At 47.8% G+C, this 57,671-nt stretch carries 47 protein-coding genes and 1 pseudogene (1 of these 48 running past the window's edge); 24 read left to right on the forward strand and 24 right to left on the reverse strand.

What is annotated here, in order from left to right; genetic code table 11:
* The 3 genes and pseudogenes from EIZ48_RS03840 to EIZ48_RS03850 form a co-directional block, all read left to right on the forward strand.
* Window positions 1-284, forward strand: a pseudogene (locus EIZ48_RS03840) (NADH:ubiquinone reductase (Na(+)-transporting) subunit F); the annotation flags it as partial.
* Window positions 285-546: 262 nt separating this feature from the next.
* Window positions 547-2,436 carry a methyl-accepting chemotaxis protein gene (locus EIZ48_RS03845; RefSeq protein ID WP_160648786.1) on the forward strand — a complete coding sequence of 630 codons (1,890 nt, stop codon included), beginning with the start codon at window positions 547-549 and terminating at the stop codon, window positions 2,434-2,436.
* Window positions 2,437-2,585: 149 nt separating this feature from the next.
* Complete coding sequence (locus EIZ48_RS03850) at window positions 2,586-2,813, forward strand: amidase family protein (RefSeq protein ID WP_192928455.1); 228 nt, start codon at window positions 2,586-2,588, stop codon at window positions 2,811-2,813.
* A gap of 93 nt (window positions 2,814-2,906) precedes the next feature.
* Here EIZ48_RS03850 and EIZ48_RS03855 read toward each other — a convergent pair whose 3' ends face one another.
* Window positions 2,907-3,896, reverse strand: a complete 990-nt coding sequence (locus EIZ48_RS03855; protein ID WP_160648787.1) for a phospholipase A — start codon at window positions 3,894-3,896, stop codon at window positions 2,907-2,909.
* A gap of 440 nt (window positions 3,897-4,336) precedes the next feature.
* Here EIZ48_RS03855 and EIZ48_RS03860 point away from each other — a divergent pair, with 440 nt between their 5' ends.
* The 4 genes from EIZ48_RS03860 (at window position 4,337) to EIZ48_RS03875 (ending at window position 8,342) form a co-directional block, all read left to right on the forward strand.
* Window positions 4,337-5,890 carry a long-chain-fatty-acid--CoA ligase gene (locus EIZ48_RS03860; protein WP_160648788.1) on the forward strand — a complete coding sequence of 518 codons (1,554 nt, stop codon included), beginning with the start codon at window positions 4,337-4,339 and terminating at the stop codon, window positions 5,888-5,890.
* 260 nt (window positions 5,891-6,150) lie between these two features.
* Window positions 6,151-6,528 (forward strand): SpoIIAA family protein, encoded by a 378-nt coding sequence (locus EIZ48_RS03865; protein ID WP_160648789.1) that lies wholly within the window; start codon window positions 6,151-6,153, stop codon window positions 6,526-6,528.
* Window positions 6,529-6,688: 160 nt separating this feature from the next.
* Entirely contained in the window at window positions 6,689-7,339 is a 651-nt protein-coding gene (locus EIZ48_RS03870; protein ID WP_160648790.1) for an outer membrane beta-barrel protein, read from the forward strand.
* A 127-nt stretch (window positions 7,340-7,466) separates the two neighbouring features.
* Window positions 7,467-8,342 (forward strand): 6-pyruvoyl trahydropterin synthase family protein, encoded by an 876-nt coding sequence (locus tag EIZ48_RS03875; RefSeq protein WP_160648791.1) that lies wholly within the window; start codon window positions 7,467-7,469, stop codon window positions 8,340-8,342.
* A 100-nt stretch (window positions 8,343-8,442) separates the two neighbouring features.
* Here the strand turns inward: EIZ48_RS03875 and EIZ48_RS03880 are convergent, their stop codons facing one another.
* A complete protein-coding gene (locus EIZ48_RS03880) occupies window positions 8,443-8,949 on the reverse strand; it encodes a DUF3016 domain-containing protein (protein ID WP_160648792.1) in 507 nt (168 codons plus the stop codon).
* A gap of 250 nt (window positions 8,950-9,199) precedes the next feature.
* Here EIZ48_RS03880 and EIZ48_RS03885 point away from each other — a divergent pair, with 250 nt between their 5' ends.
* The 4 genes from EIZ48_RS03885 to EIZ48_RS03900 all read left to right on the forward strand — a co-directional run bounded on the left by EIZ48_RS03885 (window position 9,200) and on the right by EIZ48_RS03900 (window position 14,768).
* Window positions 9,200-11,281, forward strand: a complete 2,082-nt coding sequence (locus tag EIZ48_RS03885) for a sensor histidine kinase (RefSeq protein ID WP_240152859.1) — start codon at window positions 9,200-9,202, stop codon at window positions 11,279-11,281.
* 244 nt (window positions 11,282-11,525) lie between these two features.
* The gene (locus EIZ48_RS03890; protein ID WP_160648794.1) at window positions 11,526-12,905 is read left to right on the forward strand and encodes a DUF3943 domain-containing protein; all 1,380 of its coding nucleotides are present in this window, start codon (window positions 11,526-11,528) and stop codon (window positions 12,903-12,905) included.
* Between the two features lie 106 nt (window positions 12,906-13,011).
* Complete coding sequence (locus EIZ48_RS03895) at window positions 13,012-13,545, forward strand: GNAT family N-acetyltransferase (protein WP_160648795.1); 534 nt, start codon at window positions 13,012-13,014, stop codon at window positions 13,543-13,545.
* 50 nt (window positions 13,546-13,595) lie between these two features.
* Window positions 13,596-14,768 carry an MFS transporter gene (locus tag EIZ48_RS03900; protein ID WP_160648796.1) on the forward strand — a complete coding sequence of 391 codons (1,173 nt, stop codon included), beginning with the start codon at window positions 13,596-13,598 and terminating at the stop codon, window positions 14,766-14,768.
* A 115-nt stretch (window positions 14,769-14,883) separates the two neighbouring features.
* On the opposite strand, the gene lhgD is transcribed toward EIZ48_RS03900, so the two are convergent.
* The 3 genes from lhgD to EIZ48_RS03915 all read right to left on the reverse strand — a co-directional run bounded on the left by lhgD (window position 14,884) and on the right by EIZ48_RS03915 (window position 19,413).
* A complete protein-coding gene (gene lhgD / locus EIZ48_RS03905) occupies window positions 14,884-16,143 on the reverse strand; it encodes an L-2-hydroxyglutarate dehydrogenase (protein ID WP_160648797.1) in 1,260 nt (419 codons plus the stop codon).
* A 63-nt stretch (window positions 16,144-16,206) separates the two neighbouring features.
* Window positions 16,207-18,336 (reverse strand): TRAP transporter permease, encoded by a 2,130-nt coding sequence (locus EIZ48_RS03910; protein ID WP_160648798.1) that lies wholly within the window; start codon window positions 18,334-18,336, stop codon window positions 16,207-16,209.
* 60 nt (window positions 18,337-18,396) lie between these two features.
* Window positions 18,397-19,413 (reverse strand): TAXI family TRAP transporter solute-binding subunit, encoded by a 1,017-nt coding sequence (locus EIZ48_RS03915; protein ID WP_160648799.1) that lies wholly within the window; start codon window positions 19,411-19,413, stop codon window positions 18,397-18,399.
* 548 nt (window positions 19,414-19,961) lie between these two features.
* On the opposite strand from EIZ48_RS03915, the gene EIZ48_RS03920 reads away from it, so the two are divergent.
* Both EIZ48_RS03920 and EIZ48_RS03925 read left to right on the forward strand, forming a co-directional pair.
* Complete coding sequence (locus EIZ48_RS03920) at window positions 19,962-20,339, forward strand: RidA family protein (protein ID WP_160648800.1); 378 nt, start codon at window positions 19,962-19,964, stop codon at window positions 20,337-20,339.
* 680 nt (window positions 20,340-21,019) lie between these two features.
* Window positions 21,020-22,279, forward strand: coding sequence for an SLC5/6 family protein (locus EIZ48_RS03925; protein ID WP_089153660.1), 1,260 nt, complete (start codon window positions 21,020-21,022; stop codon window positions 22,277-22,279).
* A gap of 83 nt (window positions 22,280-22,362) precedes the next feature.
* On the opposite strand, the gene EIZ48_RS03930 is transcribed toward EIZ48_RS03925, so the two are convergent.
* On the reverse strand, window positions 22,363-23,715 hold the full coding sequence (locus EIZ48_RS03930) for a sigma-54-dependent transcriptional regulator (protein ID WP_160648802.1): 1,353 nt from the start codon (window positions 23,713-23,715) through the stop codon (window positions 22,363-22,365).
* 424 nt (window positions 23,716-24,139) lie between these two features.
* On the opposite strand from EIZ48_RS03930, the gene EIZ48_RS03935 reads away from it, so the two are divergent.
* The 3 genes from EIZ48_RS03935 to EIZ48_RS03945 all read left to right on the forward strand — a co-directional run bounded on the left by EIZ48_RS03935 (window position 24,140) and on the right by EIZ48_RS03945 (window position 26,628).
* Window positions 24,140-25,780 (forward strand): ABC-F family ATP-binding cassette domain-containing protein, encoded by a 1,641-nt coding sequence (locus tag EIZ48_RS03935; RefSeq protein WP_160648803.1) that lies wholly within the window; start codon window positions 24,140-24,142, stop codon window positions 25,778-25,780.
* Window positions 25,781-25,865: 85 nt separating this feature from the next.
* Window positions 25,866-26,084, forward strand: coding sequence for a hypothetical protein (locus tag EIZ48_RS03940; RefSeq protein ID WP_160648804.1), 219 nt, complete (start codon window positions 25,866-25,868; stop codon window positions 26,082-26,084).
* 166 nt (window positions 26,085-26,250) lie between these two features.
* Window positions 26,251-26,628, forward strand: coding sequence for a hypothetical protein (locus EIZ48_RS03945; RefSeq protein ID WP_160648805.1), 378 nt, complete (start codon window positions 26,251-26,253; stop codon window positions 26,626-26,628).
* Window positions 26,629-26,652: 24 nt separating this feature from the next.
* Here the strand turns inward: EIZ48_RS03945 and EIZ48_RS03950 are convergent, their stop codons facing one another.
* Window positions 26,653-27,306: a GntR family transcriptional regulator gene (locus EIZ48_RS03950; protein WP_160648806.1), complete on the reverse strand. Its 654-nt coding sequence runs from the start codon at window positions 27,304-27,306 to the stop codon at window positions 26,653-26,655.
* Between the two features lie 147 nt (window positions 27,307-27,453).
* Here EIZ48_RS03950 and EIZ48_RS03955 point away from each other — a divergent pair, with 147 nt between their 5' ends.
* From EIZ48_RS03955 to EIZ48_RS03970, 4 genes are all read left to right on the forward strand, one after another.
* A complete protein-coding gene (locus EIZ48_RS03955) occupies window positions 27,454-28,809 on the forward strand; it encodes an FAD-dependent oxidoreductase (protein WP_160648807.1) in 1,356 nt (451 codons plus the stop codon).
* Window positions 28,810-28,819: 10 nt separating this feature from the next.
* The gene (locus EIZ48_RS03960; RefSeq protein ID WP_160648808.1) at window positions 28,820-29,944 is read left to right on the forward strand and encodes a mandelate racemase/muconate lactonizing enzyme family protein; all 1,125 of its coding nucleotides are present in this window, start codon (window positions 28,820-28,822) and stop codon (window positions 29,942-29,944) included.
* Between the two features lie 96 nt (window positions 29,945-30,040).
* Window positions 30,041-31,669, forward strand: coding sequence for a BCCT family transporter (locus EIZ48_RS03965; RefSeq protein ID WP_240152875.1), 1,629 nt, complete (start codon window positions 30,041-30,043; stop codon window positions 31,667-31,669).
* Between the two features lie 219 nt (window positions 31,670-31,888).
* Complete coding sequence (locus EIZ48_RS03970; protein WP_240152860.1) at window positions 31,889-33,178, forward strand: cytochrome-c peroxidase; 1,290 nt, start codon at window positions 31,889-31,891, stop codon at window positions 33,176-33,178.
* 86 nt (window positions 33,179-33,264) lie between these two features.
* Here EIZ48_RS03970 and EIZ48_RS03975 read toward each other — a convergent pair whose 3' ends face one another.
* The 6 genes from EIZ48_RS03975 to EIZ48_RS04000 form a co-directional block, all read right to left on the reverse strand.
* Complete coding sequence (locus tag EIZ48_RS03975) at window positions 33,265-33,882, reverse strand: DUF1190 family protein (RefSeq protein WP_160648810.1); 618 nt, start codon at window positions 33,880-33,882, stop codon at window positions 33,265-33,267.
* A gap of 11 nt (window positions 33,883-33,893) precedes the next feature.
* A complete protein-coding gene (locus EIZ48_RS03980) occupies window positions 33,894-34,310 on the reverse strand; it encodes a DUF350 domain-containing protein (RefSeq protein ID WP_075762644.1) in 417 nt (138 codons plus the stop codon).
* Between the two features lie 28 nt (window positions 34,311-34,338).
* On the reverse strand, window positions 34,339-34,974 hold the full coding sequence (locus EIZ48_RS03985) for a YjfK family protein (RefSeq protein ID WP_160648811.1): 636 nt from the start codon (window positions 34,972-34,974) through the stop codon (window positions 34,339-34,341).
* Window positions 34,975-35,044: 70 nt separating this feature from the next.
* Window positions 35,045-36,067: an ion channel gene (locus EIZ48_RS03990; protein ID WP_160648812.1), complete on the reverse strand. Its 1,023-nt coding sequence runs from the start codon at window positions 36,065-36,067 to the stop codon at window positions 35,045-35,047.
* A gap of 60 nt (window positions 36,068-36,127) precedes the next feature.
* The gene (locus tag EIZ48_RS03995) at window positions 36,128-36,814 is read right to left on the reverse strand and encodes a PspA/IM30 family protein (protein WP_160648813.1); all 687 of its coding nucleotides are present in this window, start codon (window positions 36,812-36,814) and stop codon (window positions 36,128-36,130) included.
* Window positions 36,811-37,212, reverse strand: a complete 402-nt coding sequence (locus EIZ48_RS04000; RefSeq protein ID WP_075762648.1) for a DUF2170 family protein — start codon at window positions 37,210-37,212, stop codon at window positions 36,811-36,813. The genes EIZ48_RS03995 and EIZ48_RS04000 overlap by 4 nt, the downstream gene beginning before the upstream one ends.
* A gap of 330 nt (window positions 37,213-37,542) precedes the next feature.
* Here EIZ48_RS04000 and EIZ48_RS04005 point away from each other — a divergent pair, with 330 nt between their 5' ends.
* Both EIZ48_RS04005 and EIZ48_RS04010 read left to right on the forward strand, forming a co-directional pair.
* Window positions 37,543-38,088, forward strand: a complete 546-nt coding sequence (locus EIZ48_RS04005) for an NAD(P)H-dependent oxidoreductase (protein WP_160648814.1) — start codon at window positions 37,543-37,545, stop codon at window positions 38,086-38,088.
* Between the two features lie 2 nt (window positions 38,089-38,090).
* Complete coding sequence (locus tag EIZ48_RS04010; protein ID WP_160648815.1) at window positions 38,091-39,296, forward strand: NupC/NupG family nucleoside CNT transporter; 1,206 nt, start codon at window positions 38,091-38,093, stop codon at window positions 39,294-39,296.
* A gap of 67 nt (window positions 39,297-39,363) precedes the next feature.
* On the opposite strand, the gene EIZ48_RS04015 is transcribed toward EIZ48_RS04010, so the two are convergent.
* The 3 genes from EIZ48_RS04015 to EIZ48_RS04025 form a co-directional block, all read right to left on the reverse strand.
* Window positions 39,364-39,831 carry a hypothetical protein gene (locus tag EIZ48_RS04015; protein ID WP_160648816.1) on the reverse strand — a complete coding sequence of 156 codons (468 nt, stop codon included), beginning with the start codon at window positions 39,829-39,831 and terminating at the stop codon, window positions 39,364-39,366.
* A 9-nt stretch (window positions 39,832-39,840) separates the two neighbouring features.
* Window positions 39,841-41,796, reverse strand: a complete 1,956-nt coding sequence (locus tag EIZ48_RS04020; RefSeq protein ID WP_160648817.1) for an alkyl/aryl-sulfatase — start codon at window positions 41,794-41,796, stop codon at window positions 39,841-39,843.
* Window positions 41,797-42,169: 373 nt separating this feature from the next.
* On the reverse strand, window positions 42,170-44,347 hold the full coding sequence (locus tag EIZ48_RS04025) for a TIM-barrel domain-containing protein (protein WP_160648818.1): 2,178 nt from the start codon (window positions 44,345-44,347) through the stop codon (window positions 42,170-42,172).
* Window positions 44,348-44,780: 433 nt separating this feature from the next.
* On the opposite strand from EIZ48_RS04025, the gene EIZ48_RS04030 reads away from it, so the two are divergent.
* Window positions 44,781-45,809, forward strand: coding sequence for a LacI family DNA-binding transcriptional regulator (locus EIZ48_RS04030; protein WP_160648819.1), 1,029 nt, complete (start codon window positions 44,781-44,783; stop codon window positions 45,807-45,809).
* A 219-nt stretch (window positions 45,810-46,028) separates the two neighbouring features.
* Here the strand turns inward: EIZ48_RS04030 and EIZ48_RS04035 are convergent, their stop codons facing one another.
* The 8 genes from EIZ48_RS04035 to EIZ48_RS04070 all read right to left on the reverse strand — a co-directional run bounded on the left by EIZ48_RS04035 (window position 46,029) and on the right by EIZ48_RS04070 (window position 56,334).
* Complete coding sequence (locus EIZ48_RS04035) at window positions 46,029-46,814, reverse strand: phytochelatin synthase family protein (RefSeq protein WP_160648820.1); 786 nt, start codon at window positions 46,812-46,814, stop codon at window positions 46,029-46,031.
* An 11-nt stretch (window positions 46,815-46,825) separates the two neighbouring features.
* Window positions 46,826-47,989: an amidohydrolase gene (locus tag EIZ48_RS04040; RefSeq protein ID WP_160648821.1), complete on the reverse strand. Its 1,164-nt coding sequence runs from the start codon at window positions 47,987-47,989 to the stop codon at window positions 46,826-46,828.
* Between the two features lie 55 nt (window positions 47,990-48,044).
* Window positions 48,045-49,382 carry an APC family permease gene (locus EIZ48_RS04045; RefSeq protein ID WP_160648822.1) on the reverse strand — a complete coding sequence of 446 codons (1,338 nt, stop codon included), beginning with the start codon at window positions 49,380-49,382 and terminating at the stop codon, window positions 48,045-48,047.
* Window positions 49,383-49,967: 585 nt separating this feature from the next.
* Window positions 49,968-51,962, reverse strand: a complete 1,995-nt coding sequence (gene tkt / locus EIZ48_RS04050; RefSeq protein ID WP_160648823.1) for a transketolase — start codon at window positions 51,960-51,962, stop codon at window positions 49,968-49,970.
* Between the two features lie 90 nt (window positions 51,963-52,052).
* Complete coding sequence (tal, locus tag EIZ48_RS04055; RefSeq protein WP_160648824.1) at window positions 52,053-53,003, reverse strand: transaldolase; 951 nt, start codon at window positions 53,001-53,003, stop codon at window positions 52,053-52,055.
* 448 nt (window positions 53,004-53,451) lie between these two features.
* Window positions 53,452-53,856: a SirB2 family protein gene (locus tag EIZ48_RS04060; RefSeq protein ID WP_160648825.1), complete on the reverse strand. Its 405-nt coding sequence runs from the start codon at window positions 53,854-53,856 to the stop codon at window positions 53,452-53,454.
* 70 nt (window positions 53,857-53,926) lie between these two features.
* Window positions 53,927-54,070, reverse strand: a complete 144-nt coding sequence (locus EIZ48_RS04065) for a hypothetical protein (RefSeq protein WP_160648826.1) — start codon at window positions 54,068-54,070, stop codon at window positions 53,927-53,929.
* A complete protein-coding gene (locus tag EIZ48_RS04070) occupies window positions 54,067-56,334 on the reverse strand; it encodes a nitric-oxide reductase large subunit (protein WP_160648827.1) in 2,268 nt (755 codons plus the stop codon). The genes EIZ48_RS04065 and EIZ48_RS04070 overlap by 4 nt, the downstream gene beginning before the upstream one ends.
* Before the next feature lie 191 nt (window positions 56,335-56,525).
* On the opposite strand from EIZ48_RS04070, the gene norR reads away from it, so the two are divergent.
* A protein-coding gene (gene norR / locus EIZ48_RS04075) for a nitric oxide reductase transcriptional regulator NorR (protein ID WP_160648828.1) crosses the window boundary here: on the forward strand, window positions 56,526-57,671 show its 5' portion. It continues 450 nt past the right edge of the window; the window shows 1,146 of its 1,596 coding nt (coding positions 1-1,146); the start codon lies at window positions 56,526-56,528; the stop codon falls past the right edge of the window.

Consider the following 57,671-nt stretch of genomic DNA (forward strand, 5'->3'; position numbering starts at 1 on the left):
GTGAAATGTTCTATGTTGAAGATTTCGATACGCTGGCTGCGGACAACGAGAACTTCGAGTGGCATGTTGCCCTGTCTGATCCACTGCCAGAAGATAACTGGGATGGTTACACAGGCTTCATCCACAACGTGATCTACGAGAACTACCTGAAAGATCACGAAGCGCCTGAAGATTGTGAATACTACATGTGTGGTCCACCAATGATGAACGCCGCCGTTATCGGCATGCTGAAAGATCTTGGTGTCGAAGACGAAAACATCCTGCTGGATGACTTCGGTGGCTAATAGGCTACACCGCTAGAAGAAGTTGGCTGACCCGGTTTGGGTCAGCCTTTTTTTGGGCCGAATGCGGGAAATATTGTTATTAACACGCAAATTTGAGTGGTCAGTGGAAGTCACTACGATGCCCTGTTCAGTAAATATTTCTTTGTTTTCTCGGTAGCTAAATAGATAAGCAATGCGATAGCGATCAACTTGTTTTTTTGATGGTGCATCTAAACCAATAGATGCCTAATTCTGGAATTTACTGCAAAGCAAGGTACTACTAATGAATCTTACATTAAAAACAAAACTGGTTTTAGCCAGTGTCGTTGCGATTACCGTGACCGCTGTGTCATTTGGTTTTGTTTCGTATTCTGGCATGAAACAGGAAGCGTGGCGTGCCATTGAAAGTGAAAGTACCAATACTACGCAGGCTCATGCGATGGGAATTGGCAACTGGATGCTAGGGAAAAGGCTAGCGATTGAGGGGCTGAAAGGTGCGATTGAAAACGATCAATCACTCGATATTGTTTCGCATCTTAAACAGACCTATAAGTCAGGTGGATTTGGATTAAGTTACTACGGGAATGTTAAGGGTGAAATGTTTCGCCAGGACCCGTCGCTCAATAAAGCTGGATACGATCCGAGAACCCGAGGGTGGTATAAACAAGCATTTGCCGCAAATGATTTTATTACCACCAAGCCTTATGTGAGCCATACGATGAAGACACTGGTGGTGACGATGGCGGATCCTGTCCGTAAAAATGGTGAGATCATCGGAGTTGCAGCCTCTAACCTAGCACTAGATGGACTGACTCAGGATGTCATTTCTATGCCGGTGTTGGGTGATGGTTATGCCATGTTACTCGATAGCAGCGGAACCGTTATTGCACACCCGAATGAAGACTTCGTATTAAAAGATACAGTAGAAATAGGCCAGGGTTTTGCGCTGGAGAATTTACGTCAGGAAATAACCACCAATGGTTTCTTTAAAACCACTGTTGACGGTCGGGAAAAGGTGGTGAAGCTTGAACGTATTCCGAATACAACATGGCTTCTGGTGTTTGTTATGGATCTTGATGTGCTTGAAGCGCCATTGAGAGATATGATCTTGCAGCAAATGCTGTTTGGTTTGGTTATTTTGCTGGTGATGGGCGCTGGTACCGCGTGGTTTGTTAATCGCCAGTTGGCTGAGTTAGCCAAAGTTAGTGATGCGCTGTCTGATATTGCCCATGGCGAAGGTGATCTGACAGTGAGTATTGATACCCGTAGTAACGATGAGGTCGGAAAGCTTGCGTCGAACTTCAATGTATTTGTTGCACGTTTACATCAGATGGTCACACGATTAAGTGAAATCACTTTAGAGCTTAATCGTTCAGCAACCGATTCAGCGAATGCCGCCGCCCAGCGAAGCGAGAATATCCGTCAGCAGCAAGATGAAATCATCATGGTTGCTGCAGCGGTTACCGAAATGGCAAGTGCAACCCAAGAGATTGCAGGTAATGCTGAAAATACAGCTAAAACAGCAGAACATGCAGTAGGGCTGACACAGGAAGGTCACAGTCAGGTGCGCCAAAGCCAGTCATCAATAGGTAACTTGGCTCGTGAGGTTGATAGTGCTGTGACTATTATCGAAGACTTAAACGATCATGCTCAGCGGATCAGTTCTATCTTGGCAACGATTCGTTCAATTGCCGAGCAAACAAACTTATTGGCGTTGAATGCCGCCATTGAAGCCGCTCGTGCTGGCGAACAAGGCCGTGGCTTTGCGGTTGTTGCTGATGAGGTTAGGGTACTGTCACAGCGAACACATACCTCGACGGAAGAGATTCAATCAATGATTGAATCTCTTCAATCAACGACGCAGCAAGCAGTCAGTGTGATGTCTGATAGTCACCATTCGGCTGAAACCAGCGTTAATGATGCTGATGAAGCAGGTGTGAGTATTGAAAGCATTGCCAGCCAGATTAATATGATCAGTGATATGGCGACCCAGATTGCGTCTGCAGCAGAAGAACAATCAAGTGTAACTGCTGAAATCAGTCGGAATACAGAAGGCGTACAAGTTGTGGCAAACCAAATGTCGACAGAAGGCCATGCGGCAGCTCAACAAGCCGAAGGGTTGAAAACGCTAGCGGATTCTCTTGAGCAAGAAATCAAACGCTACAAGTTATAATCCTGTCTCTTAATAGTTAGGAAACATTGCGCTTCCTAACTATTCTCATCCGATAAACTATCTTTTCTACTAAATTAGCCCTTTAAAATCGCTATAATCGCGGGGGGGGGATTCTTGTTTTTTGGGGTTGTTTATTTCTAGATGGATCATTGGTTTTATTACCCACTACTCCAACTATTGCCCCACTAAAAGGAGCGCTTAATAACATTGAAGCTGTGATGGATTTTTATGACAGAACAATGGCTATAACATCATTTTCAGGTGTTGGGCGGTTGCCAGAAATATCTATTCCTTTAACTACAGTTGATGGTGCCCCTGTAGGTTTATCTATCGCATCTGGAACGCATCTGGAACGCATCTGGAACGCATCAGGATGAATTTTTACTTTCTACAGCCCGAAAACTTTTTTCTCAGTAGCATTATCGTTTTTATAATATGCTGCAAGAGATACCTGTATTAATAGAGCTAGATCATAACCACTCATAAATTAATATCCCCAGACTGATTCGGTTTACGTAATGGTCATAGTCAATCAGGCTTTCACCATAGCCGTTGTAATATTGCAGGTATAATTTAACGATATCGTAAACGGGGAATGCCAAGCTTAATTCGATGCCACCTTTATTATCGTCAAACTTTAGGTTGTTACGTAATAAAAGGCTATACAGTGTTCCTTCATTTTTGTATGTCAGGCGATAATTTCCATATCCCATATAATCTTCGATGTTAGGGTTGTCATCGTCCTCGTCACTTTCAGGAAGCCGGTACCAGGGCTGAATGGATAGATAAAAGTCGTTTCTGGTAAATTGGAAGTTTGCATATAGCCGGTTCCAGCTTCGGGAGAGTAATTCAGAGCGCCCGTTCGACTGATGAATAAGACCAATAGCTGTCGTTACGAGTTTTAATCCGAAGATATCTACATCCGAGTAGTAAGAAGCAAAGATTTCGGGGCTGTAATTGGTCTCCCTAAAGGGGGCTGACTCATCAGAGTTATACAGTTGCCACCACGCTTTTTGCGTATAGCCAAACCAAATATCCCAGTTATCTCGGTAGATATTGTCCAACAACTTGAGTCTGCCGCTGATCTGAAACTTCACTTCGAATCTGTCGAGTTTAGCCCCTGGAGCAAATTCCTCGAAGGCTTCTTCATTAGGCTTTTCGTTATACGACAGCGGGAGGATGTAGTTGGGATAGTGAGGGGTCAGTTGAAATACTTTTCTGTCATTGAAATAGCTGACAATCTCGCTGCTATCCATGGTATTCAGATTGAACGCTTTTGCTTCACTTTTCGGTGTTACTGATTGATCAGCATTGTCTGATAGTTCGAGGTCGCCCTTTGATAGCTGGTCATAACATTCTAACCGCAGGTGATCGACTTTAATGTCCGCACAGCTAGAGTGGGCTTGGAAGCTTAAGAGATACAAAAAGATCCAACAGGGAATGTACATGTTTGTCAGCATCAGGCTTTAAGCCCCTTTGTCTGTGATTAAGGCGTATTATCTTCTTAGCGTAGTGGAAAGAGCGCAGGAAATACTATGAATGCAGAGGTGTATTCCTTATTTATTAATAATAAGAAAAACACGTCTAAAACTGATAATAATCTGTCGTTGTCATGTTGATACGTGGACTTCGAGCTGTTCTCTGCACCGTTATATGTTGAAGGAACACTCGGATGGGGGGGAAGGCTGTGATCCCCATTTTGCTTTCACGCTGCGATCAGGTACTAAGACTTGATAGTTACGATCTGCGATCACATAATATTAACATTTAAATATCTGTTTATTGACAATTGGCCGGGGCTTATTTAGTTATATCATTCTACGCTGCTCAATATCTGTCGGATTTTTAGGTATTTAGCGACTGAATCAATGATAATCAACGAATAACAAGGTAATCATCTATGATGAGTCTAGCTGCTGCCCTGCAAAGAAATGCCAGTTGTAAACCTGATAAAGTTGCGATTATTTGTGGTGATACTCAAATCACCTATGCCGAGTTTGATGCCCTTGCCAGCAAGGTGGGCAATGGTCTGATAGCCAAAGGTATTTTACCCGGTGACAAGGTGGCGCTGAGTTGCCCGAACCTGCCTTTTTTCCCTATTATCTATTACGGTATCCAGAAAGCCGGAGCGGTCGTGGTACCGCTTAATGTGCTGCTTAAAGAACGAGAGATTAAATACCACCTCGAAGACTCTCAGGCGAAGTTCTTTTTCTGTTTTGAGGGAACAGACGTATTGCCGATGGGTGAAGCCGGGATTGCGGCATTCAACCAGGTGGAGCATTGCCTGGATATGGTCGTGATGACTGCGGATCAGAATCAGCACTCATTTAATGGCAAACCATCGTTTTCTGCTTTTATCCAAGAGTGTGCTCCTCAATGTGATTATCTGCCACGTCGTGCCGATGATACGGCTGTGATTTTATATACCTCGGGAACAACCGGCCTGCCGAAGGGGGCCGAATTGACGCAGGGGAATATGGTCTGCAATGCCCTGGTTACAGAAAACCTGATGGCGGCGCAGGCCGATGATGTTCAATTGGTAACCCTGCCTCTTTTCCACTCATTTGGCCAGACCGTTAACATGAATGCCTCCGTATTTGCCGGTGCAACAATGGTATTGGTGCCGAGATTCGAGCCAGCATTGGTTCTTGAATTGATTGCTGAGCATAAGGTGACCGTGTTTGCCGGAGTGCCGACTATGTATATCGCCCTCAATCACTGCCCGAACGAGCGGGACGTTTCTTCACTGCGGCTGGCAATCAGTGGTGGTTCGTCGATGCCGACAGAGGTGATTCATGTTTTTGAAGAGAGGTTTAACGTCCCGATTCTCGAAGGCTACGGATTGTCGGAGACCAGCCCTGTTGCCTGTTTCAATCACCTGGATCAGGAACGGATTCCGGGCTCGGTCGGTCAGCCGATTCAGGGCGTAGAAATTCGCCTGGCGGATGTGAAAGGTGAGCTTGTTGCCAGCGGTCAGGAAGGGGAGGTGATTATTCGTGGTCACAATATCATGAAGGGATACCTTAACCGCCCGGAAGAAAATGAGAATGCGCTCCGCGATGGCTGGTTCTTTACCGGTGATATCGGTCGATTTGATGAAAAGGGAAATCTGTACATCGTTGATCGGGTCAAAGACTTAATCATTCGCGGCGGATTTAATGTGTATCCGCGAGAAATTGAAGAAGTGTTCATGACCCATCCTGCTGTTGCCATGGTGGCGGTGATCGGCATTCCGGATCAGGAATATGGTGAAGAGATTAAAGCTTATGTGGTTCTGAAAGAAGGAGCCAACGTGGATGAACAGGTGCTCTACGAATGGGGTAAGGCCCAGTTTGCTACGTTCAAATACCCGAGGAGCGTGGAGATACGTCAGCAACTGCCTATGAGTGCTACGGGTAAGATCCTTAAAAAAGATCTCAAAGCTGAGGCCCGGATGAGTCAGTCAGCCGAATAGTGCTTAGCCGACGAAATCAATTGGCCTGACACGTAGTGAGCTAACCTAAAATAAGCAGGGGATTTCCCCTGCTTTTTTGTGTGTTTAGCCGAATACATTTCGGAGTGGTCTCGAACAGGTCATGATGATCGCTGTGTCGGTATTTGAGGGCGCTGAATGGGGCATCAGCAGCTAAACTGTAATGATATCAATAAGTGATTTATCAATAGCTCCCTTTGACTCGGAGGCCGATTGTCGATGACAAGCTCTGAGGAGGAATGATGAGTAACGTACATGGCATCTCGATGGATGTAGAGCGGGTGGATGAAATGGTCTTTATGGAATTCAAGGCCATTGGCACCCTGACTCATTCGGATTATGAAAAGATCACGCCATTGATTGAGGATGCGCTGGTGGAAGTTGAACACCCGATCGTCAATGTTTACGTCGATGGTACTGATTTTGACGGCTGGCAGCTCCAGGCCGCCTGGGATGATTTAAAGCTGGGCTTAAAGCACGGCAAGAAATTCAACAAAGTTGCGTTTTACGGCAACAGCCGGTGGCAGGAAGTGATGTCCAAGATGGGAAGCTGGTTTGTTTCCGGAGAGGTGAGGTATTTTGAAGAGCCCCTGGATGCACTGAGCTGGCTACGGGAGTGACATTTAGAGCTTACTGCATAATAGCAACTATAGTACTGAAATTACTATTGAATTAGAATAAACGACAATGAGATACCACCTTTGTTGAGTATGGTGGGGCGGGTGTTATCGCCATATTCAGTTGTTTGCTTGATGTGTTTGTATAATTTACAGGTTTAAAATGGATATTAATAAAACAGCGGTTGCAGTACTGTTTGCATTGCTCCCTATATCGGTTCACGCCAAGGATACTGAGCAGCTCGATTCGTCTTTTCGATATTTTGCCAGCATAAAGGGCGGAATGAGCCAGCTCAGCAACTCTGACTGTGTTGTGCTGAGTGATGGCAGTAAGCTGGAAGCAGAATCCACCTCAGGCGAGGGCTTTGCTGGCATTGATATTGGCGCATATACACCCGATGGCAAGAGCCGGATGTATTACAGTTTCGAGCAGCATAAATCTGAAACCAAGTTCCAAGAGTCCCCTGCCTACGAGACAAAAGCCAACATGCACTTGCTCAGTGCCGATTACCTGTTCCGCCATGATAAGACTGTAACCCCTTTTGTTGGGCTTCATATTGGTTACTCGTCTGTGGAGCCGGATTCGCAGTTTCCGGATGGGTTTGATGTAAGCGGAATCGTGTTCGGCCTGCAGGCAGGGATTAATTGGCAGGTAGCAGAGCCGGTCAGAGTTGATCTTGGGCTACGTCACTCGCTGGTGCCGAAAGATATTGAAACCTGGAATGGTACTGACAGCGACGGAAATGCCGTTAAATTCGAATCACAGCAGAACGGTGTCACCTCCCTCTTTATTGGCGCTTCCTATTTGTTCTGAGTAACAGAATATGCCCCGTGCCGCTTATCTGATAGGAGGCGGGCTCACGCTGTTGTTTACTCCCGTTTTCAGCTGCGTATAATGCCCTGCTAGTTTAACGACAACCATTATCATTAAGGACTTCACTTTGAAGCTATTTGTCAGAGATCTTACCGTTATCGATGCCTCTTACCTGTGCGAACAGCGAGGTATGGTCGGAGAAAGTTGGATCCTCGATGTGGTGATGTCGGGTGAGCTGAATGAAATGAGCATGGTGCTCGATTTCAGCAGGGTCAAAAAGCAAATCAAGCAGCTGGTGGATGAGTTTGTCGATCATCGCCTAATTGTGCCGACTCGGAACTCCCGAATTCATGTTGCCGAAAGTCAGCCTGGTTACGCAACAGTCGACTTGCTACGTAACGAGACAAGTATTCATTTGAATTGCCCGGATCAGGCTTACTGCTTTATTGATGATGATGCAGTAACGATTGAGTCTGTTACCCGCCATTTGTATCAGGTACTAGACGGTAAGTTACCGGACAATGTGCAAGGGCTGGAACTGACTTTGCGTCATGAGAAAATTGAAGGCGCTTTTTATCACTATAGCCATGGGCTTAAAAAGCATGACGGGAACTGTCAGCGTATTGCCCATGGCCACCGTTCTCCGGTAGAGCTGTATGTTGACGGCCAGCGAGATGCCGAGCTAGAGCAGCAGTGGGCGCTGCGCTGGCAGGATATCTACCTGGGTAGCAGTGAAGACGAGGTCGCGTTATCGGGCCTGAACCTGAGCAAGTATGCGGCGGGTATTTCCGAGTTGACCCATTATGGCTTCCGTTATCAGGCGCCTCAGGGTGAGTTTGAGTTGGCTATTGCCCGTTCGGAAACCGAAATGCTCGATACAGATACCACCGTAGAGCTGTTGGCGCATTATATTGCTGAGCAGGTACGTCCAATGGTCGCGGGCAAGTCCCTTGACGTGGTCGCTTACGAAGGGGTTGGCAAAGGCGCCATGGCCTCAGTATAACCCTGCCTCGATACAACCAGGCCTCGAAATATACAGCGATAACCTCATAAAGCCCTTTTAAAAGAAAGGGCTTTTTGCACTCTGGTGCCCAGGTTTCTTCTTAGTGATTTCTTAGTGATTTTCTTGCCCAGTCATGAATTAGCTGTTTTTCATAGGCGAGTGCCCTGTCTCTGCCCATTCCCCACACACTTGCCTGATAGTTCAGGTTGGTCAGCCTGACTGTATCCGATTTCATTGCCGTATCACCCTGACGGATCTGGTAGCTGAAACTGATCGAGGGTGCTGAGATACTGGTTAATATTCGTATTTTTTGTCCGGTTTCTGCGCCATAGCGAATATCACCCGCTAGATCCAGATTGTTCACCTTGATGTTCAATGTTTGGTCCGGAGCCAGATAGATTCTGGCCATATCACCGAAATACTCACTGAGATTCTCGAAGACTTGTTGTTGGAAGCGTGGCTGGCTGCCGCTGGACGATCTCACATCGCGGTAGTTTTCAGGGCTGGCCCAGGTAACCGAAGCGGGCGGAAACTCAAATATGTCATTGGCAATAGCAGTGGCACAGAACAAGAGAAAGCTAAGGGGTAGCCAGGTTGTTAGTTTCATGAGCGAGAGCCTCCGGTGGATACAATTTGGTCTCGTACCCAGTATGGTGATCAGCTTCGGTCTGGCTCGCAGAGCCGAAGCCCGGTAGTTACTGTCACCCTTAAGTTTATCAAACACGCTGGCGGATGTGATTGGCTCCAAACTATCAGAGGTCTAGCGCCCTCTCGCGCACAGATTGGCTCGACTTTGGGCGGTTCGCCTTGCAGACTGTGAAAAACAGACAGAATCAGCACGGATGCGAGGAGCCATTTTGTCTAAACGTTTAAAGCTACTGCTGACTGCCTCTGTAGTCATTATTGTTATTGCAGCCGGGATCGTTGCGACAAGAGAAGTGAGCCGCCAGTGGTTATTTGAAAATGCCCAGTCTCAGGGCGAAGATCGCTTGCTCAAATACGTCGGTGACATTCGCCGGGCACTCAGGCGCTATCACTACCTGCCTTATTTGGTTACCGATCACCAGCCGAGCCGGAAGCTGCTGACCGGCGATAATAGTTTGCATGATGACGTTGGCCTATATCTCGCGCAGTTGGACAAGGCCGCCAATACCAAGGGCTGGTATATCCTGACACCGAAAGGAAACCTGATTGCCTCAAGCCGAAAGCATGCCAGCTGGCAGAAAGCCGACGGGCAGACTATTGCCGACAAGCTGGTCCGCCAGGGCGGAGAAGTGGTGACAGTGAGCAAGATTGTTGACGGGAAGGCTCGGTACTTTCTGGCCGCACCGATGTACTCCAAATCAGTGGTGATCGGAATCGCTGTCGTTAAGGTCGACCTGAGTACCTTGACGGAGTCCTGGCTGGCTGAAAATGAACTGGTTCTGATCAGCCATAGAGAGCAGAAGTTCTTCCTGTCGAGCAGTCAGCGCTATAGTGCCGAGTGGCTCAATAGCCAGGCGCAGGGAATGGCACAGCAACCTCCGAGTGTTATGCAGCTTGCCAGTGGTACGACATTGTCGACCTGGCAGCTCGGGCAGGAAGACTATCTGGTTCAAACGGTTCAGCTCGATGATCTGAAATGGAAGATCTACTACCTCACGCCATTGAAAGAGCAAATACAAACGGTTTACTGGCTGGGGGTTAGTACTGTCATCCTGATGGTGTCGATGCTGATTCTGGGACTGTTTATTTACGAGCGACGACAGAAGTTGCGCTCTAAACAGCTGTTACAGGAACTGGTCATTGAGTCCGAATACTGGCTGCGGCGGATGTTCAGCAAAACCAATGTCGGGTTGATGCTGCTCGACAGCCAGGGAAAGATTGGTGAGATCAACCCGACGGCGATGCGCTATTTCAGCTTGTCGGACTCTATGGTCGAGAATATTTTTGCCTGGCAGCTGTTTGAGACGACGGCAGGCAATTCAACCGTGATGCTGTTGTTGAAGAATCTGGCCAATCACCATGAGTGGGGAGAAATCACTGCCGTAGAAGTGATGGCTCGACGCAGCGACGGCTCACGTTTTCCGGTGCTGTTTTCAATCACCTCGCTGCCCTGGCATGACGAAAGACATTTTTTGATCACGGCCATTGATATCAGCAAGCGTAAAAAAGCTGAGAATGCCCTTCGGGCGGTCAATGAGCAACTGGAACAACGGGTTCAGGAAAGAACGAGAGCGCTGCACTCTGCCCAGGAAGAACTGGTCCAGAGCAGTAAAATGGCCGCGCTGGGCAGAATGTCGAGCGCCATTACCCACGAGCTTAACCAACCGCTTACCGGGTTGCGTACTTTGCTTTCCAGCAATGAATTGCTGATTGAGCGCGGAGAAACCAAGATACTTCGCGCCAACATGAAGCTGGTGGATACGCTGGTGGAACGGATGGCAAACATGACCTCGCAGCTCAAGACGTTTGCCTTTAACCGCCCCGAGCAGTTAACCGCTACCTCCTTGCCGGATACCTTGCAGCAGATATTGCGTATTCACCAGCAACGATTGCAAGGTGTTGATGTTCGGATCCGAATTCCTTCCCATTTACCGGATGTACTTGGTGAGCCTCAACGACTGATGCAGGTATTGGGCAACCTGATCAGCAATGCCCTTGATGCGGTGGCTGATACTGCAGAGCCGAGTTTGGTTATTACGGCCTCAGAACAGGGCAAGCAGGTGATCATTCAGGTTATTGACAATGGATGTGGGATCAGTGAATCCATGCTGGACAATATGTTCGAACCGTTTCAGACCAGTAAAAAAATGGGGGAAGGGTTGGGGTTGGGACTATCTATCACTGCCAATAATGTCCGCGATATGCAAGGCACTATTCGTGCCGCTAATAATGTCGATGACGAAGGGCGGCAAGCGGCGGGGGTGACATTTACGGTTGTGATGCAAATTTTCTAACCTGAGCAGGCTTTATATTAGTCGCCGAAGTCGCAACATGTCTGTTAATCGTGTGCATCGGGGGGCATCTGTTTGTCATTTGAGTTCTGGATTCTCATAAATATATCTTTCTTGTTATGAATGAACAAATTACATTGAACTATACTGACTAGATTGCTTTTTGAATTAATAGCTTAAAGATCTCAATAATAAAGAATTTGCCCTATTTGGGCTTTGATATTGATGAGCAGAAGGCGATCAGGTTATGCAATGTCAGTTTACCACTCCTTTGTTGTTGGCATCATTTTTTGTGGCTTCCCCAGCCTTCGGCGATGAATACGATACCTTGTATTCTACATCTCCCTCCGTACTTGCTTCCGCACCTTCTTCCTTGCCTGGGTATAGCAACACAACCTGGGAAGATCAGCCCAGGCCTGACAGTGTGTATGATTCTCCTTATTCGGTGGCGCTTTTCTCGGCGGAAAACGGCGAGGATGCCGATCGTCTGTGGTCTCAGACCAAATCGGTTGCATGGTATGGAGTCGGGGTGGCAGGTTTTATTGCTTTGTTGCCGGAAGACATTTCGAACTGGGACAATAGCAGTGAACGCCTGATGGAAAAATGGTGGAAAAACGTCAAAGACGGCCCGGTGTGGGATCGGGATATCTGGTATATCAACTATATCGGCCACCCTTATTTTGGCGGTGTTTACTATCAGGTAGCCCGAAAGTCCGGCTATCGACAGTGGGATGCGTTTGTCTACTCGTTTCTGATGTCTACATTCTATTGGGAATATGGGTTGGAGGCCTTTGCAGAAGTCCCTGCTATACAGGATTTGGTGGTAACACCCGTGCTGGGTTGGGTGTATGGTGAGTGGGCATTCAACAAAGAGCGGGAGATCATCCAGGGTGGCGGTGAAGTCTGGGGCTCTTCGTTGGTTGGAGATATGGCACTGTTTTTTCTTGACCCAGTCGATAGTATTGGTTGTGGTATTAATAATCTGGTTGGCCGTGATGTTATCAAGGCTGGCACCGGGTACATCGGCTTTCAGGATGTTTCGCTGTCAAACGGAGAAGTGGATACCCAGTTTAGGATCAACATGAGTTACAGCATCGGTGAGGGAGAAACAAGCCCGGCGCTCAAGCGTCGCCGGGAATATGCGACATCCTCGGTATCGAACGATCCTATTGATGACGGTGTCGTTGGTATTTCAATAGGGGCTCGATATTTGGATCTTGATAGTGACTGGCAACTGGAAAATCGTTGGGCGCCGACAATCAGCCTGGGAGTGTATTTTACCCCGGCTTTCTCTTCCCGCCTGAATTATACCCGAGTTGAAACACCGAGCACGATTACCAAAGCAGATGTAAGTTATGAAAACTACAGTTTTGATTTTCAATATTATTTTAATAACAAGGATAAACTGCGGCCTTATCTGAATGTCGGTATTGGCGAAACACTGCTGGAGAAAAGTGTTGATCTCAAAACATTCCAGATCAACGGTGGTGCTGGTTTGCATTATCAGTTTCATGCTAATTGGGCGCTACTTGCTGATTGGTCTCATTATCACAGTACCAGTACTTCGACAAATGATGATCTTTTTTCGGGGCAGCTTGTATATCGATTTGGCCGAGGGGAGCGCTAAACGAACATTTGTACGCTAAACATATAGCCTCGACAAGTAAGCCATAGCCGTGTAGTGTCAATGCAAAATAGCACATAAATAATGGTATAAGCCGAGGAAAAAGAAGGTGATTAATCTAGATACGCCAAGGTTGGCGATGCGGCAGATAGTTGAGGCGGATTGGACCTTGTTTTGCCGGCTGCTTCAGGATCCCAAGGTGATCGAGTTGGCTTTTGATCAACCCTCACCAGATGATATACAAACTAGATTCGACAGCCGCCTCCCTGAATGGAGGCATGATTCCGAGCACTGGCTGTGCCTGACAATCATTGAAAAAGAAACAGGTGAGTCGGTAGGGGTAACCGGGTTTCAAGTTGATCAAAATGATCGTTCCCGGGCTGAAGTCGGTTACCTGTTGCTGCCTGAGTACCATGGCAACGGCTACGGCACGGAATCGCTGCAGAGGTTGGTTCAGTTTGCTGTTGAGGAGCTTCATTTGTCATGCTTGACCGCTACGGTAACAGATGGAAACGAAGCATCATGCCGGGTGTTGGAAAAGTGTGGATTCGTATTTAGCCAGCGCATTCCTGATGCCTATGAAATCAGGCAGCAACGTTATGATGATCTGATTTATACCTTGGCTGTAAATAAAACCCTGTAACAGGCTGCCCGTATCAAACTTACTATTAGCAATGACGAATATGGATGTTTATGAAATCTTTGCCATGGAATGCCGGGCTGCTTGCTCTGGTTCAGCCTTTTGTTTTATCTGTTGGTGCACTTAGTGTTTTTCTTGGCGGGATAGTCGGTGCTCAGTTACAGCCGACGCTTGAGCTGGCAACCTTACCGGTAACGGTGTTGATAATCGGCGTGTCACTGAACATTTTTCCCGCCGCGAAAATCCAGCATAGGTTCGGTCGGAAAAATGCCTTTATTGCTGCAGCACTGATTAGCAGTGGTGTTGCTTTTGCCGCCGGTATTGCTATTGAGCAAGAAGCCTTCTGGGCGTTTACTGCGTGTAGTTTTTTGCTGGGAACCCAACTGGCGTATGTCAGTCAGTATCGTTTTGCGGCCATTGAAAGCTGTAAGGACCCTAGCCAGCACCCGAGTGTAGTAAGCCTGGTATTGGTGGGGGGCATTGCTGCTGCCGTCGTCGGGCCTGAGTTGCTAAATGTCGGGCAGCTTGTTCCTGTCTTTACGTCTGAATATGCGAATGCATATAGTGCATTGGGGATCATTGAACTCATCGGCGCGCTGATATTACTGATTGGGATGAAACCGATCAGTATCAGGGAAGACAGTACCACGAATGGTAGCGATCGTCCTTTATCTCAAGTCCTAAAGCAGCCTTTGCTCTGGCTTGCGTTGGGGGCTGGATTGACGGCCTATGCTGTCATGGCTTTCCTGATGACAGCGACGCCGCTAGCCATGCAGCATCACGGTCATGATATCCAGAGTGCCAAGTGGGTGATTCAAAGCCATGTTGTTGCGATGTATTTGCCATCGCTTATTACCCCGTTAATTATAAGACGTATTGGTACCTTCAGGCTGATCTTTGTAGGCTGCATGATCATGCTAGGCTGTATTGCGATAGGGCTGCTTGGGCAAAGTGTACATAGTTACTGGTGGGCACTGGTGCTGCTTGGTATTGGCTGGAATTTCTTGTTTATCAGCGGTACAACTTTGCTACCCGGAACCTACCAGCCAAACGAGCGCTTCAGGGTGCAGGCCATCAATGATTTTTCTATTACGGCTTTTCAGGCAGCGGGTTCGTTAAGTGCCGGTATGGTGCTGTTTACCCAAGGCTGGAGCTGGATGCTGGTGGCATCGGTTTTTCCAATAATAACCTTATTGTTGCTGAATATCGTAGTTAAAAAGCACTAGAGAAGCCTGGATGAAATGATGTAAGTGGCTGTAGCTTGATTGGTGAATAAAACGCGCGAAGATGGTCTTCGCGCGTTTTTTGTCTGTGAGGATGCTGTCGAGAACGGAAACTGAATCAGGCCGGCTCTGCAACAGATTCAGAGCTCACTTCCTTTGGGGCATTGGGCTCCTTTTCGGCCACCTTGTCGCAGATATAGTTACCGATAGGAATTGCCGAGGTGGCGGCCGGTGAGGGTGCATTGCACACATGCAGGCTGCGCGGGCTTTCGGCAAATAGGAAGTCATGAACCAGGGTGCCGTCTTTCAGTACTGCCTGCGCCCGGATCCCGGCCGGGTAGGGTTCAAGATCACTGGCTTTGATCTGCGGGCAATACTTATTGACCATTTTTAGATAGCCGGGTTTCCACCATGAGTTTTTGGTCTCTATCAGGCCGGTTTTCAGGTGCTTGGCTGTGACTTTCCAGAACCCGCTGAACTGGATCATATCCAGAACGTCCTTCAGGCTGATATTGATCCGGCCGTAGCCTTCTCGTTTCCAGCCTTGGACCGCATTGGGGCCGACCGTTACGGTACCGTCGATCATCTTGGTAAGATGTACACCCAGGAAAGGGAGATCAGGATCCGGAATTGGGTAGATCAGGTGATTAACTACCTTGTTGAATTTTGGTGCCAGGCGGTAGTATTCCCCGCGGTAGGGAATGATCTGAAAGTCAGTCTCAATATTGAGCATTTGCGTCAGACGATCGGCCATCAGGCCCGAGCAGGATATCAAGAACCGGCAATCTAGCTGAAAAGGCTGGCCGTCGCTTTTACAGCTGACTGTAATCTTTTCAGCCGATTCAGCCAGGGCGACCACTTCGGTACGTTTCGACACCTCGCCCCCGAGCTGAATAAACTCCTCGGCCATTTTCTCTGTGATTAGTCGATAGTTAACAATACTGGTCGATTTGACGAAGATCGCCCCCAAACCGGTAATGTTTGGTTCTTTCTCCGTAAGCGCAGCTTGGTCGAGCAGTTCGACATCAATTCCATTTTCATGGCAACGCTCATATAGCGCACGCATCCGTTCAAGTTCCAGCGGATCTGTAGCAACCAGTAGTTTGCCGCAGTTTTCTACTGGGATTTCATGCTTTTGACAGAACTCAAGGGTACGCTCGACACCGGCTTTGCAGAAGTTCGCCTTCAAACTGCCCGGCGCATAATAGACGCCGGCATGGATCACTCCGCTGTTATGGCCGGTTTGGTGCTGGGAAAGGGCATCTTCTTTTTCGACCACCAGAATGGACTTTTCCGGGTATCGCTGTTGCAATTGCCAGGCGGTCGAAATGCCGACAATGCCTCCCCCGACGATAATGTAATCGTATATTTTGTTCACAACTAAAACTCCCTATTGGCACCCGGAGCAGATAGCGCCGGGCAGCGTGATTCCTGTACCTTGTTATGACTGGGATGACGGAGTGGCAGCCAGCTGTTGCTGGCGATCTTTTCGACCGCTATAGATAAACAGGGCCACGAACACAATAGTGGCTACAATACGGGCAGTTAGCGGCAGGTCAGGCCATACCAAGACTACCCCTAGTGTGCCAAGTAAGCCCCTCAGGAACAAATTAATTTGCCCTTCCAAATAGCCTTCTATTGCCCCAATCAGGGCATAGGTGCCAACGGTGGCGAAAAAGCCGACGGTGAGCACCGAAACCCAGTCCCAGCTAACGAGAGAGGTATAGGCAATCAACAGAGGTACCAGGTACAGGCCTTTGGCAATTTTCCATGCCGTTAACCCTGTCCGCATGGGGGGCGTTCTGGCGATGGTGGCAGCGGCAAAGGCGGTAAGGCAGACCGGTGGAGTTACGTTGCTATCCTGCGATAGCCAGAAAATGATCAGGTGGGCAGATAATAGAGCCAGGCCGACCTTCTCCAGTCCTAGCCCTTGTTCCAGTAGAGTCCCCATGAAGTCTGCCGGTACCAGTGCCAGTAGTTGCTGGGCCTTGTCCAGGCTCATCGGCTGCGCCAGGGCAGACAGCTGATCAGGTGCGGCAAGCATAAAGATAGCCTTCGCCTGCTCGGGCAACTGTCCGTTGACCATCAGGTCGAGAATTTGGCTTTCGGCAAGCAGTTTGTACAGGGCCGGCGCAGACAGGGTGCCCAGAACAATATAGGCTGCGGTTACAGGCAGCCCCATACCGAGGATCAGTGAAGCCAGAGCAATCAATACCAGCATGATAATTAGGCTGCCACCTGACCAGTCATTGATCATCAGCGAGAAGGTATTTCCGATCCCCGTTGTGCTGATCACATTGATCACCAGGCCAATCCCGATCAACAGCACAGCAGTAGTTGCCATATTGCGAGCGCCTTGCGCCATTGCTTCAACAATAGCAGTAAGCCCCATCTTGTTGGGTGAAAGCCAGGAGGCAACGATGACTGAGATAATCGATAGTCCGGCGGCATAGGTCGGGGTAAAGCCACTGACCAGCAGACTGACGAGTACCCCAAGGGGGATAAGGTTGTGCCAGCCGGAAAGCAGCACTTTCAAGAACGGTTCGGTGGTGGTGGTTACTTGATGGACACCGCTGCGCTTGGCTTCGATACGGACGAAGAAAGCCACTGATAGGAAGTAAATCAGGGCGGGAACCACAGAAACGGCAATGATATTGACGTAGGGAACCTGTGTATAGGAGGCCATAATAAAGGCACCGGCCCCCATGACAGGCGGCATTAGCTGGCCTCCTGTCGAGGCGGCGGCTTCGACACCGGCGGCAAATCGGGCGGGAAACCCGGCCTTGCGCATGAGCGGAATAGTAATAACACCGGTCGAGACGGTGTTGGCCACACTGGAACCTGAGACCGATCCCATTAGCCCCGAACCGATAACGGCAATAAAGCCCGGTCCTCCGATGATCTTTCCTGCTGCTGCGCGTGAGACATCAATGATGTAGTCGCCAACACCGGAGCGAACCAAAAAAGCACCGAACAGGATAAACATGAAGACAAAGCTCCAGCTGATCCGAGAGATCGAGCCAAACATGCCTTCGGAGCTGTAGAAGCTGCGGTAGAGCAGGGTTTCAAAACTCAGTCCGGGAAAATGGAAGATCCCCGTGACCCATTGCCCCCAAACGACGACATAGCTCAGGCACAGTACGATCAGTACCGGGATAAACCAGCCAATGGTACGGCGGATAAGCTCCAGGACAATCACAATCGCCAGAATTGCAAAGACCCAGTCGCTGGCGATGAACTTTACCCCCCGCTCGTACAGGGCATCTTCGGCAAAGGGGATATATAGCAGACAGGCCAGTGCCCCCAAGGCGATGAGGATATCGATACCAAGTGCAAGTTTGCTGCGCTTAAGGCTGCAGTGAGCCGGGTACCACAGGGCACAGATAATAGCGAAACCGGCAAAGTGGGTTGCTGATACCCAAAGTTCAGGCAGAGTCGCAAGGGTATTGAACCAGATATGAAGTACGGATAGCACGACACCCAGCACAGTGATTACAGATGTCAGCCAGGGAAAGTCTGTCCGTGTCGGCAGCTCAAACTGCTGAAGTTCTTGTTTGGTGGAATTGCTCATGATGATGCTCCTCGAAACCCGCAGCACTTCCTGTACTGCGGGATCTCGGTTGATTTACGATTACTGTGCAATCAGGTGGGAAGGCACCTCGATCCCCATTTCTTGATAGTAACGTGCAGCACCTGGGTGCAGCGGTACGGGCAGGCCGTCAATGGCTTTCTCGATCGCCATCACCTTGGTGGTTTTGTGTATGCCGTTTAAGAACGGCAGGTTCTCGTAAATAGCCTTGGTAAGCAGGTAGACATCGTCATCGGCAATATCTTCACGTACCACAAGGAAGTTCGGCTGGGTAATGGTGGTGACAGGCTTGCTCTGACCCGGATAGGTATTGGCCGGAATGGTAAACTTGGTCCACAGGCTGTATTCACTGTTGGCCTGCTTGATTTGCTCATCGGTAAAAGACAGGATCTGGATTTTCTCGCCCATTGCGGCAAAGGCGCGGGTTACGGCACTTACCGGTACCCCGGCTGGTGTGTTCATGCCGTCAATAGCCCCGTTTTGCATCGCATCGGCGCTGGCTCCGTAACCAAGGTAGGCAAGGTTGAAGGTATCAGGGTTGATATCCAGACCGGACATGATCTGGCGGCCAGACCCTTCTGTTCCCGAGTTTTTCTTGCCGATAGAAAACTTCTTATCTTCCATGAGCTTTAAGTCAGCGACGGTACCTGTTTTGGCTATATCGGAGCGCACCACGAAGTGCTCGACGTTTTGCCACAACATGGTCACAGAGCGAAGCTGCTTCTGGGGGCCGCTTTTCTCAAAGCGTCCTTCGCCGTTCCAGGCCCAGGCGCCATACAGCCCCTGCAAAATGGCAAACTGGGCTTCATTCTCATTGAGAAGCTTGACGTTTTCTCCTGAACCTGCCGAGCTGATGGCTGCCAGAGAAAACTGATGCTTGGGTTCTAGTTTAATTTTGCTTAGGGTAGCGAGGGCTACACCAACCGGATAGTACGTACCGCCGGTTGAGGCTGTCGCCAGGATATAGCTACGGTTTTCGGTTGCCTGCGTTGCTGTGGAGAAAACTCCCATGGTTGAAGTGGCGACAATCATTGAGGTGATAAGTGCTTTTTTAAACATTTCTTAACGCTCCATGTAGAAGTACCAGTTGTTCACTGTGAATTTGTGCTTAGTGACGCTTTATACTCTTTAGTCCAATAGCAAGAGAAATGCCAAATTATAAGCAATTGAAATTATAGGGATTAAAAATATTTAAAGATAAAATGAGCAAGATCTTGCTTATATGGTGCCTCGAGGGGTGAGCAAAAACTTGCCGATAGATGGGGCTAATTATGGGTGCTTGTTAGTGATATGTTTGCTTTTGGGGCCGTTTGTGTGAAATGGTTAACAAATCAGGCTGCCAAAGGTGTCGGCAAAAAATAGCCTATCGTTTATTTGTGGAGATAAATGTCCCGAGTGATGGCAACTTATAACTATCGGTAAACTGTGACGTCTCCGGCAAATCAATCTTTGAAGCTTAAATGAGAGAAATATTTTCTACTTTATGCTGCTTTCATAGCAATATTGGTGAAGGTTTTCCCCAAATGAAAGCGTATATTATTTCCATGATCTAAATAGCGATAAGTGATCGCTGTTTTTCAATGGCACTATATTGAAAGTAGGAACTCATGGTAGAAACAGTAAATACAGAAAAGGCACCTGCAGCCGTTGGTCCGTATGTTCAGGCGAAGAAGTTCGGAAATATGCTATACACTTCTGGTCAGTTACCGCTAGATCCTGAGACGGGCAAAATGCCGGAAGATGTTGCTGCGCAGGCAAAACAATCATTGGCGAATGTTGAAGCGATAGTCAACGAGGCTGGTCTGACAAAAGCCGATATCGTTAAGGCAACCGTATTTGTAAAAGATCTAAATGACTTTGGCATTGTTAATGAAGTTTATGCCGCTTTCTTTGGTGCAAATTGTCCTGCACGAAGCTGTGTTGAAGTTGCGCGTCTTCCTCTGGATGCGAAAGTTGAAATTGAAGTCATTGCTGTTTCTGAATAATAAATAGCGAATAGGGAAAAGTCCGAATATTCGGGCTTTTTTTTGTCTGTTTTTTGATGATGAAAGAAATACAAAAACACCTCTAACGAAACTGCAACCTGTACTTCTGAACAACACTCCTCCCAATAATATTATCAATTATCATTTTTCTTATCTGTTGTATGCTACCTCAACATAGAGGCAGTTTCTTTTAAGTGTATTACAGATTGCTCTGTAATTAATAGAATGATAAATATGTGATGACCATCCTGTTTTTCATGTAGTTAATAAGTGTTTGTGAATTTGTGTTTTTGTTCAATTTTTGAATTGGATCAAAACTTTCTCGTGATATAGTTAGCTCAAAATTATCCTGAATCAAGCTGGAGAAAATTATTTTGTGCGTGAATGAGTATGCAGTAAAAACATTCTATTTGTCTGGGCATGAAATAGATTTTTGAAATTTTTTTCTCTCTTTCAAAGCGTATGCTTCCAATTAATGACTAGCACAGGGTGTGACTTAATATCATCGTAATATTGCAATTGTTATGGTGGGGTTAATGTGTGCTATTGAGTGTAAATAATAATGAAGATCTTACCAATAAATTCCTACAGCATTGGAGCACAATAATATGAGTGATCAACTCAATACAAGTACGACGATTATAGATACCGGGAGTGTCGAATTACACGAAAAGGCAAATATGACCAAAGCCGAATGGAAAGAGGCGATCAAGTTTGACAGTGTCGATATTGGTTGGATTGTCATGAGTATCGGGATGGCAATAGGTGCCGGCATTGTATTTCTTCCAGTTCAGGTTGGAGTAATGGGGTTGTGGGTTTTCCTGCTTTCATCTGTTATCGGCTATCCTGCGATGTATCTTTTCCAGAAACTATTTATTAATACGTTGGCAGAGTCGAAAGAATGTACAGACTATCCTGGAGTGATAACAGGTTATTTAGGTAAAAACTGGGGGATGGCATTAGGGGCATTATATTTTGTAATGCTGGTTATCTGGGTATTAGTCTATTCCCTTGCGGTGACCAATGACAGTGCTTCCTATCTGCATTCTTTCGGGGTAACCGAAGGCCATTTAAATGATAATGTATTCTATGGCCTTGCCTTAATCTGCGTTCTGTCTTTTATCGGCTCAAAAGGTGAAAAGTTACTGTTTAAGCTATCTGGTTTTATGGCTGTAACAGTATTATCTCTGGTTGCTATCATGGGCGTATTGCTTGTGGCGCGTTGGGATATGGCAAACGTTCCAGAGGTAGGTGCATGGGGTTCAATGCTGAAAGATGCAATTATCACCCTGCCGTTCACGCTGACTTCGATTCTCTTTATCCAGTCACTAAGCCCAATGGTTATTTCATACCGTTCTCATGAAAAATCTATTGAAGTGGCGCGTTATAAAGCATCAAGAGCAATGAAAATTGCTTTTGCTATCTTGTTTGTTATCGTGTTCTTCTTTGCCGTGTCTTTTACCTTCGCGATTAGCCAGGAGCAGGCAACAGAGGCAATGAACAAAAATATTTCGGCACTGGCGATTATTGCTCATTACTTCCCTGGCAGCTGGGCAACAATTGCGGGTATTGTTATTAATATCTTTGCGGTTGTGACGTCGTTCTTCGGTGTGTTCCTGGCGTTCAAGGAAGCGTGTACCGGCCTATGTATGAATATGCTTCTGCGTAAGTACGATGAGTCTGCGATTGATAAGAACCTGGTGAACAAGCTGGTGACGGTTTTCATTATCTTGCTGGCATGGGGTGCGATTGCCATTAATGCTCCAATCTTGTCTTTCACTTCCATCTGTAGCCCGGTATTTGGCTTGGTTGGCTGTTTGATCCCTGCTTATCTGGTACACAAGGTGCCACACTTGGCCAAATATAAAGGGATGGCGACCAATATGATAATTGTTACCGGTATCCTGCTTTGTATCTCACCGATACTGGCTTTCATCTAAGATTGATACCGTAAGAAAAAGCGACCTCCGGGTCGCTTTTTTTCTATTTGTGCAAAATCATAAGCAGAGTTCACCAAGCTTGGTCACTCGGTGTAGTCACTTCGGTAGAGACCGTATTTCTGCATCTTCTGGTTGAGGGTCCGGCGTGGCAGATCGAGCTCCTCCATGGTGTCTATGATGCTGCCGCTGTGACGCTGCAGGGTTTCATGTAAGACTTTGCGTTCAAAGTTCTGGACCTGAATGGCCAGGGGCAAGGCAGCACTAGAGGGCTCTGTGGTGAGGTTCGGTCGAGCGGCGAGTATCTCCCCAACGGTGAGTGAGTTATCGAGGGCAAAGCGGGTGGCGACATTCTTTAGCTCGCGGACGTTACCGGGCCAGGGGTAGCTGAGCAGCGCTTGTTGATCACTTGGACTCGCTTTGCGGGTTCCGCTATGAACTTGCTGGGTATAGTGTTCGAACAGCAGCAAAATATCATCACCGCGCGCTGAAAGTGGTGGCAAGTAAAGCTGTGCCACATTTAGTCGATAAAATAGATCTTGCCGGAATTCTGGGTGGTTCTGCAGATCTTCCTTTGCTGCTGCCACTACCCGGAGATCGGTTTTGATTGCCGTGTTGCCGCCAACGCGCTCGATGGTGTTTTCCTGCAGAGACCGCAATACTTTCACCTGCATACCCGATGGCATACTTTCTACTTCATCAAGGAACAAGGTGCCTTTGTCGGCAAATTCCAGCTTGCCGATCCGGCGCTTGATGGCTCCGGTGAACGCCCCTGCTTCATGACCGAACAGCTCACTCTCAAACAGGTTTTCCGGAATTGCTGCGCAGTTCAGCGGTACGAACTCGTGGTTGTTGCGCTGGCTGACCTGGTGCAGGCAATGGGCAACCAGTTCTTTGCCGCAGCCTGTCTCGCCGTAGATAATGACATTGGTATCTATCGAAGCAATCTTGAGTAGCTGCTGGCGCAGGTTAACCATTGCACCGCTGCGGCCAATCAGGACCTTCTCCAGTCCTTCTGCCTGCTCGAGATAGCGCTCCCTCTCGTCGGAGTTAACTTGCGTTTCCCTTCTCTTCTGTGCCCTGGCGACGGTCTCAAGCAGCCGCTCCGGATTGAAAGGTTTCTCAACAAAATCGAACGCCCCTTTATGCAGGGCTTTTACCGCCATATCGACGTCGCCATGGCCGGTGATCAGGATCACTGGGATCGATGGGTTACGACTCAGGAGCTGGGGGAGCAGCGCCATACCGTCAATATCAGGTAGCCGGACATCACTGATGATGATCCCCGGAAACTGCTCGGGAATATTGCCGAGTGCTGACTGGCCATTGGCGAACTCCAGTACCTGGTAACCCGCGAGCTGCAGCCACTGGCTGGTGGCCTGGCGGACGATGTCGTCATCCTCAATGAGGGCAAGGTGCATGTTTTCCTGTTGCAGCATACCGTGTACTTCCGTTTATTGTTGTGGTTATACAGTAAAAAAAGTATCTACATTTGGGAATGATGGGTATCGCAATTAAGCTAACGGTAGCCTGCTACAGAGTGTGATTTGGTCTTAATTTTCTGATTATCTGAAATTCAGAGATTGAAAACGGTCATTGAGCCTGTATAGAATAGCGCCATCATTTCATAAGGAGTCTACGCCACGATGAACAACTAACACCTGACATCCTTTTATTCTTTTTTTGGATCCTCAGGGTTAGTGGGCGTAACTTCGTCTCTGCTATTGCCGCTTTATTATATTGTCTCCTGCTTCGGGCTGGTGGCAGCTGCTGGTAATCAGCTTTACTCAAATGACATATCGATTCACATAAGGATCGTACCCGACGGTTACCCATTGCCCCTGAAATGCTTCAGGAGGTTATATGACCTTAATTCACTCGCCAATTTTGGCGCAGTCTCTTGCGGTTAGCCATAACAATGGCGAGCTGCTGTTCAGTAATATTAGTTTTTCTTTGGGAAGTCAGATCACCGGGCTGGTCGGGCGCAATGGTGTCGGTAAGTCTGTACTGGCCAGTGTGCTAGTCGGTGATCGCTTACCGGAAAGCGGTAAGGTGGTCTGTAATGCAAAGGTCGGCTATTTATCGCAGATAACCCGGAAGCAAGAGCGCCGGGAACTCGGCACAATCGCTGATTTTCTCCGTATGTCAGCAATGCTGAAAGCGCTGGGAAGAATCGAACTTGGCAGTTGTGAGCAAGCTGATTTCGATTTGGTTGGCGATGACTGGGGAGCCAGGGAGGCACTGTGCCTTCAGCTCCGGAGTATGGGTCTGCCTGCTGAGCCCTTCAAACCGTGTAGCGGATTGAGTGGTGGGGAGCTAACCCGGTTGATGTTATGGCAGCTCTTTGGTGCCGACTATGATTATTTGATCCTCGATGAACCCTCCAACCATCTTGATCGCGCTGGCCGACAATGGTTGGTTGAACAGATGCGTGCTTTTGATGGTGGGATCTTGCTGATCAGTCATGATCGGCTGTTGCTTGAACATGTCGATGACATCATGGAGTTAACTGCAGAGGGAATTCGACATTATGGAGGGAGCTATACTTCCTACGCCCGTCAAAAAGAACTGCAACATGCAGCCATCGAGCGCTCTGTGGTCAACGCTGAAAAGCAGGTACTGCAAATTCGTAAGCAGTATCAGCGAAATATGGAAAAAGCCCAACAGCGTGCTGCGCAGGGAAACAAGTTGCGACAATCCGGCAGCCAGTCAAAGATCTTGCTTGATGGGATGCGGCAATCGGCGCAGTTGTCAGCTTCGGCCCGTAAGGTACAGTTTGCCAATCAGTTGTCGCAGGCGGAACAGAAAGCTTCTGAACTAAAAGCCCAGTTTGAGCAAGTAAAGCCTCAGCAGCTTGTGATTAACCAATCAGAGCGGCGAGCTTCTTCTGTACTGGCACTGGTTGCCGTGAAGCTTCGCTACGGAGAAAGCAGTGCGATTAATCTTTTTCTGCAGTATGGCGACAGGCTTCATCTTACAGGCTGTAATGGCTGTGGCAAATCGACTTTGCTGAAAACTATTACCAGAGAGCTAACGCCAGTAGCCGGCCAAATGAATTGCACTACACAGATCTGTTATCTGGATCAGCATTTTAGTTTACTGAATGAGCAGCAAACCGTACTCGAAAATCTGCAGCGGCTTTGTCCGGTCTGTTCGAATACGGAGCTGAGAACCATGGCGGCTGGTGTCGGCTTTCGTCGCGAACGGGTGAACTTGCCTGTATCAGCGCTGAGCGGTGGTGAGCGGATGAAAGTTGCAATGTTGGTGGTCAGTCATCAGGAAGGGGAAACCCTGCTGTTGCTTGATGAGCCAGACAATCATCTTGATCTGGACTCCAAACAGATACTCGCACAGGCACTCGCTGCCTATCGGGGCTGTATGATCCTCATCAGCCATGATGATTGTTTTGTGAAGGAGGTGGGAGTCACTCGCACTTTGGCGATTGGTGATAGCAAGGGGTCTGGTCCGGAGAAGGCAACATTTTCAGAATATGGATCATACTGATCTTGTAAGTCGGAAAGCAGGAGAGTGGCGGTTCGTTTTTGGCGGCCGCTACTTCATCCTGACAGACAACAGCAGGAGAGAAACTATGCTGAAGAAAATTCAAGAATTACAGTTTTTTAAGCTCTTCGGACTAATCGCCGCGTACTTTATTTGCTCTTTGTTGCTATACAGGATTTTCAGAAGCGTCGGTCATGGTGACGAGGTGTTGTTCGGGCTGGGTATCGCGTCTGTAGCGGTAACAGGCGTACTGTTCTGGGCACTGATGGCGATGAGAAAGAAAGGCAAGCACAAACGGGACCTGTGAACAGGCCCGCAGGCGGTGTCTTGGCCGCTGATACGACCATTGCCTATGAGGCGGAGTGACCGGAAATGTGCACGGCCAGACTCTGGATATCACCGACTATAATTAGTGAGTAAACTCGCTAATTGTATCTATTCTTTCAGATACACATAATTTTGCCCGACCGGTCATGGTTGGGCTTTTATTTGGCAAGTCTTTCTGCCTGATTGACAGCCTGGATTATCTGGCCCATCATGAGGTTCACTTTAAACCTTTGACAGGCTTTATCTATATGACGATTTCTGCGCATTATTCCGGTGTGAACATGCTTAACCAGGCGCAAGGCATGGCTACAACAGCTGCGAAGGATATTCAGCAGTCAAGCCTGGGCGCACAGAAATCAGTAGAGCAAGCCTCAGAGGTGAGAGGATCTGCACCAACCGGCATCAACAGTCCCATAGATGCCAGTATCGATCTGATTCAGGCTCAGACATACAACCAGGCGGGTGCCAATGTGATCCGCCGGGCTGATGAAATGACTGGGACGTTGCTAAATATGAAAGTCTAGAAATTATTATTGCTGCTATTTCTTCTATTTTCTCGCGGTAATGCTGCGGTAGGCCATATCGGTTAGATAGTCATTCAGCCGGTGTGAGGCTGCGACGGCTTCTTCAGCGTCGGTGTGGCTGACAGCTCTTAGTACTGAGGCATGCAGTGACGAGGCCTCCGTCAAATCCGATGTATCATTCTTGTAGGCAAACCAGAAACGACGAGATAGCCCCTGTAACGGTGCCATTGCAAGCTGCAGGTATTCATTGCTTGCCGCTTTTACCAGTAGGGTATGGATTTGTTTCAGCAGGCCAGCATACTCCAGATCATCTTTATTTTTTGCACACTCTTCCAGGCTCGACGCCAGTTCGAGCATTTGCTGCTTTTCCTGCATTGTCGCACGTGATGCCGCATAACTGACGCACAGGGCTTCGATATCCCGGCGGACTTCGAGAATTTTCAGCTGAGACTCTACCGAGATGATCGGGATCTGGATCCCGCGGCGGGGATGGATCTCGGCCATCCTTTCATAAGATAACCGTTGAAGTGCTTCCCTCACCGGCGTTCTGCCAAGGCCCAGGCTTTCTGCGAGTTGCTTTTCACTGACCATACTTCCAGGTTCCAGCTCACGAAAAATAATCATGCGCTCTAACTGGTTGTATGCAACCTCTGTCTTATTGGCTGAACCCATAGTCATCGTTTTGTTATTCCCTTAGGCAATATTTTAGTGAGCGATCTCACGATCAGGACAATTGCCATTGTAACACACAAAGATCAGGAATATATTCAAAACACACAACTGATATATCAGATGACTATCAGTTATCTATTAGGTGAGGTAGTAATGAAAGATTGGAAAATTGTTCGCCGCTTTGAGGCTGTGCCGGATCTGCCGGTGCTGGCTGAAGTTGATGTCCTGGTCATTGGCGGAGGTGCGGCTGGTGTGGCAGCAGCGGAAACTGCCGGACGCATGGGCAAGAACACTTGGCTGATTGAAAAGTACGGCTTCTGTGGTGGTGCGGCGGTGGCCGGGCTATCTGGCACTATCTGCGGTATGTACATGGCAAGTGATGAGCCAGATGCACAGCCAGAGCAGGTGGTTTTCGGTTTTACCGAACGTTTTCGTCAGGCGTTGGCTGATAAAGGTGGCGTAACCGGTCCTCAGCGTTATGGCAAAACGTTTACCGTGACGCATGATCCCCTGATGTGGCGTGAAGTGGCTGATGATTTTCTGGAACAAGCCGGTGTGAATACTTTGTTCCATACCGCGGTGACTGGCGTGATTATGGATGGTGATGCCTTTAAGGGGGTGGTTATCGAGTCAAATGCCGGTCAGAGCGTAATTCTGTCGAAGATGATTGTCGATGCCTCTGGTGATGCGGCCTTGATTGCCCGGGCGGGAATGGATTTTTTCTTTGGTGACAACGGGCGTATTCAGAACCCGACGATGTTCTTCCGTATTGCCGGTGTCGATATGGACAAGTATCTGGATTATTACGGGAACGACACGATCTGCCCGCCGAAAGTGACAGAAAATATTCTGGCTGCCAACCAGCAAGACGACTACGACCTACCTCGCCATAAAATCTGGATTTTCCCGACAACTCGTCCCGGCGAACTGATGGTGAACGCAACGCGCCTGGCGGGTCAGGATGGCCGGATGCTGAATGTTATTGATCCGAAAGACTTCACTGAAGCCGAGGTGTTTGGTCGTCGTCAGGTTCGCGGCTACGCCAAGTTCCTGAACAGTTATGTGCCAGGCTGCGAGGATGCGTATGTGGTTGATACCGGGGTTGAGGTGGGCATTCGCCAGACTCGCTCTATTGTCGGTGTCGAAACCCTCAGCAATGACGATGTGGTGAATTGCCGCAAACGTGAAGATGGTATTTGCCGCACGCCTTGGCCAATTGAATTGCACTCCGGTGACAAGCCGAAACTGCACTGGCTGATTGATGATTACTACGATGTGCCGTTCAGCACCCTGGTACCGGTAGTGGGCGAGAACATTATTGTTGCCGGCCGGTGCCTAAGTGCCGAGCACGAAGCGTTGGCGTCTGCCCGTGTAACGGCACAGTGTTTTGAATACGGACATGCAGCAGGCATTGCTGCTGTCAAAGCGATTAATGAAAATAAACGAATCCGAGACCTGAAAGGCGAGGATATCCGCTCTACTATGATCGAAAATGGTAGTGCCCTGTAAGGAGAACATCATGAAAGATACCGTGATCAAACGAGTTGAACTGTACGCTGTTGCTGACCGTGACGCTCCGCCGATTCCTTGGGCTGATAACCAGGAGCCACTGCTCTATACAAACAATATCGTTCGCATCATCTGTAATGACGGTACCGAAGGGGTAGGTGCAACGATCAGCTACACCGAAAATGACTTTGACCGTTGCATTATCGAAGCCATGCGTACTATCGTCCCGGGTCTGATTGGTAAGAATCCGTTGATGACCGAAGAGCTCTATTCCTGGCTGCAGGCGCGTTGCTCATGGGGGGGACTACCGGCAAAATCTCCGATTGATATCGCTGCTTGGGATATCAAGGCGAAAAAAGCAGGCATGCCACTTTACATGCTGCTCGGCGGGGCCCGCCACAAGATGCTCTCTTACGCATCGACACCAATGTTCGATACCGTTGAAGACTACTTTCCGTATGTTGATGACTGTATCGAGCACGGCTTTACCGCGATCAAGCTGCACTGCTACTGCGTCTATGAGAAAGACGTCAAACTGGTCAACGCTATTCAGGAGCGCTATGGCCACACTGGTGTCCGTTTTATGCTGGATACTGCCACCTTCTACACGCCGGCTGAGGCGATGAAGATGGCTAAGTTGATGGAAGGCTATGACTGGGAATGGCTGGAAGCTCCGGTTTCCGATTATGACTATAAAACCTACCAGCGTCTGGTTGATAAAACGGATCTGGAAATCTCCAGCCACGGCAATTGCTTGCTCACTTTACAGGAAGTCACCTACGCCTTGGGTAACGGTTTCTGGTCAGATGTTCGCCAGGATGCTACTGTTTGTGGCGGTATCACGCCGTTGAACAAGTGTTTTGCTATTGCGGAAGGTCACTCGAAGAACCTTGAGATCCAAAGCATGGGTTACACCATTACCCAGGCTGCTAATCTACATGTGGCATTGGCTCACCATAACTGTAAGTTCTTTGAGCAGTTTTATCCGTATGAAAGCTTCGAACTGGCATCTAAGACGCAGATCCGCACCGACAAAGATGGCTATGTCCATGCGCCGGAAGGCAATGGGTTGGGTGTAGAGATGGATTGGGATGCTGTCCGGGAAAGTTCGGTAGCTCATTATATTTTCGAATAATTATAACAATACCTTACGTTAGCAATGGAAATTCCACTTCCATATATCCACCGTGACGATGTGGAAGTGGTTTACTAATAAATGGGACAAAACGTGATGAAAAGTACGACGGGAAGAAGTAACTTTGACAGGTTTAGCATCATTACCTCATTAGTTATAGTATCTATTATTTCAATATTTTTTTTAACTAACCCCGATAAGGCAATCAAGATTGCCGGTGATATATTTACACTGATTGCATATAACTTTGGTACCCCAATTCTTTGGTATGCATTTGGCCTTGTTATTCTTGCTGCCTTTTTTGTATTTAGTAAATACGGGCATATCCGGATGGGAAATGAGAAACCTGAATTCTCGACCTTTTCCTATATCGCCATGATGGCACTTGCCGGTGTGGGTTCTGGTACGGTTTACTGGGCATTTCTTGAGTGGTCTTATTATATTAAGACACCGCCATTCGCTATCGAAGCAGGCTCGGTGACAGCCGCTGAGTGGGCAGTGACTTATAGCCTTCACCATTGGGGGATTATAGCCTGGGCTATCTATGCCATTACCGCTATCCCTGTGATGTACTCCTTTTATATCCGAAAAAACCGTTCTCTGAAAATTAGCGATGTTGTGATGTCGATGATTAAAAATAAGGCGACAGCGAAAATTGTCGGTCGCGTTATTGATGTCATGTATCCAATTGCACTTATTTTTGGTTTGATTATTGTTTTATCTCTTGGTGTACCAATTATTTCTGCAGCGGTTTCATTATTACTTGGTGTTGAAGACAGTTTAGTTCTTAAATTATCCATGCTTATTATTGTTGCTGCATTACTAATTGCCAGTTCATTCTTTGGTATTGAAAAAGGCATGCAGAAAATCAGTAATAACGGTACTTATTTTGTCGTAGCACTTGCTCTGTATATTTTAATATTCGGTCCGACTCAGTTTATTCTGGAAAATACCAGCTCTTCAATTGCAATTTGGGCCCAGAACTTTATTAAGATGAGCTTGTACACCGATGCTATTAATCAGGCGAAATTCCCTCAGTCATGGACAGCATACTTCTGGGCATACTGGATGATCTTCATCCCATTGATGTGTGTGTTTGTTACCAAGGTATCGAAAGGCCGTACAATTCGTGAAGTGGTAGTGTGCATGATAGGTGGCGGTACCGCAGGTATTGCAGCACTGTTCTCGATTGTCGGCTCTTTCATGATGAAAACCCAGTTAGACGGCAAGGTTGAGATCAGCAAAATGGTCTCTGATGGCCAAGCCAGTGAAGCGATTGTGAAGGCGCTGGATACACTACCGTTGTCATCGGTTATTCTGGTGGTATTCATTATTTCAACCTTCCTGTTACTGGTGACAACCCTGGATGGTTCGGTTTTCACCGTTGCTTGTAATACTCAGAAAAAACTGGATGAGAAGAACAATCCGTCTACCTACCTGAAAATATTCTGGTGCCTGATTATTATTGCACTGCCGACAATCTTTATTACGGTTAATGCACCGGTACAGTCAATGCAGTCGGCGATTCTAATCTTTGCATTGCCTATTTTGCTGCTGACTTCATACATGCTGTATAAGACAGTTGGCTATATGCGAGCAGATTACTCACACCTCAATGTGATGGAAATTCAGGCGATGCATAAGCTTGAGCAAAGCGTTGAAAATGAGCGACAAGAGGTGGAGGCAGAAGAGGTTACTTTGATGGAAAGCCATCAGCAGGGATAGTTGATAACCCGTGAGAAAAACCAAAAGCCATTCGTTTAGACGGATGGCTTTTTCTTTATATCGGCGATCTTGGTAACTGAATATACACTCTGCTTCTCATTAGTCAGATTCGAGAAGTCCAACCAACTGCTATTGTGATGTGAAATAGGGGAATAGGCTGAAAGTCTAATTTTCTATACATAATAACAAAATAATATAGGCTAGGTTGGAGTGTTTATCATGAATACTTCTATGTGTATTCTGTTGGCCGTCGCTCTGACGACGGTTGTTTCATGCCGCGACAATTCCAGCGACGACAGTTTTGCTGGCGATATCAGTGCCGCTTCTGGCGAAGGTAATGAAGGTGCTGCGGGTTCGCCTGTAGGGGAAGAGCCGGTTCCTGTGCCGCCAGATCCACCGCCAGAAGAGGAGCCTGCGCCGCGAACGGATATTGACGGCTTGCCGTTACCTGATTTAACCACTGAACATGACTATGTGCGTTATCTGGAAGCCAGACCGCGCTATTACACAGCGACGACATCGCCGTTTGGTAATGTCAGATCTCAGGATAATACGCCATTTTCAAACCCGGTGAACAATGCGGGAGCAAAGCTGGGGCGGGTCTTGTTCTATGATGTCAGGCTTTCGGCCAATAGCACTATTTCCTGTGCATCCTGCCATATCCAACGGCACGGATTTACTGATCCGGCCCAGTTCAGTACCGGATTTGACGGCGGAAAAACCGGGCGTCATTCGATGAGCCTGACTAACGCCACCTATTATGAGCCAAAGAGCTTCTTTTGGGATGAGCGGGCGGCCACGCTGGAAGAGCAGGTATTGATGCCGATCCAGGATCCGGTTGAAATGGGCATGAACTTGTTTGATCTGGAAGTGAAGCTGGCGGAAACCAGCTTCTATGCGGAGTTGTTCACCCAGGCGTTTGGTGACGAGGCGATAACCAGCCAGCGTATCTCCGAGGCAATGGCACAGTTTATCCGGGCGATGGTTTCCTATCAGTCCAAATATGATCAGGCGTTTGCCGCCGGAGAATGGAATGATCCGGACTTTGAAGCCGTTTTCACCGAGCAGGAGATGTTGGGTCATAAACTGTTCTCGGGATTTCCTGTCGGCAGGCAGGCCTCGCTGGGATGTATTGAATGTCACCAAACCTCTGCACATACGATGGATCGCAGTCATATCAACGGCTTGGATGCAGATACCAGCGGCGATCCGGGTGCTGGTGGGGGCTTTTTCAAATCACCGTCACTGAGAAATATAGCGGTTGGTGCGCCTTTCATGCATGACGGGCGGTTTGGTACGCTGATGGAAGTGATTGAGTTTTATAATAGCGGAGTACAGCCGCACCCGAATCTCAGTCCGGATCTAAGGCGTAATGGTAGTCCGACGGGCGCGCCGGTGAGGATGAACCTGGATCAGGAGGAGAAAGAAGCGCTGGTGGCTTTCCTGCATACCCTGACCGACGAGACTTTTCTCACCAATCCTATGTTTAGCGATCCGTTTGCAGAGTAACTGGCGATAGGGTGAAATGAGAAATAAGAAAGAGGTTGGCCAGCTCGGCGGAATGTTGAGCTGGCCAATTGTGCTAATAAGGCGGGTTAGCCGCCCCAGCTCTTGCTGCCGCTGGATGACTTGCTCCAGCTTGATTTGGCCGATACGGTCGAGCCGAAGCCGCCACGAGAAATAGTCCGGCTGACCGTTGGTTTAGGCTTCATCTGGTCTTTGGTAACCCGGATCTTGCTCTTCTTATAGCTGCTGCGGCCGTAGTCGTAACCGTCTGCGGTGGTCCAGCGATCATAGAAGACGCTGCCCGGATAATAGGAGCGGAACATCGGCTGAGAATAATAGCCGCGGTCTCTGTCCATCATCCGGCCAAACATAAAGCCCGCCATCGCTGGCATGAACCAGTTGTTGCTGGGTGCCTGCATACATGCATTCATACCAAACTCGGCGGTACAGTCATATTCCGAACGGTATTTGGGGGCTGTGCGTTCCGCTTCTTCTAGCGCGTCTTGATAGGCTGCACGACACTCCTGACTATAGTTGGGGTTGTCGTCAATGCAGTCATCCAGCGTATGGTAGATAACGGCCTCACTGCCGTTATCGCTACAGCCGGAAAGAAAGGCACCAGCAAAAGCGACAGATACCGGCTTCACCGAGAAGGTCCGCCAGTTCTTGCGCATGCTTGCGAGTACGACCTGCTTACTTCGTTTCATGATGGATGCTCCTAGTAAGTCATGCAGGCAGCATTGAGCAAGCCAACTGATACTGAGGTTGCGGCCATCATGATACCGGCCGGGATTTCGCCCGCTTCGATACGTTCAACGATTTTGGGCATAAAGCCAAAGCGGACAATATAGAAAGCGACAAGCTGGGCAAGTAGCGCCACAATACCCCAAATCGCAAAATCGATAAGGTTGACGGAGTTGCTTGCTGCACCGGCAATCGCCAGACAGTAACCAAGAATAGAACCGGATAGGCCGATGGCGGCGGCAATATTCTGGCCGTCTTTTACTAGCTTCCACTCGTCATGCGGGGTAAAGCGAACATAGATCACCTTAAACAGCATCAAGAAAGCAAGTGATAGCGAGAAGTAGAGCAAAAAGGCCCCTAGGCCTGCCAGTGAATCTGTTAAAACTTCCATTTGAAATCCTAAGTGTTAATAAGGCTGACTAGCCAATGAGCTTGAAGTCAGTCGGTGTCAGGTTGATGCCGGTACTGATAGCCAGACTGCGCTCGGCCCGGTTGTGGATGATTTTTTCTTCTGCGGCGACAAAGACCGATTCAAAAATATCATTGCCGATATCACGCTCATAAATCATCACAAACTGATCGGTTTCGCTGATGGCACCACTCTCGATCCAGGTTTTTTCCGTCATCACCACAGGTCGACTGTTTTCCCATACCTTTTCAAACGTATGCCCTTCGAGATCCCAGCTTGGTTGCACCAATTGGTTATCCAGCAGGTGGTTCCATTCTGATTCGGTATCGATCGGCTTGGTGTCGTAGAAATAGTAGAGTTTGACCTCGCTGATGTCGGCCTCACCGGCTCCGTGAGTGAGAACCTGAATAAACCCGTCGTCATCGGTGTAGTAACGTAATATCCGAGTTTGTTCATCCAGTTCAACTTCGCCCACCGCTTTAATCAGCTGGGTGCGTGCGGCACCTTCGATAATCAGATCCGGCTCGATAAGGCGCAGCTTCAAGTCATCTAACTCAAAGGCTCCACCCAGCCTCAGCCCCATGATTTCCGGGGCCTGGGGAAGTGATTTTTCCGGTGTTTTTTTCTTTTTAAACCAATCAAACATAATGACTCCTGAGCACTAACTTCCGCCAGCTCAAAGGCTAAATGCTAATTTCGGTAGTTAACCATTGGTGCTACCACTGAAAATCATCGACACGCTCGTCCGAGATATAAAACAGCTTGCTTCCGGGCAGAACTTCACGTTGCAGCGAAGGGTTGAGTTCGACACCGTCGCCGCTATCAATCGCAATCAATGTGGCTTCGTATTGCTGCTTAAAGGTCGCGAACAATGCCTCGATCGTTGTCTTCGCCGCATTTTCAGGGTAGGTAACAGAATATTGCGTCATTCCCTGAGTCGTGCTGAGCAGCTCATGGTGAAGCTCGCTGGACCCTGGATCTACCGCCGCTTTTGCCAGCATTTCCACCGCTACCGAAGGAATACATTCGGCATTGGGGCAATGCTGCTTTAGTAACTGGCTGAGGGCCTCGTCGTTAAAATAGGCCAGCAGGTGGGCATCGGGGTTTTTGCTGGCACAGAACAGTGCTGCCGATAGTGTAATATCGTCTTCCGGGTTGTCGATTAGAATACAGCTGGCTTCTTCGATGCCTGCCCGCTGCATGCCTTCGTTGTCAGTAAAGCTGGTAACACGGACAAACTCGACCTCGCCCGGAAGCGGGTTTTCAATTTCAGGGCGAACGCACAGCACAATCGGGCGATTGCCTTTTTCTTCATGCTGCAGCATTTTGATCAGGTGCAGCGTGCGCTGCTCGTTCCAGCCTAGTACTAAGATATGGTTGTTCACTTTGAGACTCCGTTTTCCCAGCAGGCCACTTTTCCAATAGTAAATAAAAACGCTGGCAACACGCCCGACGCATAAGGCAAATAACCCGAGCCCTCCGGGGATCACAAACAGCGAGGCGACCCATTTGCCAATCGTCGTGGTTGGTGACATATCACCGTAGCCGACGGTCGAGGCGGTGACGAAGAGGTAATAGATAAAGTCGGTAAATGATCGGGTAAGATCGTGTTCACCGGCAATCCGTAACAGTATCCAGCTGATTGCACTGTAGCTAAGCAGGGTAACCAGTAGGTTTCGTCCGTTCAGCTGGGTGAGGTTTCGTACCGCCCACCGCTGAAAGAGAATCCATAACGACATGATTACCTCCGCTTGCCTGAGTGCGAACTGTGTGTCAGTAATAAAACCAAAGTAACAGCCTTACTTACCTAAAATACGAGCCAGTTCGTCTTCAGCCGATGTTTTGCCGCCAGAGGTAATACCGGCATCGGCCAGTTTCTTGTCAAGGCTGCTGCCTGATTGCTCTTCCGCCATTTCTGCCGCGGCTTCTAGCTGGGCCGACTTTTCAGCCTGGCGTTGCTTGATGCGCTCGAGTGACTCAACGGCTGTATGCATTTTGGCATTGGCACCGACATTAGTAGCCGATACGGCAGACTGCGCTTTTTGCACCGCTTCATTGGCCTTGACCACATCAACTTGTTGTTCTAGCTGGCGCAGCTTGTCTTTAGCTTGTGCAATGTTGGTACGCATGCTTGTTTCTGATGCGACAAACTGATCCAGATACACCTGCTCGGCATCTTGCTCATTGCGCAGAGCGGCAACTTTCTGGGCGCACTCCAGGGCAAGCTCCTGCTGGCCTTTGTCCATGGCGGCACGTGCGTGGCCTTCGTACTCTTCGATACCGTTATTGATGGCATCGACTTTCTGCTGAGACAGCTTGCGCTTGGCGACAATGCTGACAAGGGCTTCGTCAGAGCGGCGCAGCTCCTGCTTTGCTTCGCGGATTTCCTGATCGAGAATGCGCAGTGCCTGGTTGTCTGCAATAGTTTCCGCCGCTTTGTTGGCACCGCCTTTAATGGCAGTAAATAGTTTCTTCCATACACTCATGATGTGCTCTCCGTTAGGTGATCCTGATACAGCTCGATGAAGGCTTCGACATTGCGGAATAGGGTAGCAACTTCAATGAGAATACTTTCGGCTTTTGACTGAGAAGAGAGTGAGCCAAAAGCAACGTAGTAGCTTTCGCCTCCAATTTCATTGATACCAATGGTCGAGAGCGGGAACATTTTGTGGGTACGCAGGATCAGATCATTCAAAGCATGAATGTTATTGACCTGCTGGTGCGGGAACAGCAACACCTCCACCAGGATTTGTTCGCCTGCAACGGCAAGGTATGCGTCGATGTTATCTTCATTGCGGATAACAAGTGTCTGGTCATGCTCTTTGACTTCCCAGCCGTCATGCTCAGACAGTACAGGGAGGAGATCGTTTAATTGCCACGTCATTAGTCATACCTTATTTAAAGTGGTCGGGGTAAGAAAAACGTACTCTTATTATGAGTTTAAACTCATGAATTACCATCACTCTTTGATGAATTTGAACACTTTTTTGTGAGCAGGTGTGAGGTTTGTCGGACTGGGCTTGCCATCTCGTTGTCAGAATCCATTTATCGACACTTCTCAATTGTATGAACTGCCTCTATTGGGGAGGGACAAATGTCCTCTCTTTGCGGCTTCTGGAGATTTTATAATCAGCATCTATTAGGCGAATAAATACAACCCGGACAGAAAATACGAATAATCAATCCGGTTTAATCTGATTATAGGAACCACTCTATGAATGTACTCGTTATCGACGGACATCCAGACTTGCAGGCATCAACAGCCAACGCGGCAATTTACAGGCACTATCAGCAGGCGACGGATTGGCTAATTCACAATTTGGCTGTGTATCAGGGAGATATTAAAGAAGAGCAGGCAGCGCTGTTAAGGGCTGATGTGATTGTTGTGCAGTTTCCTTTGTATTGGAGCACTTTTCCCGCCGTACTGAAAAAGTGGATTGATGACGTGTTCACCTATGGCTTTGCCTTTGGTCCCTATGGCAGCAAGCTAAGAGGTAAGAAGTTAATCTTTTCAATAACTGCCGGTGCAACAGAAGAATCCTATAGCGAGAGTGGTTTTAATTTCATGCCGTTTGGCAACTACCAGAAAGCCTTCGAGCATGCGTTCCGTGCCGCTGAAATGGATATTGTCGATACGATTGTAACGTTCGAGCTGAATGCAGATCCCAATGAGGGCGGCGACAAAGCCAAGACACTCGATCTGGCGCAGGCGCATGCCCTGCAAGTTACGAATACCGTCAACGCGCTAGTAGGGAACTAACAATGATTCAGTCTGTACTGGGTATTATAACGCTGCTGAGCATCGGGTTTATTTTCTCTGAAAACCGCAAAGCCATTAGCTGGCGTGCGGTTGCCGGGGCGTTTGCAATTATTCTGGTGGTTGCTTTTTTTGTGTTGGCGACCGAGATGGGGGCCGGGGTATTACTGTCTATATCTAACACGGTTGGTAATGTCTTTGGCTATGGCGCAGAGGGAATTCAGTTTGCCTTTGGCAGCCTGGTGAATTTCAGTGTTGATGGTATCGGTTTTGTCTGGGCGCTTCAGGTATTGCCACAGATCATCTTTACCGCCTCGTTGACGTCACTGCTGTATTACCTTGGTATTATGCAGTGGTTCGTTTATATCATTGGTGGCGGCTTGCAAAAGGTACTGGGTACCTCACGCGCGGAATCCATGAATGCTGCAGGTAATATCGTTCTAGGCCAAACGGAAGCCCCTCTGTTGGTGAAGCCTTATCACCGTGTGCTGACCCGTTCGCAAATTTTTGCGGTGATGGTCGGCGGCCTGTCATCCATTGCGGGTTCGATTCTGGCGGGACTTGCCGGAATGGGGGTTGAGCTTAACTACCTTATTATGGCGTGTTTCATGTCGGCACCTGCCGGTCTGATGTTTGCCAAGCTGATCATTCCTGAAACAGAAGTCACTATCGATGAGGTACCTGAGTTACCTGATGACGAAAAACCAACAAGTTTTATCGATGCGGTCGCTAAAGGTGCGATTGCCGGGGTAGGTATTGCCGCTATTGTTGGTGCGGTGATCATCTCTTGTATCGGCCTTATGGCACTGCTAAACGGCGGCCTGAACGCAATCGGCGAAATGGTCAATATCACCGGGTTGTCGGTTGATATGATCCTCGGCACCTTATTCTCACCAGTTGCCTGGCTGATCGGAATTCCATGGGAAGAGGCATCCATTGCCGGGTCGTTCCTTGGTCAAAAGATCGCAATGAATGAGTTTGTCGCCTTCGCCAATATGGGCAAGATAGTTATGACCGAGCGCTCGACGGCCATTATGACGATTGCACTCTGTGGTTTTGCCAACATCGGCTCTGTCGCCATGGTATGTGGTGCACTGAGTAAAATGATCCCGACCAAGGCAGGTGTTATCGGCCAAATAGGTATGAAAGTACTGCTTGCTGCAACATTGGCTAACTTGATGAACGCCACTATTGTCGGTCTGTTCGTATAAATTAAAAATCGTATGGCTAGAGGGGGGGACTCTCTAGCCATTGAATTTAATTGTTTTAATCTTGTTACTATCTAGAAAATTTCATGATGCCAAGTGCAATCGCGCTCTTGAAATCGACTTTGTTCTGAATAAGGGCACTCAGAGTAGCCTCACTCAGTAACAACACAGACGCTTGGTTTCGCGATGTCGGTGATGAGTGAATATCTACACTGCTATCTATTGTCATCCTGGACCAAAGATGGCTGTCCACCAGATATATATAAGCAACAGACTCAAGCTCATTGTTATGTTGTTTAACCATTAATTTGAGCCACCAGCTCGCACGCCGTAGTCCTCGTTGCCCTTCCAGCTCTTCAATAGTCTCCAGATGCCTGTGCTCAAGCGCCTCTTGTGTTGCTATCGCCACATCAAGTGAGCCTGGAAAGCTCTCGGTGAAGGGATTATTGAACTGCCCGTCATAAGAGCAAGCCCGTATAGAGAAACTTGCTCCCAGAGAGGTCAGACTTAATAGTATCAACCAAAATATTGGCTTCATCTGTTTCTCCTATGGAGTAACAATGTTGAACCAGAAGTTGAAGTTATCCAGCATCCCCACAAAGTCTTTGAAGGCTTCCTTATCACCTTTCAATTTTATCTTTCCACTGGAAATGGCTTTTTCGAGTGTGATGATACCCAGTTGAATATTGTCTAAGGATTCTTTGGTCAACGTGAGAGTGACATTTGGTTTGTCACTCAATTTCGTGGTGTGGTTGAGAACGGAATTCTCGATATACAGTGTGTACTGTTCTTTAAGGTCGGTAAAATCAATGTTTATAGCATATTGTTTACCGGCCGCTTTTTCAGGAAGCAATCTTACCGCCAAATAATCAAATAACATTTCGGGGGGCATGTTTTTGATAATATCTGGCGAGGCGGTATTGGTTCCCCCAGCTGACGGGGTGCCGTTGCGTAACTCATAGGCTCCCTGTAAATAGACAGAACGCCAAGGGCCAGATTCCGCCTGATAACCAAGTTGCTCATAGGAGTCTGCGAGTAGTGCCTTCCCTTTTTTGCTCTTCGGGTTAGCAAAGACCACATGCTTCATCACTTCGGCTACCCAACGATAGTTTCCGCTTTCGAAGTCCTTCTGAGCTTTCTCAATAGCAGATTCTTCGCCTCCCATATATTCCACGTACTTAGCGGCGGCATCTGCTGGGGGGAGATTATTGAGATCCGAAGGGTTACCGCTGTACCAGCCCATATAGCGCTGATAAACGGCACGGCTATTATGGCGCAGTGTGCCGTAGTAACCACGGGTACTCCAGTTTTGCTCGATCTCTTGCGGGAACTGAATCATCTCGGAAATCTCAGAGCCAATGTAGCCTTGATTCATCAGCCTAACCGTTTGGTCATGCGTATATTTGTACATATCACGCTGAAGCTTGAAGTAATTGACTATCTCTTCCTGCCCCCACATGGGCCAGTGATGGCTCTGGAATTTTACTTCGACTTCATCGCCCCACAGCTCGATAGTTTCGTTTAAATAATAAGACCATTTCAATGCATCACGCACTTGTGCGCCGCGCAGAGTTAAGATGTTGTGCATCGTGTTAGTGCTGTTCTCTGCCATCCAGAGCGCTTTTTTCTCCGGAAACCATGTGTTGATTTCGGTCGGCGCTTCGGTGCCCGGTGTATATTGGAACACCATTTTCACACCGTCGATAACATGCTCTTCGCCCGTTTTTTCTATAATCAGGTTGGGTTTTACTAACGTCGCAAGACCGGTTGAAGTGGTTTGCCCGAGCCCGCCGTTAACACCGCCTTGTTCGTTACGAGGAAGCAACGCGCCATACATGAAAATAGCCCGTCGTCCCATGGCATTACCTGCAATGACATTCTCTGATACCGCGTGCTCAGTGAAACCGTGGGAGGCGATAATTTGAACCTTACCGGCAGCAACATCAGCCTCATCGACAATTCCACGGACACCGCCGAAGTGGTCTATGTGGCTATGGCTGTAAATAACAGCTGTGACAGGGCGCTCTCCCAGCTCTGCGTTGATAAAATCCAAGGCGGCGCGGGCTGTTTCTTGTGAAATGAGAGGATCGAAAACAATCCAGCCTGATTTACCTTCAACAAAGGTGATGTTTGATAAGTCATAACCGCGGATCTGATAAATGCCGTCAGTGACTTTAAACAACCCGTTAATGAGATTGAGTTGTGCGTTTCGCCACAAACTAGGATTGACACTATCGGGGGCCTTGGCGTCCTGAGTGATGTATTTTTTATATTCCTCAAGATCCCAGACCACATTCCCCTGGTCATTTTTAATGGTCACTACGTCCTGTTTGGCAATGAATCCTTTTTGCGCACGTTCAAAGTCTTTCTTGTCCTGAAATGGTAAGGCTTTATATAAAGCTTGGTTCGCCTCAATGGTCGCCTGGGTAGCTGGTTTTGATTCTGAGGCGTGTGCCCCTGCGGTAACACTAACAGCGACCAATGAAACTAATAAACATCTCATAGACAACCCTTTATACGAAGTGGCAATTCATTCGTATAAACATAGTTGAGAACCTTGTTCTTTCAATATGTAACGGCCTTTACAGCGAAAAGGTTAGTCGCATAAATGCGAACTTTTGTGCTTTGCTCACTAGCGAAATATGGTTGTTGCTTAAATGGCAATCAGGCGCTTAACAGCTTCATTAGTGAGAAGGTATCGAACCAACTTCAATATTATGAAGATCTCGCTGTTAGGGGTTATACAACAGTGAGTTTTGAACGATAAGAATTGTAATACTCTTGCAGACAACTGCCGGGCAACAATTTTGCTGTCATAGTAAACGAATTTGCTTACTCCTGCCCGGCAAGGCGAAATAGAAGAGATCGTCAAGATCCTAGAGCCTGATATTTTTGATTATTCTGTCGCCACTCGAAGTGATAATGTGGAAGGTGATTTGCTGATAGGGAATATAACCGCACATCACTTGAGCGTTAACAGCAACGCCATCAGGGGAGTTAGTATCAAACTTTACGGCGAGCACTAATTCAGCAAAATCACCTTGTTGATAAGCTCTACTCACACCATCATCATGGTATAGCGTGTAACTAGCTTCATTATGCAAATTGACCAAGACCTCAAGATGTGTGAGCGCTTGAGCATCGACGTTATCCGCTGTATCAGTTAGAGGTAGCATTTTATTTGGACGGATAAACACAGGCAGCTCATCCAACTGAAGATCAAGCCAATGATCTCCTGCCGGTAATTGGCACATCTCGCGGCCAGTGTGGTGAGCGACTTTCCATAGCAACATTGGTTCAGGTAGGTATACATGGCGACCACGTGCATTTTCTGTATAGATTGGTGTGCACATCATTGAGTGGCCTAATAATAGCTGATCATCGACGCGAGCACTGCGTGTATCTGAGTACTCAAAGCCTAGCTGCCAGCAATAGCAATCGTTGTTTTGTACGGCACGCATATATTCGCTATAGATGTAAGGTATCATCATGTATCGCAGTTTAATGTGCTCACGTATTGTAGTCGTGGTGTATTCATCAAATGCAAATGGTTCTTGATAACGTGTACCTGCGGCATGGTTGCGAAACAGAGGCATAAACAAGGCAAATTGTGTCCAGCGAATGAGCAAGTCAGCACTTGCGTCACAACCAAAACCGCCCACATCTGCACCACTATACAGAAAGCCACACATATTGATCGCTGGCATCATACGGATGTTCAGCAATATATGCTCCCACCAGCTCATATTATCACCGAGCCATATACCGGCATACCGATGGGCGCCAATGCCGGATGCACGGGAGAACAATAGTATTCTTTTTTCGGGACAGATCTGAGCAAAGCCCTCGGCAGCTGCACGTGTCATATTCAGACCGTATAAGTTATGAACATCGTGGTTGTTGACGATTTCACCGTCTTTGGTTGTGTGATAGATTGATTTGTAGTCTTCGCGGTTGTTGGACAGGCCACGTACCATATCATTTAGCTTAAAGAAGTCCTGTACCTTACAATCATTGCTACGCATCTGGTCCATCATTTCATGAACTTGTTCAATGCCTTGCTTGGAATAAAATAAAGCGGGTTCATTCATGTCGTTCCAGAAACCTTCTATGCCTTGCTCGATCAACTGTCGATATTGATTGCCCCACCACTGGCGGACATCGGAGTTCAAATAATCAGGGAAGACACATAGCCCCGGCCATACTGCCGCTTCGAATTGATCGCCGTCAGCTTGTTTACAGAAATAACCATTTTCTACGCCTTCTTCATAGACGCTATAGCCGGCAGACACCGGAACACCGGCATCGATAATTGGAATTAAGCGAATACCCTGTTGCTTTTTCTCGGCAACATATTTGGCAAAGTTTGGAAACTTATTATTGTCAATGGTGAAGTTTTTATATTCGACCATGTAGTCGATATCGAGATATATGGTATCGCACGGAATGTCATTGCTGCGAAAACCGTTAATTATCTTGTCGACTTCGTTTGAATCGTGATAGGACCATCGGCACTGCTGATAACCGAAACCCCAGCGCGGTGGAACATATGGCGTTCCTGTCAGTTGTCGAAATTGATGAATGATTTGCTTTTTATTCGTGGCGTGTAATTCGTAGATATCTACATCTAAACTTGGAATTGTTACTTCGAGTAAGTTGCGGTTTGTGAAGCCGATATCAAATGTTATTTCACCAGGGAAATCGATAAATAGGCCAAACGGCTGCTTATTTTCATTTTGTTTATCTACGATTAAAAACGGATGGCTACCATACAAGCTTTGCTTGTCGGGAGTATGAAGGTGATCATCAGTACAATAACAGACGAACTTCTTACCACGCTTATCAATACTGCCGGTGTTTTCCCCCATTCCATATACGATGTCGTTTAGCTCCAAAGGGTAGTGGATAACGGTAGTGCTATCTGTTTGTGTTACCTGAATACACTTTGGGCTCAAAGTACAAAAAGAGCTAAGTGGTAATACTACGGCTTCTGTTTTAAACGGCTGGCCAAAGCGTAGTAGATGAACGTTCTTTAACAATTTAGCGTGCTGCATACAGTATTTCCAAAGTAAGTCATAAATAATAATGCGTCATGGCTATAGCTGCTTGGCTGATAGTTGACTGGTGTCTAACTAAACAACATGGGGGATTGCGAGCTGCAAATACCTGTTCAGTCCTTAGACTTGTAGGGAGAGCATCCATGTGTTCCTTAAGAGCTTTTGTCGTTAACATGGCCAGGTTAATCGTTTAACCTTGTGAGATCAAGGATGTATTTCAGCTTTTTACTCTATGGTCGATCACAGTAATGTTGATCAAAACATGATTGATAACTAGTCAAAGCGATTTGCCGGATCTTTAATTGGGGATTGGGTTGTGGTGCTGGATGATGAGCTTTGGTTTGGTGTCAATTGCTATACAAAAGTTAACCTTTTAATTGGCTCAAAAGTATCAGTATAATCAGCCTTTAATTGAGAGGGTATAAGTAGTATGTCAAGAGTTACACTAAAAGATGTAGCTAAGCAGGCCGGAGTTTCTGTTGCATCAGTTTCAAATGTGCTAAACGGAAAAACGTCAAAAGTAACGGAAGAAACAGCGAAGCATATTCTTTTAGTCGCACAACAAATGAAATACTCCAAAAACCCCATTGCTGCGGCTTTAAAAAGTGGTACGACAAATACAATTCTGATATTACTGCCAACATTGGATAAGACCAGGACTAAGCAACCGTTATTACAGGATAATCCTTTTTTTACAGATTTTTTATCAGGAATAGAAAAAGCCACGTCTCAGAACCAATTATCTTGTAGCTTTGTACGGGTCAGTGAAGCGCATGAAATCGACTCAATAATAAATGGCCCAACGCCTAAGGGGGTTATTACTCTTGGAAATCTGAGTGATACGGTTTTAGAAAAAATTGCATCATGGCCGTTTAGAACGATCATGGTTGATAATGTTAAATTCTTTAATGATTACTCCGCCAACGATAATCTTATTAATTACTATATAGATGATCATGAGATGGGCTCACTTGCGATTAATCACTTGTTTGAGTGTGGTCATAAAAATATAGTACTTCTCTTTGGAAGACTAAGTGATTCTGCTGTTCACTTAGCGAGGTACCAAGGCGTTGTAGATAAGCGGCAATCAATAAATGAAGATATGAAGCTTACCCTTATTGAAACTGAGCTATCTATAGACGCAGTCAGAGATGTATTCCCGAAAATAAAAAATACTATTGAAGATGCAGGGGCTACAGCTGTTCTTTGTATGGCAGATATACTAGCGATAGGTTGTATGCAAGCGGCTTCTCAACACAAGCTGAATATCCCGGGTGATTTTTCATTAATGGGCATGGATAATTTGAAGCTACTTGACTACTTACCCTACCGATTAACGACAATTGACCAAAACATCGTGAATCGGGGCTTTCATGCAGTGCAGAAAATCATTAATGAACATGAAATATATGACTATGACTTTAATGTTATAGAGGGTGAAACCGTTCTAAAGGTATAGAAAGGCTTTCCTGCCAACTCAGTATCGCTAATGTTGACCACTTGAGTTTTTGGGCTGTTATTAAAAGCAGTAATTGCATATGTATCTTGGTGTTTTCGTAGGCATACAATCACATTGTCGCTCAAATATACTGGTGCTGATTTGTTCGTAGTATAGGGCGGGATGATGACGTAGTCGGTTAACTCCGGCAGAGGGGGAGCCTGCCGGAGTGGTTAGCAATTAGCCTTTAAGACCTTCGCTGATCAGCAGGTAACCGCGATTGCGCTTTGTATCCATCGTTGCCATTGCGTCAAATAGTTGATCGCTGTCGACCCAGACCCAATTTGCCTTGGCATTTGATACATCCATGATCAGGAAAGAGTCCGATGCTTTGTCATAGGCACCAACTGGTGAGTAATGGCCCGATCCTGGCTGGTTAAGTGTTTTACGCGAGTAGTTAACGACAACATACTGGTCTCTGGTTTCCAGGGCATGAACCAGCTCGGCTTTCATCGCCGCCTTGCTGTCCAGATTATCGACGAATACTGTTTTTACTTTAAGGTGGTTAGATGTCACCAGATCCGTCATTTGATCTAGCTGTAAGCCGTAATCTGGGCCAGCACCTTCAGAGACAGGTTGTCCCATGATTTGTAGTCGAGTCTTCTCGCTATGACCCAGAACGGTATTTTGAGTATAGCGTTCGTAGAACGGGCTCCAGTCACCTTGAGGGAAGTAAGCCCGGTCTTCTGGTGCAATCGTTGATTCATCCAGCGGGATTTCTGTCACGTTCTGGCGTACGCGGAGTGCGTTCATTATGATGCTGGTGGAGGCAACACCGCAGTAGACTTTGTTATCCTGCGCATCGTAAAAGTTCGCCAGCTTGAAGAAATCTTTCTTGAAGTGAGATTGTTCAAGGCGAGTGATCCCTTCGTCGCTTGACCAGTCGATGACATCGGCGAAGGCTGCTGATGTTGGTACAACTGCCAGAGCAAGGGAAAGTAGGGATGTTTTTAGCATTGTTTTCATAATAAACCTTTTCACACTAAGCGTTGTTTTGCGATTCGGCACAGCATGGTGACTCCGAGAGGAATTATGCTGTCATCAAAATCAAAATCGCAGGTATGGAGGTTGGTGCCCTTTGAGCCAATCATAAAAAAGCAGGCACCAATATTGTCGTCTTTCTTGAAAAATGCCATGTCTTCGCCCCCCGGACTGGGCTCGACATTGGTATCGAGGTTTTCTGCCCCGACGGTTTGTTTGGCTACGTCAATAACGCAATCAACTTGTTCAGGGGTATTCACTGTTGCCGGACAGAGTACTTCAAACAGTACCTCAGCTTCTGCATCGTAGGCTTCGGCAATCGAGCTGGCGAGTAGCTGCATCTTGCGGCGCAGCGTCTTGCCGACTTCACGCTCGTAGAAGCGTATCGTCCCGCCGGCTTCGGCTGATTCAGGTATAGAGTTGAACACCTCACCACTCATGATTTTCGTCACGGCAAGCACGCCCATTTCAGAGCAGGGTACGCACTCTGACACAATGGACTGCCATGCTGTGATGATCTTGGCAGAGATAGTGATTGGGTTGATGCATTTATGCGGAACACTGGAGTGGCCGCTGCAGCCTTTCACAATCAGGCGGAACTTTTCACCAGCGCCAGTAATAGGACCGTAGCGCAGCGAGATAGTATTTTCTGGCAACCTTGGCATGTTATGGAAGCCATACACTTCGTCAAAAGGGTACTGCTCGAACAGGCCGTCTTCCATCATGGCCTTGGCACCGGCACCGATTTCTTCGGCTGGCTGGAATAAGAAGATGATGCGGCCCCGGAAATCCCGGTTTTCAGAGAAGTAACGAGCGGTGGCCAGTAACATGGCCATATGACCATCATGACCGCAGGCATGGGCCATTCCCGGATTCTGAGAGGCATATAGCTGGCCTGTTTGATCCTGCATCGGCAGGGCATCCATATCAGCGCGGTAGGCGATGGTTCTTCCTTCACCCAGCGTGCCGTCAATAATGCCTACAATACCGGTTTGGCCGAAGCTGCGATCGATTCTTATGGCCCAGGATTCAAGCTTATTCGCGACATATTGAGATGTGTTGTGAAGTTCAAAACCTACTTCTGGCATGCTGTGCAGCGTATGACGCCATGTGGTAATTTCCTGATGCCATGCATTAACAATTTCAATTGTGTTCATCATCTATTATGTCCGGGTAGTAGCCAGAACCTAGGTCCTGGCCAAGTTTACGAGTGGGTTACGCTTTGGTAGTTGCTGGTTCTACGTGTTGCTCTGCTGCACGTTTACGAGCGATAAAGTAAAGCGGTGAAATCAGTACCATGGCCCCCAAACCAACGAGGATCTTGGTCAGGCTCTGGTCGGCTAGCAGCCAGAGACAGATACAGACACCTGCCACAGGGACAATCGGTCCGAATGGTACTTTGAAGTTGTTCTTGGTGCTTTCGTCACCTTTAAAGCGTTGGCGGAACTTGAGAACAGCAATACAGGTAGGGATGTACTGCGCAAATCGGGTGACTACGCTAAGCATCGCCAGTGTGGTGAATGAGCCAGAGAGGGCAATCGGGATAGTTACCAAGCCTGAGGCAATAATAGCCACAGTAGGAATACCTTTGTCGTTCTTGCGGCCAAACACGGCTGGGATCATTTTGTCGTCAGCCAGTGGCAGTAACGCACGTGGAATATGGAAAGAAGCGGCAACATTAATACCGGCAATCGAGATGATTGAGCCGATAGTGATCATATAGAAACCCGCATCACCGAACGCCACTTTTGCTGCATCCGCTAACGGGACGGAAGAGTTGGCGATATCAGGGCCTAGGATGCCGACAGAGACAGCCATAACTGCGGCATAGAATACCGTCACTGCGATGATTACGATGATAATGGCAAGAGGAAGATTACGCTTAGGATTATCCATATCTTCCGCGGCAGTGCCGAATGTTTCAAATCCGGTAAAAGCGTAGAAACAAAGGATCAAAGCTGAACCTAGAGTCTCAAATGAAAGTGAATGTTCTGCCGTTTCTGCTGGTGCAGAAGAGATAGTCGGTAGGATGAACTCTGGATTAATAAACCACACGCCACCAACAATTAATAATACTAAAGGTACCATTTTCGCTAATGTGGAAATATTGTTCACCAATTTGGCAGCACCGACACCAGCAAGGTTTAATATTGTTAGTGAGCCGACAATACTAATAATAATTCCGCTACGTAACATTTGGTTTTCTTCAAAACCAAAGGTATTAGCAAGAATATTAGTTAGTGCTACTGCCATTACTCCCCACGCAATACACTGCATCATCCATTTAAGGAAACCGACTTCAAAACCGGCAAAAGGACCAAAGGCTTCCTTGGTATAAACATAGGCTGCGCCATTTTGGCTAAAGTAGCCTGATGCTTCAGCAAAGCAAAATGCGATGGTAGCGACAATGACCGCAGTAATAAGAATAAGGGCAACAGACCAATCACCGGCTAATTGATATAAAGAGCTAGGTAATAAAAATATTCCAGAGCCAATGATAGAGTTAAACCCGAGCAATACTATACTCGCGAGTCCTAGTTTTTGTTTTGTCATCTTTCGACCTACTATTACGTCCAATATAAAAAGTTGGCACGAGGGAACACCCGATAATTCGGATTGGAGTTAAAATGAAATCAAAAATCAAAAATTATAAAAGTGGATTAATGAAGTAATTATTCCCTGGTGCTTATGTTTTAATTCAAAGCGAGAATACGCTTTATATAAGAGAAAAAAATCCTTATTTTTTCACAACAGCTTTGATATATAGAAATGTTTTCTACATTGACACCAGATGCATAAAAATATTTTCAGGTATTGATCTGAGTTATATGCATCTTGTTTATTTGCCCGAAAATGAGTGATCCCGATCAAATAACGGCATATTTTCTAATAGATGCATCCCTAATAACCCTTTTAAAAGTAAGACTTTAGTCACATATTGATAAATTGCTAACAAAGGGTCTGCTAATACTTAGATTTTTGTATGATGAATTTTGTTATAGGTGTAAATAGAAAATTAACAGGTGGGGAAATTATGGTTTTGCGCAGCTAATATTTTATAAAATAGTCACTTTAAATACTGGAATAAAAAAAGCCAGGCTATCAAGCCTGGCTTTGAAATCAGTTAAGCAGTAATGCTTAGCCTAGTAGTTCTTTTGCTGTATCAACAACGTTTTCAATAGTGAAGCCGAACATCTTGAACAGTTCGCCTGCTGGTGCAGATTCGCCGAAGGTAGTCATACCGATGATACGACCGCCGAAGCCAACGTACTTGTACCAGAAGTCTGCAATACCAGCTTCTACAGCGATACGTGCAGTTACGTCTGATGGCAGTACCGCTTCACGGTATGCTGCATCTTGCTTGTCGAACAGGTCAGTTGCTGGCATAGAAACAACGCGAACCTTACGGCCTTCAGCTGTTAGCTGGGCGTATGCTTCTGTTGCTAGTTCTACTTCAGAACCTGTTGCGATCAGAATCAGCTCTGGCTTGCCTTCGCAGTCTTTCAGGATGTAGCCACCCTTAGCGATATCAGCAACCTGTGCCGCTGTACGCTCTTGCTGTGCAAGGTTTTGACGCGAGAAGATCAGTGATGTTGGACCGTCTTTACGTTCGATAGCAAATTTCCAGGCAACGGCTGACTCAACCTGGTCACATGGGCGCCATGTGCTCATGTTAGGCGTCAGGCGTAGAGAAGCAACTTGCTCTACAGGCTGGTGCGTAGGACCATCTTCACCCAGACCGATTGAATCGTGAGTGTATACCTGGATGTTCTGAACTTTCATCAGTGCAGCCATACGCATTGCGTTACGTGCGTATTCCATGAACATCAGGAAGGTTGCACCGTATGGTACGAAACCGCCGTGCAGGGCGATGCCGTTCATGATAGCTGTCATACCGAATTCACGTACACCGTAGTGGATGTAGTTACCAGTGAAGTCGTTTGCTTCTAGTGACTTAGAACCAGACCACATAGTCAGGTTAGAAGGTGCAAGGTCAGCAGAGCCGCCCATGAATTCTGGTAGCAGTTTACCAAATGCTTCCAGTGCGTTCTGAGACGCTTTACGTGAAGCGATGTTCGCAGGGTTTGCCTGAAGATCGGCAATGATTGCGTTCGCTTGCTCTTCCCACTGTGCAGGAAGCTCGCCAGATGAACGGCGCTTGAACTCTGCAGCCAGCTCAGGGTGAGCAGCAGCGTATGCTTCGAACTTCGCGTTCCAAGCTGCTTCTTTAGCTGCACCCGCTTCTTTCGCATCCCACTCTGCAGCAACGTCTGCAGGGATTTCGAAAGGACCGTGGTTCCAGCCAAGGAATTCACGTGCAGCGGCGATTTCTTCAGCACCTAGTGGAGCACCGTGACAGTCGTGTGAACCGGCTTTGTTTGGAGAACCGAAACCGATGATAGTTTTGCAGCAGATCAGAGTCGGCTTGCCAGTTTCCGCTTTCGCCGCTTCGATAGCTGCGTTAATTGCTTCTGGATCGTGACCGTCTACTGCTGGAATTACGTGCCAGCCGTATGCTTCGAAACGCTTAGGCGTGTCGTCAGAGAACCAACCTTCAACTTCACCGTCGATAGAGATACCGTTGTCATCCCAGAAAGCAACTAGTTTGCCAAGGCCCAGTGTGCCGGCTAGAGAACATGCTTCGTGAGAGATACCTTCCATCATACAACCGTCACCCAGGAACGAGTAGGTGTAGTGGTCAACGATATCGTGGCCGTCGCGGTTGAACTGGTCAGCCATTGCTTTTTCAGCGATCGCCATACCAACAGCGTTGGTGATGCCCTGGCCTAGTGGACCAGTTGTTGTTTCAACGCCTGGTGCGTAACCGTATTCTGGGTGACCAGGTGTTTTAGAGTGAAGCTGGCGGAAGTTCTTCAGATCATCGATAGATAGATCGTAGCCAGTAAGGTGAAGCAGAGAGTAGATCAGCATTGAACCGTGGCCGTTCGACAGGATGAAACGGTCGCGGTCAGCCCACTCTGGGTTTTGTGGGTTGTGGTTCATGTGGCTGCGCCACAGTACTTCAGCGATGTCCGCCATACCCATAGGTGCACCTGGGTGGCCTGAGTTTGCCTGCTGTACACCGTCCATGCTCAGTGCACGGATTGCATTTGCTAACACTTTACGTTCCATATTGGTTTCCACTATAGAATTTATTTGAATCAAAAACGTTAAAAAGGAAGAAAGCGGCTTGTCGGCCGCTTTCTTGAATATGTCTAAGGCTTACAGGCGCTCAGCAATCATTGCTTCTAGCTTGCCCTGGTCAACGGCGAAGTTACGGATACCTTCAGCCAGTTTCTCAACCGCCATTGGATCCTGGTTGTGCTCCCATAGGAACTCAGCGTGACCCATAGCTGCTGGGCGTTCTTTCAGCTCAGTTGTTGCAACTAGTTTTTGAACAACTTCACCTGTTGCATCTTCCAGGTCTTGTAGTAGCTGTGGGCTGATAGTCAGACGGTCACAACCGGCTAGTTCTAGAATTTCACCAGTGTTACGGAAGCTTGCGCCCATAACAACAGTATTGTAGCCGTGTTCTTTGTAGTAGTTGTAGATGTTAGTTACAGAGATAACACCTGGATCTTCCTGTGCTTCGAAGTTACGACCTTCTTTCGCTTTGTACCAGTCCATGATGCGGCCAACGAAAGGAGAAATCAGGTAAACACCAGCTTCTGCACATGCACGCGCCTGAGCGAAAGAGAATAGCAGAGTCAGGTTACAGTTGATGCCTTCTTTTTCCAGTACTTCAGCAGCACGGATACCTTCCCAAGTAGATGCTAGCTTGATAAGGATACGGTCGTTAGTAATACCAGCATCGTTGTACATTTTGATTAGCTGGCGAGCTTTAGCGATGCTGCCTTCAGTGTCGTAAGAAAGACGAGCGTCAACTTCAGTAGAGATACGGCCAGGAACGACTTTCAGGATTTCTTTACCGATGTTTACTGCAAGCATGTCGCAAGTATCTTGAACCTGCTGCTCTTTGTCGTCGCTCTGAGCTTTAGCGTAAGCAATTGACGCATCAATAAGAGGAGCATACTCAGCGATCTGTGCAGCTTTCAGGATCAGCGATGGGTTGGTAGTCGCATCTTCAGGCTGATACTTGCTGATAGCCTCAATGTCGCCAGTGTCAGCAACAACAGTTGTTAGCGCGCGCAGTTGTTCCAGTTTAGTGCTCATATCTTTCGACCTTCAAAGTGTTAGGGCTTGTCTTATTGCTAGCTAAAAGTGTAGCCAGAAAAGGTAGTTTTACCTGTAATTAACCCAAATGTTTCAAACCAAAAACACAGCCTGTGAACATATGGATCATCAAAGAACAATTGATGTGATGATAATTAGCTTTTTGCTGTAAATTGTCAATTGTTTAGGAAGGCAAATCGTGCCCAGATCGCATTTTTATAAGATCCAAAGACTATTTTACGAATTAATTTACCTAGATACTTGCTATGTTGGCGTGATACGAATGTTTTATGTGTGAACATATGATCTGGCGTGTGAACTTTTGCTCGCATTTGTAGGGGCAAAAAGCTGTCAGATTCTGCGAAGGAATGGTGAGTGCTGCATATAGTTGTTGAGGGTAAGGCGTATTGTGGCCGACAAGAGCACTGACGCTCTTGTCAGTATGGAGTTATAGAAACAGCGAATAGCCTGGTAATGAGTCGAGGGCAAAATATTTGCTAATGGCGAGGTGGACAATAAACATCAACCAGCCCATTGCGCCGGTGAAAAAGGCCCATCGCTGCCAGTTGGTTTTCGTCTTAAGAGCAAATGCACCACAAAGGATGTACGCGACCACACTCATCAGCTTGATTGATAACCAGGGGGCGGCGGGTGTAAACGGGACAAAGCCGGTGAGGTTGATCAGGGCAAAGCCGCTGGTAAGTAAAAAAGAGTCATTAATATGCGGGATAACCTTCAGCACCCGGTTATCTGCCAAGGGGGAGTGTCGACAGCGCAGACCGAAGCGCAGAACAAACAAACTGATGCTGAGCATTACGGTGAACAGGTGAAAAGATTTGATGGTCAGATACATAATGAACTCACAGGTGAAAACGGCTCAGACCGCCTGATATCATGATGATATCGGACGGCCTGAGTGGAGGTTACAGAAGAGCGGGAGTCATCCATCCCATCTCAACGGACAGCTGAACAAACAGCTGCGGCAGGCTGGTCAGCACGGCACTGCCGAGATAAATCCCCGAAATAGCCAGTAAAACTTTAAGCCCGGATAGGATGTGCCTGCTCATCGTGCTAGTGCCTCTGTCTTGTTACCTGACTTGATAGCCTGAACAATCAGTTTGGCCAGGAAGATTCCCAGGAAGATCCCGCCGGCACCGAACAGCATGTCACCCGGCATACGTAACCAGACCAAGGTCTCAACAAGCGGGCTGTGCAGTACTTCCGGTGAGCGGGCAAACCAGTAACCGTTCTCGATGACAGCGAAGAACTGAACCAGACCCACAGGTAGCAGCGACATAGCCAACATGGCAGCCAGACCAATGTTCAGTGACCAGAAGGCCCATTTCAGCCATTTATCATTCCACCCTCGGGCTTCACCCGCCAGACCACGCAGGCAGAACAACATCAGGCCAATGCCTAGCATGCCGTATACGCCCATAAACGCACCGTGGGCATGGGTAGCAGTGGTGTTCAAGCCCTGGATAAAGTACAGCGCGACAGGCGGGTTGATGAGGAAGCCAAGTATACCGGCACCGACAAGGTTCCAGAATGCCGTTGCGACAAAGAACATGATTGCCCATTTGTAGCGTGCCATCCACGGCGTGGTATTGCGCATGCGGTAGCTTTCAACGGCCTCGAATCCGATAAGCGCCAGCGGTACAACTTCCAGTGCCGAGAAGATTGAACCCCAGGCAATGACGGATGTTGGCGTACCGGTAAAGTACACGTGGTGCAGGGTACCGATCAGGCCGCCAGTTAGGAAGACAACTGTGGCGAACAGTACCGCACTGTTGGCTGTTGCTGCACGTACCAGGCCAAGGCGAACAAACATCAGGGCAATAACAGAGGTGGCAAAGGTTTCGAAGAAGCCTTCTACCCACAGGTGTACCACCCACCAGCGCCAGTATTCTGCAATCGCCAGGTTGGTGTGCTTGCCCTGGAACAGACCGGCACCATAGAACAGGCCGATAGCCACACAAGAGGCATACAGTACCCAGATGACTGCACGCATTTCACCTTGCTGCGAAAGCGCCGGGCGAATTGCACGGGTTACCAGTGCCAGCCAGATCAGCAAGCCAACCAATAGCAGAACCTGCCAGACACGGCCAAGATCGATGTATTCCTGACCCTGATGGCCCAACAAGTAACTGGTATCGAGGTCAAAGTACTGCTGAACAGCAAGCCATTCACCAGCCATCGAGCCGAGTACGACAACAACCAGTGCGATCCAGAGAACATTGACGCCCAGGCGCTGGAACTTAGGTTCATGGCCTGACAATGCCGGTGCAATGTACAGTCCGGTTCCCAGCCATGCGGTTGCGATCCAGAAGACAGCTAGCTGGGTATGCCAGGTTCGGGTAACCGAGTAGGGTAGGATTTCTGAAAGTGGAATGCCGTAAAAGTCCTGACCCTCGACACCGTAGTGGGCGGTAATACCACCAAGGAAAACCTGTAATAGGAATAGGCCTACTGCAGTAAAGAAGTACTTACCTACCGCTTTTTGTGATGCAGTCGGCTTGGCGTCAAACAGAGGATCGTACTTCGGCGGTGTCGGTAGCGGCTCGTGTTTTAGTGCGGCGTGATACCAGGCCAATGCGCCCACACCGGCAATCAGAACAACCACACTTAAGATAGACCAGACAATATTGCTGGATGTCGGTGTATTGCCTAGAACCGGATCATAAGGCCAGTTATTGGTGTAGGTGTAGTTTTGATCGACACGTTCTGTGGTAGCAGCCCAAGCGCTCCAGAAAAAGAAAGCCGTTAGCTGTTCGCGACGCTCAGCTGTTGAAACCGTACCCTCTTTCATTGCGTAGTCTTCACGCAGTGGCTGATAGGCAGGATCATCGCCAAACAGGCCAATGTAGTGACGCTGCAACATAGAAATCGCGTCAGAACGGCGCTGAGAAATGGTGATGACACCGGTTTCTACGTTGTAGTTGTTAGGACGCAAGTCATCACGCAGTTCTTGCTCCAGTGCTGCCTGCTGACTGTTCGACAGCTGGGTGAAAGGCTTGTTGAAGTCTTCACGCGCTTTCAGCTCCAGCCAGTTATTCGCCTCACGATGCAGCCAGTCTGCTGTCCAGTCTGGTGCGACATAGGAGCCGTGTCCCCAAATAGAACCAAGCTGATGTCCGCCCATAGAGCGCCATACCAGTTGGCCACGTTGAATATCATTTTCCGTAAAAATAACCTCACCGCTTGTGCTGACAACCTTGGCCGGAATGGGCGGTGCCTCGCGGTAAATGTCGCTTCCGATGCTGAGCAAGACTGTAAATGAAGCCAAGCACACAATGAGAAGCGATATGATTGATAACTTTTGTTTAGTCATATCTGATCACTCGAATAGTTGTTGTAGTATCAAGCCTTAGATATCAACAAACGTGCCAACTTTTAAATTGTTGAATTTATAGAGGTAAATGTTTTATGGTGTCAATATGACACTTTTGAATTATTGTCATAATTACATCTATATGTCATATTGACACAGTGAGTTTTTGATAATTAGCGGAGAGAGCAGGCATGGTGTTGCCAACGCGTGACTTTACCCATATCGCCCTGGATATGACGACCAGCATTTCTAACCAGGACCGGTTTCAGCGCCTTCTAAATACTATTCGTCAGACGTTGAACTGCGATGCATCCGCATTGCTGGCCTTTCGTGGTCAGCAATTCACGCCTCTGGCTATCGATGGTTTGGTTCCTGATGTGCTGGGGCGGCGTTTTACGATTAGCGAGCACCCGAGGCTCGAAGCCATAGCGCGAGCCGGTGACATCGTCAGGTTTCCCGCTGATAGCGAACTTCCTGATCCGTTCGACGGGTTGATCCCCAACCATGAGGATGAACTTAAGGTTCATGCCTGTATTGGATTGCCGCTGTTGGCGGATGACAACTTAATCGGTGCCCTGACCATAGACAGCTTTGACACCTCGTCGTTTGCAGAGTTTAGCGATCAGGATCTGCGTACTATCAGTGCGTTGGCTGCAGTGTCGCTCAATAATGCCTTGATGATGGAACAACTGGAAAAGGTGGCGTCAGAGAGCCCGACCCAGCTACCGTCGATTAAGATCAATGACAGCGACAATGTTGAGATGGTCGGCCAGTCGGTGCCGGTGCTTGCCCTTAAGAGCGAAATCGATGTTGTTGCCAAATCTGATCTGAATGTATTGGTGCTGGGCGAAACAGGTGTCGGCAAGGAACTGGTGGCCAAAGATATTCATCGTAAGTCAGGCCGTGCGGAGCAGCCTCTTGTTTACCTTAACTGCGCGGCATTGCCAGAGTCAGTGGCCGAAAGTGAATTGTTTGGTCATGTCAAAGGAGCCTTTACCGGCGCGATCAGCAATCGGAGCGGAAAGTTTGAAATTGCCAATGACGGGACGCTTTTCCTCGATGAAATCGGTGAGCTGCCGCTGGCGCTCCAGGCCAAACTACTGCGGGTACTGCAATATGGCGATTTGCAGCGAATTGGTGACGATCGCAGCCTGAAAGTCAATGTTCGTATCATTGCCGCCACCAATAAAGATCTAAAGCAGGAAGTGGTTGAAGGACGGTTCCGTGCCGATCTCTATCATCGTCTCAGTGTCTTTCCTCTTCATGTGGCACCGCTACGTGAACGTGGTGATGATATTGCTCTGCTTGCCGGATACTTTATCGAAAAATGCCGGGCA

It is taken from the genome of Photobacterium alginatilyticum, assembly GCF_009910675.1.
GTDB lineage: Bacteria > Pseudomonadota > Gammaproteobacteria > Enterobacterales > Vibrionaceae > Photobacterium > Photobacterium alginatilyticum.

What these genes read in the sequence shown, in the direction of transcription:
- EIZ48_RS03925 (WP_089153660.1), top strand. Translation starts at nt 21,020, where the DNA reads ATGACCAAAGCCGAATGGAAAGAGGCGATCAAGTTTGACAGTGTCGAT.
- EIZ48_RS03965 (WP_240152875.1), top strand. Translation starts at nt 30,041, where the DNA reads ATGAAAAGTACGACGGGAAGAAGTAACTTTGACAGGTTTAGCATCATT.
- EIZ48_RS03945 (WP_160648805.1), top strand. Translation starts at nt 26,251, where the DNA reads ATGGTTGGGCTTTTATTTGGCAAGTCTTTCTGCCTGATTGACAGCCTG.
- EIZ48_RS03935 (WP_160648803.1), top strand. Translation starts at nt 24,140, where the DNA reads ATGACCTTAATTCACTCGCCAATTTTGGCGCAGTCTCTTGCGGTTAGC.
- EIZ48_RS03870 (WP_160648790.1), top strand. Translation starts at nt 6,689, where the DNA reads ATGGATATTAATAAAACAGCGGTTGCAGTACTGTTTGCATTGCTCCCT.
- EIZ48_RS04025 (WP_160648818.1), bottom strand. Translation starts at nt 44,347, where the DNA reads ATGCAGCACGCTAAATTGTTAAAGAACGTTCATCTACTACGCTTTGGC.
- EIZ48_RS03855 (WP_160648787.1), bottom strand. Translation starts at nt 3,896, where the DNA reads ATGCTGACAAACATGTACATTCCCTGTTGGATCTTTTTGTATCTCTTA.
- tkt (WP_160648823.1), bottom strand. Translation starts at nt 51,962, where the DNA reads ATGGAACGTAAAGTGTTAGCAAATGCAATCCGTGCACTGAGCATGGAC.
- EIZ48_RS03890 (WP_160648794.1), top strand. Translation starts at nt 11,526, where the DNA reads ATGCAATGTCAGTTTACCACTCCTTTGTTGTTGGCATCATTTTTTGTG.
- tal (WP_160648824.1), bottom strand. Translation starts at nt 53,003, where the DNA reads ATGAGCACTAAACTGGAACAACTGCGCGCGCTAACAACTGTTGTTGCT.
- EIZ48_RS04030 (WP_160648819.1), top strand. Translation starts at nt 44,781, where the DNA reads ATGTCAAGAGTTACACTAAAAGATGTAGCTAAGCAGGCCGGAGTTTCT.
- EIZ48_RS03950 (WP_160648806.1), bottom strand. Translation starts at nt 27,306, where the DNA reads ATGACTATGGGTTCAGCCAATAAGACAGAGGTTGCATACAACCAGTTA.
- EIZ48_RS04035 (WP_160648820.1), bottom strand. Translation starts at nt 46,814, where the DNA reads ATGAAAACAATGCTAAAAACATCCCTACTTTCCCTTGCTCTGGCAGTT.
- EIZ48_RS04070 (WP_160648827.1), bottom strand. Translation starts at nt 56,334, where the DNA reads ATGACTAAACAAAAGTTATCAATCATATCGCTTCTCATTGTGTGCTTG.
- EIZ48_RS03860 (WP_160648788.1), top strand. Translation starts at nt 4,337, where the DNA reads ATGATGAGTCTAGCTGCTGCCCTGCAAAGAAATGCCAGTTGTAAACCT.
- EIZ48_RS03915 (WP_160648799.1), bottom strand. Translation starts at nt 19,413, where the DNA reads ATGTTTAAAAAAGCACTTATCACCTCAATGATTGTCGCCACTTCAACC.
- EIZ48_RS04010 (WP_160648815.1), top strand. Translation starts at nt 38,091, where the DNA reads ATGATTCAGTCTGTACTGGGTATTATAACGCTGCTGAGCATCGGGTTT.
- EIZ48_RS03865 (WP_160648789.1), top strand. Translation starts at nt 6,151, where the DNA reads ATGAGTAACGTACATGGCATCTCGATGGATGTAGAGCGGGTGGATGAA.
- EIZ48_RS04015 (WP_160648816.1), bottom strand. Translation starts at nt 39,831, where the DNA reads ATGAAGCCAATATTTTGGTTGATACTATTAAGTCTGACCTCTCTGGGA.
- EIZ48_RS03995 (WP_160648813.1), bottom strand. Translation starts at nt 36,814, where the DNA reads ATGAGTGTATGGAAGAAACTATTTACTGCCATTAAAGGCGGTGCCAAC.
- EIZ48_RS03900 (WP_160648796.1), top strand. Translation starts at nt 13,596, where the DNA reads ATGAAATCTTTGCCATGGAATGCCGGGCTGCTTGCTCTGGTTCAGCCT.
- EIZ48_RS03985 (WP_160648811.1), bottom strand. Translation starts at nt 34,974, where the DNA reads ATGTTTGATTGGTTTAAAAAGAAAAAAACACCGGAAAAATCACTTCCC.
- EIZ48_RS03990 (WP_160648812.1), bottom strand. Translation starts at nt 36,067, where the DNA reads ATGTCGTTATGGATTCTCTTTCAGCGGTGGGCGGTACGAAACCTCACC.
- EIZ48_RS04000 (WP_075762648.1), bottom strand. Translation starts at nt 37,212, where the DNA reads ATGACGTGGCAATTAAACGATCTCCTCCCTGTACTGTCTGAGCATGAC.
- EIZ48_RS04005 (WP_160648814.1), top strand. Translation starts at nt 37,543, where the DNA reads ATGAATGTACTCGTTATCGACGGACATCCAGACTTGCAGGCATCAACA.
- EIZ48_RS03920 (WP_160648800.1), top strand. Translation starts at nt 19,962, where the DNA reads ATGGTAGAAACAGTAAATACAGAAAAGGCACCTGCAGCCGTTGGTCCG.
- EIZ48_RS04020 (WP_160648817.1), bottom strand. Translation starts at nt 41,796, where the DNA reads ATGAGATGTTTATTAGTTTCATTGGTCGCTGTTAGTGTTACCGCAGGG.
- EIZ48_RS03930 (WP_160648802.1), bottom strand. Translation starts at nt 23,715, where the DNA reads ATGCTGCAACAGGAAAACATGCACCTTGCCCTCATTGAGGATGACGAC.
- EIZ48_RS04040 (WP_160648821.1), bottom strand. Translation starts at nt 47,989, where the DNA reads ATGATGAACACAATTGAAATTGTTAATGCATGGCATCAGGAAATTACC.
- EIZ48_RS03940 (WP_160648804.1), top strand. Translation starts at nt 25,866, where the DNA reads ATGCTGAAGAAAATTCAAGAATTACAGTTTTTTAAGCTCTTCGGACTA.
- EIZ48_RS04045 (WP_160648822.1), bottom strand. Translation starts at nt 49,382, where the DNA reads ATGACAAAACAAAAACTAGGACTCGCGAGTATAGTATTGCTCGGGTTT.
- EIZ48_RS03970 (WP_240152860.1), top strand. Translation starts at nt 31,889, where the DNA reads ATGAATACTTCTATGTGTATTCTGTTGGCCGTCGCTCTGACGACGGTT.
- EIZ48_RS03880 (WP_160648792.1), bottom strand. Translation starts at nt 8,949, where the DNA reads ATGAAACTAACAACCTGGCTACCCCTTAGCTTTCTCTTGTTCTGTGCC.
- EIZ48_RS03980 (WP_075762644.1), bottom strand. Translation starts at nt 34,310, where the DNA reads ATGGAAGTTTTAACAGATTCACTGGCAGGCCTAGGGGCCTTTTTGCTC.
- EIZ48_RS03955 (WP_160648807.1), top strand. Translation starts at nt 27,454, where the DNA reads ATGAAAGATTGGAAAATTGTTCGCCGCTTTGAGGCTGTGCCGGATCTG.
- EIZ48_RS03975 (WP_160648810.1), bottom strand. Translation starts at nt 33,882, where the DNA reads ATGAAACGAAGTAAGCAGGTCGTACTCGCAAGCATGCGCAAGAACTGG.
- EIZ48_RS04060 (WP_160648825.1), bottom strand. Translation starts at nt 53,856, where the DNA reads ATGTATCTGACCATCAAATCTTTTCACCTGTTCACCGTAATGCTCAGC.
- EIZ48_RS03845 (WP_160648786.1), top strand. Translation starts at nt 547, where the DNA reads ATGAATCTTACATTAAAAACAAAACTGGTTTTAGCCAGTGTCGTTGCG.
- EIZ48_RS03910 (WP_160648798.1), bottom strand. Translation starts at nt 18,336, where the DNA reads ATGAGCAATTCCACCAAACAAGAACTTCAGCAGTTTGAGCTGCCGACA.
- EIZ48_RS03960 (WP_160648808.1), top strand. Translation starts at nt 28,820, where the DNA reads ATGAAAGATACCGTGATCAAACGAGTTGAACTGTACGCTGTTGCTGAC.
- EIZ48_RS04065 (WP_160648826.1), bottom strand. Translation starts at nt 54,070, where the DNA reads ATGAGCAGGCACATCCTATCCGGGCTTAAAGTTTTACTGGCTATTTCG.